51 protein-coding genes (2 of these 51 running past the window's edge) are annotated in these 57,671 nt (G+C 59.5%); 13 read left to right on the forward strand and 38 right to left on the reverse strand.

Features of this window, described 5'->3' with window-relative positions; all coding sequences use genetic code 11:
• The 3 genes in view from G3M56_RS00470 to G3M56_RS00480 are tightly spaced (at most 23 nt apart) and all read right to left on the reverse strand, a layout consistent with a single transcriptional unit that may run on beyond the window.
• A protein-coding gene (locus G3M56_RS00470; protein WP_164364797.1) for a chloride channel protein crosses the window boundary here: on the reverse strand, nt 1–1,225 show its 5' portion. It extends 584 nt beyond the left edge of the window; the window shows 1,225 of its 1,809 coding nt (coding positions 1–1,225); its start codon is at nt 1,223–1,225; the stop codon falls past the left edge of the window.
• A gap of 23 nt (nt 1,226–1,248) precedes the next feature.
• Complete coding sequence (gene tsaD / locus G3M56_RS00475; RefSeq protein ID WP_164364795.1) at nt 1,249–2,310, reverse strand: tRNA (adenosine(37)-N6)-threonylcarbamoyltransferase complex transferase subunit TsaD; 1,062 nt, start codon at nt 2,308–2,310, stop codon at nt 1,249–1,251.
• The gene (locus G3M56_RS00480) at nt 2,307–2,762 is read right to left on the reverse strand and encodes a GatB/YqeY domain-containing protein (RefSeq protein WP_164364793.1); all 456 of its coding nucleotides are present in this window, start codon (nt 2,760–2,762) and stop codon (nt 2,307–2,309) included. Before G3M56_RS00480 ends, tsaD begins: the two co-directional genes overlap by 4 nt.
• A 128-nt stretch (nt 2,763–2,890) precedes the next feature.
• Between G3M56_RS00480 and G3M56_RS00485 the strand changes: the two genes are divergently transcribed.
• Entirely contained in the window at nt 2,891–3,370 is a 480-nt protein-coding gene (locus G3M56_RS00485) for a DUF3592 domain-containing protein (protein ID WP_164364791.1), read from the forward strand.
• Nucleotides 3,371–3,586: 216 nt separating this feature from the next.
• Here the strand turns inward: G3M56_RS00485 and G3M56_RS00490 are convergent, their stop codons facing one another.
• Complete coding sequence (locus G3M56_RS00490; RefSeq protein WP_164364789.1) at nt 3,587–4,003, reverse strand: hypothetical protein; 417 nt, start codon at nt 4,001–4,003, stop codon at nt 3,587–3,589.
• Nucleotides 4,004–4,127: 124 nt separating this feature from the next.
• The gene (locus tag G3M56_RS00495) at nt 4,128–6,848 is read right to left on the reverse strand and encodes a vWA domain-containing protein (RefSeq protein WP_164364787.1); all 2,721 of its coding nucleotides are present in this window, start codon (nt 6,846–6,848) and stop codon (nt 4,128–4,130) included.
• A 573-nt stretch (nt 6,849–7,421) separates the two neighbouring features.
• Here G3M56_RS00495 and G3M56_RS00500 point away from each other — a divergent pair.
• Nucleotides 7,422–8,372, forward strand: a complete 951-nt coding sequence (locus G3M56_RS00500) for an IS110 family RNA-guided transposase (protein ID WP_235203500.1) — start codon at nt 7,422–7,424, stop codon at nt 8,370–8,372.
• Between the two features lie 551 nt (nt 8,373–8,923).
• Here G3M56_RS00500 and G3M56_RS00505 read toward each other — a convergent pair.
• From G3M56_RS00505 to G3M56_RS00515, 3 genes are all read right to left on the reverse strand, one after another.
• A complete protein-coding gene (locus G3M56_RS00505; RefSeq protein WP_164364993.1) occupies nt 8,924–10,945 on the reverse strand; it encodes an alpha-L-fucosidase in 2,022 nt (673 codons plus the stop codon).
• 416 nt (nt 10,946–11,361) lie between these two features.
• Nucleotides 11,362–12,294 (reverse strand): NAD(P)-dependent oxidoreductase, encoded by a 933-nt coding sequence (locus tag G3M56_RS00510; protein WP_164364992.1) that lies wholly within the window; start codon nt 12,292–12,294, stop codon nt 11,362–11,364.
• A gap of 13 nt (nt 12,295–12,307) precedes the next feature.
• A complete protein-coding gene (locus G3M56_RS00515) occupies nt 12,308–13,132 on the reverse strand; it encodes an MBL fold metallo-hydrolase (RefSeq protein WP_235203501.1) in 825 nt (274 codons plus the stop codon).
• A 391-nt stretch (nt 13,133–13,523) separates the two neighbouring features.
• Between G3M56_RS00515 and G3M56_RS00520 the strand changes: the two genes are divergently transcribed.
• On the forward strand, nt 13,524–14,525 hold the full coding sequence (locus G3M56_RS00520) for a hypothetical protein (RefSeq protein ID WP_164364991.1): 1,002 nt from the start codon (nt 13,524–13,526) through the stop codon (nt 14,523–14,525).
• A 298-nt stretch (nt 14,526–14,823) separates the two neighbouring features.
• On the opposite strand, the gene G3M56_RS00525 is transcribed toward G3M56_RS00520, so the two are convergent.
• From G3M56_RS00525 to G3M56_RS00565, 9 genes are all read right to left on the reverse strand, one after another.
• Nucleotides 14,824–15,762 (reverse strand): hypothetical protein, encoded by a 939-nt coding sequence (locus tag G3M56_RS00525; protein ID WP_164364990.1) that lies wholly within the window; start codon nt 15,760–15,762, stop codon nt 14,824–14,826.
• Between the two features lie 14 nt (nt 15,763–15,776).
• Entirely contained in the window at nt 15,777–16,136 is a 360-nt protein-coding gene (locus tag G3M56_RS00530; protein ID WP_164364989.1) for a hypothetical protein, read from the reverse strand.
• Nucleotides 16,137–16,307: 171 nt separating this feature from the next.
• Nucleotides 16,308–18,161 carry a vWA domain-containing protein gene (locus G3M56_RS00535; protein WP_164364988.1) on the reverse strand — a complete coding sequence of 618 codons (1,854 nt, stop codon included), beginning with the start codon at nt 18,159–18,161 and terminating at the stop codon, nt 16,308–16,310.
• Nucleotides 18,162–18,165: 4 nt separating this feature from the next.
• Nucleotides 18,166–19,059: a DUF58 domain-containing protein gene (locus tag G3M56_RS00540; RefSeq protein ID WP_235203502.1), complete on the reverse strand. Its 894-nt coding sequence runs from the start codon at nt 19,057–19,059 to the stop codon at nt 18,166–18,168.
• Nucleotides 19,060–19,073: 14 nt separating this feature from the next.
• Nucleotides 19,074–20,519 (reverse strand): hypothetical protein, encoded by a 1,446-nt coding sequence (locus tag G3M56_RS00545; RefSeq protein ID WP_164364986.1) that lies wholly within the window; start codon nt 20,517–20,519, stop codon nt 19,074–19,076.
• A 35-nt stretch (nt 20,520–20,554) separates the two neighbouring features.
• Nucleotides 20,555–21,544, reverse strand: coding sequence for an ABC transporter ATP-binding protein (locus tag G3M56_RS00550; protein ID WP_164364985.1), 990 nt, complete (start codon nt 21,542–21,544; stop codon nt 20,555–20,557).
• A gap of 57 nt (nt 21,545–21,601) precedes the next feature.
• The gene (locus tag G3M56_RS00555; RefSeq protein ID WP_164364984.1) at nt 21,602–23,299 is read right to left on the reverse strand and encodes a hypothetical protein; all 1,698 of its coding nucleotides are present in this window, start codon (nt 23,297–23,299) and stop codon (nt 21,602–21,604) included.
• A 36-nt stretch (nt 23,300–23,335) separates the two neighbouring features.
• Nucleotides 23,336–24,352, reverse strand: a complete 1,017-nt coding sequence (locus tag G3M56_RS00560) for an AAA family ATPase (RefSeq protein WP_164364983.1) — start codon at nt 24,350–24,352, stop codon at nt 23,336–23,338.
• 473 nt (nt 24,353–24,825) lie between these two features.
• Complete coding sequence (locus tag G3M56_RS00565) at nt 24,826–26,247, reverse strand: DUF4175 domain-containing protein (RefSeq protein WP_164364982.1); 1,422 nt, start codon at nt 26,245–26,247, stop codon at nt 24,826–24,828.
• Nucleotides 26,248–26,381: 134 nt separating this feature from the next.
• Here G3M56_RS00565 and G3M56_RS00570 point away from each other — a divergent pair, with 134 nt between their 5' ends.
• The gene (locus G3M56_RS00570) at nt 26,382–26,858 is read left to right on the forward strand and encodes a DUF971 domain-containing protein (protein WP_235203503.1); all 477 of its coding nucleotides are present in this window, start codon (nt 26,382–26,384) and stop codon (nt 26,856–26,858) included.
• Nucleotides 26,859–27,479: 621 nt separating this feature from the next.
• Here the strand turns inward: G3M56_RS00570 and G3M56_RS00575 are convergent.
• From G3M56_RS00575 to G3M56_RS00600, 6 genes are all read right to left on the reverse strand, one after another.
• On the reverse strand, nt 27,480–27,812 hold the full coding sequence (locus G3M56_RS00575; protein WP_164364981.1) for a zinc ribbon domain-containing protein YjdM: 333 nt from the start codon (nt 27,810–27,812) through the stop codon (nt 27,480–27,482).
• 160 nt (nt 27,813–27,972) lie between these two features.
• Entirely contained in the window at nt 27,973–28,851 is an 879-nt protein-coding gene (gene tsf, locus G3M56_RS00580) for a translation elongation factor Ts (RefSeq protein ID WP_164364980.1), read from the reverse strand.
• A 133-nt stretch (nt 28,852–28,984) separates the two neighbouring features.
• Nucleotides 28,985–29,680 (reverse strand): 30S ribosomal protein S2, encoded by a 696-nt coding sequence (gene rpsB / locus G3M56_RS00585; protein ID WP_164364979.1) that lies wholly within the window; start codon nt 29,678–29,680, stop codon nt 28,985–28,987.
• Between the two features lie 219 nt (nt 29,681–29,899).
• On the reverse strand, nt 29,900–30,865 hold the full coding sequence (locus G3M56_RS00590; protein WP_164364978.1) for a GTP-binding protein: 966 nt from the start codon (nt 30,863–30,865) through the stop codon (nt 29,900–29,902).
• Nucleotides 30,866–30,945: 80 nt separating this feature from the next.
• Nucleotides 30,946–31,347: a hypothetical protein gene (locus G3M56_RS00595; RefSeq protein ID WP_164364977.1), complete on the reverse strand. Its 402-nt coding sequence runs from the start codon at nt 31,345–31,347 to the stop codon at nt 30,946–30,948.
• 158 nt (nt 31,348–31,505) lie between these two features.
• Nucleotides 31,506–32,081: a lipocalin family protein gene (locus G3M56_RS00600; RefSeq protein WP_164364976.1), complete on the reverse strand. Its 576-nt coding sequence runs from the start codon at nt 32,079–32,081 to the stop codon at nt 31,506–31,508.
• A 107-nt stretch (nt 32,082–32,188) separates the two neighbouring features.
• On the opposite strand from G3M56_RS00600, the gene G3M56_RS00605 reads away from it, so the two are divergent.
• Nucleotides 32,189–33,478, forward strand: coding sequence for an O-acetylhomoserine aminocarboxypropyltransferase/cysteine synthase family protein (locus tag G3M56_RS00605; protein WP_164364975.1), 1,290 nt, complete (start codon nt 32,189–32,191; stop codon nt 33,476–33,478).
• Nucleotides 33,479–33,563: 85 nt separating this feature from the next.
• Here the strand turns inward: G3M56_RS00605 and argJ are convergent, their stop codons facing one another.
• From argJ to G3M56_RS00630, 5 genes are all read right to left on the reverse strand, one after another.
• Nucleotides 33,564–34,832 carry a bifunctional glutamate N-acetyltransferase/amino-acid acetyltransferase ArgJ gene (gene argJ, locus G3M56_RS00610; protein WP_164364974.1) on the reverse strand — a complete coding sequence of 423 codons (1,269 nt, stop codon included), beginning with the start codon at nt 34,830–34,832 and terminating at the stop codon, nt 33,564–33,566.
• Between the two features lie 163 nt (nt 34,833–34,995).
• The gene (locus tag G3M56_RS00615) at nt 34,996–36,336 is read right to left on the reverse strand and encodes a glycosyltransferase family 4 protein (RefSeq protein ID WP_164364973.1); all 1,341 of its coding nucleotides are present in this window, start codon (nt 36,334–36,336) and stop codon (nt 34,996–34,998) included.
• A gap of 181 nt (nt 36,337–36,517) precedes the next feature.
• Nucleotides 36,518–37,084: a hypothetical protein gene (locus tag G3M56_RS00620; RefSeq protein WP_164364972.1), complete on the reverse strand. Its 567-nt coding sequence runs from the start codon at nt 37,082–37,084 to the stop codon at nt 36,518–36,520.
• Between the two features lie 14 nt (nt 37,085–37,098).
• Entirely contained in the window at nt 37,099–37,500 is a 402-nt protein-coding gene (locus G3M56_RS00625; protein ID WP_235203504.1) for a HesB/IscA family protein, read from the reverse strand.
• A gap of 140 nt (nt 37,501–37,640) precedes the next feature.
• Nucleotides 37,641–38,774, reverse strand: a complete 1,134-nt coding sequence (locus tag G3M56_RS00630; RefSeq protein ID WP_235203505.1) for a sigma-70 family RNA polymerase sigma factor — start codon at nt 38,772–38,774, stop codon at nt 37,641–37,643.
• Between the two features lie 466 nt (nt 38,775–39,240).
• On the opposite strand from G3M56_RS00630, the gene G3M56_RS00635 reads away from it, so the two are divergent.
• On the forward strand, nt 39,241–39,999 hold the full coding sequence (locus G3M56_RS00635) for a VC0807 family protein (RefSeq protein ID WP_164364971.1): 759 nt from the start codon (nt 39,241–39,243) through the stop codon (nt 39,997–39,999).
• 140 nt (nt 40,000–40,139) lie between these two features.
• Nucleotides 40,140–41,246, forward strand: coding sequence for an alanine dehydrogenase (ald, locus tag G3M56_RS00640; RefSeq protein ID WP_164364970.1), 1,107 nt, complete (start codon nt 40,140–40,142; stop codon nt 41,244–41,246).
• A 77-nt stretch (nt 41,247–41,323) separates the two neighbouring features.
• On the opposite strand, the gene G3M56_RS00645 is transcribed toward ald, so the two are convergent.
• From G3M56_RS00645 to G3M56_RS00655, 3 genes are all read right to left on the reverse strand, one after another.
• Nucleotides 41,324–41,611 carry a DUF6172 family protein gene (locus G3M56_RS00645; protein ID WP_164364969.1) on the reverse strand — a complete coding sequence of 96 codons (288 nt, stop codon included), beginning with the start codon at nt 41,609–41,611 and terminating at the stop codon, nt 41,324–41,326.
• 91 nt (nt 41,612–41,702) lie between these two features.
• Complete coding sequence (locus tag G3M56_RS00650) at nt 41,703–42,800, reverse strand: CNNM domain-containing protein (protein WP_164364968.1); 1,098 nt, start codon at nt 42,798–42,800, stop codon at nt 41,703–41,705.
• A 192-nt stretch (nt 42,801–42,992) separates the two neighbouring features.
• Nucleotides 42,993–43,286: a hypothetical protein gene (locus G3M56_RS00655; protein WP_164364967.1), complete on the reverse strand. Its 294-nt coding sequence runs from the start codon at nt 43,284–43,286 to the stop codon at nt 42,993–42,995.
• A gap of 152 nt (nt 43,287–43,438) precedes the next feature.
• Between G3M56_RS00655 and G3M56_RS00660 the strand changes: the two genes are divergently transcribed.
• On the forward strand, nt 43,439–44,674 hold the full coding sequence (locus G3M56_RS00660) for a threonine/serine exporter family protein (RefSeq protein ID WP_164364966.1): 1,236 nt from the start codon (nt 43,439–43,441) through the stop codon (nt 44,672–44,674).
• An 11-nt stretch (nt 44,675–44,685) separates the two neighbouring features.
• On the opposite strand, the gene G3M56_RS00665 is transcribed toward G3M56_RS00660, so the two are convergent.
• Nucleotides 44,686–45,162: a GNAT family N-acetyltransferase gene (locus tag G3M56_RS00665; RefSeq protein ID WP_164364965.1), complete on the reverse strand. Its 477-nt coding sequence runs from the start codon at nt 45,160–45,162 to the stop codon at nt 44,686–44,688.
• Nucleotides 45,163–45,213: 51 nt separating this feature from the next.
• On the opposite strand from G3M56_RS00665, the gene G3M56_RS00670 reads away from it, so the two are divergent.
• The 3 genes from G3M56_RS00670 (at nt 45,214) to G3M56_RS00680 (ending at nt 49,278) form a co-directional block, all read left to right on the forward strand.
• On the forward strand, nt 45,214–46,023 hold the full coding sequence (locus tag G3M56_RS00670; RefSeq protein WP_164364964.1) for a TerC family protein: 810 nt from the start codon (nt 45,214–45,216) through the stop codon (nt 46,021–46,023).
• Nucleotides 46,024–46,032: 9 nt separating this feature from the next.
• Nucleotides 46,033–46,953 (forward strand): EamA family transporter RarD, encoded by a 921-nt coding sequence (gene rarD / locus G3M56_RS00675; protein WP_164364963.1) that lies wholly within the window; start codon nt 46,033–46,035, stop codon nt 46,951–46,953.
• A 372-nt stretch (nt 46,954–47,325) separates the two neighbouring features.
• Nucleotides 47,326–49,278, forward strand: a complete 1,953-nt coding sequence (locus G3M56_RS00680; RefSeq protein WP_164364962.1) for a BCCT family transporter — start codon at nt 47,326–47,328, stop codon at nt 49,276–49,278.
• A gap of 19 nt (nt 49,279–49,297) precedes the next feature.
• Here the strand turns inward: G3M56_RS00680 and G3M56_RS00685 are convergent, their stop codons facing one another.
• From G3M56_RS00685 to polA, 4 genes are all read right to left on the reverse strand, one after another.
• The gene (locus tag G3M56_RS00685) at nt 49,298–50,344 is read right to left on the reverse strand and encodes a hypothetical protein (protein WP_164364961.1); all 1,047 of its coding nucleotides are present in this window, start codon (nt 50,342–50,344) and stop codon (nt 49,298–49,300) included.
• A gap of 14 nt (nt 50,345–50,358) precedes the next feature.
• Nucleotides 50,359–50,988 (reverse strand): dTMP kinase, encoded by a 630-nt coding sequence (gene tmk / locus G3M56_RS00690; protein WP_164364960.1) that lies wholly within the window; start codon nt 50,986–50,988, stop codon nt 50,359–50,361.
• A gap of 756 nt (nt 50,989–51,744) precedes the next feature.
• Entirely contained in the window at nt 51,745–52,128 is a 384-nt protein-coding gene (locus G3M56_RS00695; RefSeq protein WP_164364959.1) for a rhodanese-like domain-containing protein, read from the reverse strand.
• Nucleotides 52,129–52,173: 45 nt separating this feature from the next.
• Nucleotides 52,174–54,999: a DNA polymerase I gene (gene polA / locus G3M56_RS00700; protein ID WP_164364958.1), complete on the reverse strand. Its 2,826-nt coding sequence runs from the start codon at nt 54,997–54,999 to the stop codon at nt 52,174–52,176.
• 110 nt (nt 55,000–55,109) lie between these two features.
• Here polA and G3M56_RS00705 point away from each other — a divergent pair, with 110 nt between their 5' ends.
• Together G3M56_RS00705 and G3M56_RS00710 are read left to right on the forward strand one after the other, a co-directional pair.
• Complete coding sequence (locus tag G3M56_RS00705) at nt 55,110–56,063, forward strand: hypothetical protein (protein ID WP_164364957.1); 954 nt, start codon at nt 55,110–55,112, stop codon at nt 56,061–56,063.
• Between the two features lie 130 nt (nt 56,064–56,193).
• Nucleotides 56,194–56,889 (forward strand): toxin-antitoxin system YwqK family antitoxin, encoded by a 696-nt coding sequence (locus G3M56_RS00710; protein WP_164364956.1) that lies wholly within the window; start codon nt 56,194–56,196, stop codon nt 56,887–56,889.
• 76 nt (nt 56,890–56,965) lie between these two features.
• Here the strand turns inward: G3M56_RS00710 and G3M56_RS00715 are convergent, their stop codons facing one another.
• Entirely contained in the window at nt 56,966–57,427 is a 462-nt protein-coding gene (locus G3M56_RS00715; protein ID WP_235203506.1) for a hypothetical protein, read from the reverse strand.
• A 106-nt stretch (nt 57,428–57,533) separates the two neighbouring features.
• Nucleotides 57,534–57,671, reverse strand: the 3' end of a protein-coding gene (locus tag G3M56_RS00720) for a Stf0 family sulfotransferase (protein ID WP_164364954.1). The gene runs 636 nt beyond the window's last position; 138 of the gene's 774 nt are visible here — the last part of the coding sequence; its start codon lies off the right edge, out of view; the stop codon is at nt 57,534–57,536.

Below are 57,671 nucleotides of genomic sequence, written 5' to 3' on the forward strand. Positions count from 1 at the left end.
GCAACGAGGTGAACGGGCAACGCACCACCGAGGCAAACATCGCCCCCATTCCCAGCAACACGCACGCACCCACCGCCTCGTCCGGTAGCGCGGAGTGATGCAACAAATGCACGTGTTGGTCGAGCGTCACCAGGCCCAGACCAAACAAACCGCCGAGCATCCCGCCAAGGAACAAAGTCGGCGAGAACAAACCACCACTGCCGCCCGATGAATACGACAACACCACCGCCACAAACTTGAACACAAACAAGATCAACAGCGCCCCAACCGCCAGCTTGGCATCGAACGCCGCGTCCAAACTGCCATAACCGATCGAAAACACACCCATCTGCGGTTCACCCAGCAACCCGGTCAGCGCAAACGCACTCAAGCCCAGGATCCCCACACCGAGGCCACCACCGGTCGTGCGCACCCACAGCGGCATCGATAAGTTGCGCATCCGCTCGCGCGACCACAACAACACACGCACCAGCAAATGCCCGGTGCCAGCAGCAGCCAGGCCCAGCGGCACGGCAATCAACATCCACGGAGCCGTCTGGAATTGGTCGACAAAGTGCACGTTCAACACCGGCTCCTCACCGAGAATCGTCCGCGAAACCGCTGCGGAAATCACCACCGCCACCACGATGCCACCCAGTGCCTTGGTCGAGAAATCATCGAGCAGCTCCTCGAATACAAACGTAATCGCCGAGAGCGGTGCGTTGAACGCCGCGGCAATCCCCGCACCCATTCCCACCGGCACCATCGCCTGGACCCGCGACTTGGCGCGGAATGCCCACTGGCCCACCGTCGAGGCAATCGCCGAACACATGTGGACCGTCGGCCCCTCACGACCGAGCGCGTTGCCCATCCCGACATACAAGGTACCGAGCACAAAACGCCACATCCCTTCAAGCCAACTCAGCTTCCCGAAGTCGTTGTAATACGCCTTCTTGGTTTGCGGGATACCACTGCCCGCCGCCGACGGCGCGAGCTTCTGCAAAATAATTCCCACCACCAGCGCCCCAACCGCGGGGGCCAATCCAAGCACCGCCCAGAACTGCCAGCCACCCAGCTTCTGCGCCGTGGAGGTCACCAGGTGGAACACCCCCTCAATCGCATAGTGGAACCCAACAGCCGCCAATCCACACAGCACCCCCACCACCACGCACAGGATCATAAAGCGCTGGCCGTCCGTGAATCGGGCGCGCATCCAGTCGGGCAGTCGGGTCGGCAAGTGAGACATGATCTAGAGTAAGCGCGTTGGGATTAAGCTCGGTTGGCTTGGTTGGTCAGCGGGAGGTTTGGATCCACATCAGAGTCCAGACTGGAGGACCTCCCAAGCAAATGATGTTCGTGGGCGACATAGGCGATCATGGCCGCGTTATCCGTCGAAAGCGCCGGTTCGGCGATGCGCAGATCGAGCCCCGCCCGATCACAGGCCCGCTGCATCTCCTCGCGCAGGCAGCGGTTGCAGCCCACCCCGCCACTGACGGTGACGAGCTTGCGCCCCGCAGCCTTGGCAGCTCTCAAAGTCTTACCCACCAGTACGTCGACCACCGCCTGCTGGAACGAAGCGCACACATCCGGCAGCCATTCGTCGCGCTTCTCCTGGTCGAAGGTTTCAGTCAGATAGCGCACCGATGTCTTGAGCCCGCTAAAGCTGAACTCAAAGCCCGGCTTCTTCATCATGCTGCGCGGAAAATCATAGGCTTTCGGGTCGCCCTCGACCGCCAGCTGGTCGATCAACGGCCCGCCCGGATACGGCAAGCCCAGCATCTTCGCCACTTTGTCGAAGGCCTCACCCGCCGCATCATCGCGCGAACGCCCCATCAACTCGTAACTCCCCACACCCGCCACATCGACCAACATCGTGTGCCCCCCACTCACCACCAGCGCCACATTGGGCTGCACTCCCTCAGAATCCCCGAAAAAGGGCGAAAGCAGGTGCCCTTCCAGATGGTTGATTGCCAAAAACGGCTTACCACACGCCAATGCCAACGCCTTGGCCGTTGTGTTCCCCACCAAAAGTGAACTCGCCAACCCTGGCCCGGCCGTGGCGGCAAACACATCCACGTCCGCCACGTCCACTCCGGCTTTCTCCAACGCCGCCGCCAACAAACCAGGCGTCGCAGCACTGTGCTGACGCGATGCCAACTCAGGTACCACCCCGCCAAACGGCCGGTGCGCCTCAATCTGCGACGCCACCACCGCGGACAACAACGACTCACGACCACGCAACACAGCCACCGCCGTCTCATCACAAGACGACTCGATGGCCAGTACGGTCGCCGCTGGTCCCGCGGCCGACGATGGAGCTTCTCCGGTCACGCCAGTTTCGCTCGGACTTTCTGACTCAGCACTTTGCCGTCGGCGCGCCCTTCGGCGAGCTTCTGCACTTCGCCCATCACCTTGCCCATGTCCGCCATCGCGGTGGCTCCGGTAGAGGCAATCGCCTGGTCGACAATCGCGTCGACTTCTTCCTCGCTCAACGGCTGAGGCAAATAGGTCTCGAGCACGGCAATTTCTTCCAACTCGGTTTCCGCCAGCTCCGGACGGTTCGCATTCTGATACTGCTCCACCGAGTCCTGACGCTGCTTGATCTGCTTGCGGATCACGGCCATCACCGCCACGTCGTCCAACACCGCATCCGCCCCACCGGCCTCGATCGCCGCGTTCTTCACCGCCGCCTTAAGGCCACGGATCACATTCAGCTTCTTCTGGTCGCGCGCTTTCATCGCGGCCTTCATATCTTCGGTCAGTTGGTCGTTGAGTGTGCTCATCAGGGGAGCAAGGTAATATACCCTCGCGCCCTGACAACGAGAACCTTGATCGAATCACCAACGACCCCACGTTTTCCCCACGCTCATCTTCCTTGCCCCTCACCCAGACCGCCGTACCGTACCCCACCATGGCCACCCCTCTCCGCTCGAAAATCTTCCTCGTCGTCTTCGGTCTCATCATCGCTGCCATGGGCGGCGCGTTCATCGCTCTGATGTGGAACGGATACCAAAAAGTGCGCACCACCTACACTTGGACGGAGCACCCCTGCCTCATCCTCGAATCCCGCATCATCGAAGATAGCCGCGTCCCCAACGCCCTACCGGAATACCGCATCGACGTCCGCTACACCTACGAAATCGACGGCACCCGCTATACCGGCGACCAAGTGCGCACCCGCGTCCGCCGCCTGAAGGAAAAAGAAAAGCTCACCGGGTTCGCCGAATCCATCCCCGCCGGCACCCAAACCGTCTGCTACGTCGATCCAACCGACCCAACCAACGCCATCCTCCAACGCGACACCAAAGCAGCCCTCTACACCATTTGGTTCCCCGGACTCTTCCTCGTCGGCGGCCTCGGGATCGCAGCCAGCGCGTTGATCAAAAAGTAGCGCCCCAGCTGCGCCGCACCCTTAGGCCCCTTGGAACGGACCCTCCCCCCGATAAGTCTTATAGGACCCATAAGACCAATCTCCTCATCTGTGCCCATCCGCGCCCATCTGCGGCACAAAAACACCGCACAGCCCCCGTCTCCAGGGCCCGTGCGGTGTGATTAATCAGTCATCCGCAGATACCAGAGCCATCCCCGGCATCACGCGGCGACGCCATTACTCAGCGTCCTTTTCCTTCTTGTCGCCGCCTTTGCAGCATCCTTCGCCTTCCTTGCAGCAGTCGCCGTCTTTCTTGTCGCAACCGTCGCAGTCTTCTTTATCGCACTCTTCCTTGTCGCACTTCTTTTTGCAGCACTCCTTTTTCTTGCAGCAGCCTTCGCCTTCCTTACAGCACTCGCCGTCTTTCTTGGCGTGATCGTGGCAAAGTGTGGCTTCCTCTTTGTCGCACTCTTTCTTCTCGCCGCAATCTTTCTCTTTCTTGCAGCCATCCGCGATCAGATCAGCGCAAAGCTCGGACTTCTCGCAATCCTTGCCCTCTTTCTCTTTGTCTTTCTTACATCCACCGCATCCGTCGGCGTATCCGAGTGGAGCGATCATCAGGGCGGCAAATGCAGCAATCAGGTGAATTTTCATAGCTATATAATGGGTTGGTTTTCTTGATTCAATGACGGTACGAATCCGACGGCTAACCACCGCGAGGAATCACGCACCTTTTCGTAGAGCGAGGCCTGGTTCATCTTATTCCTGAGAATTTTTCCTATCGCCGACCTTTTTTGGCGCGCTCGAAACGCGACCGCTGACTGCCGACACCAGACCTCTCCCGCGAACCTACGCCTGCCGGGATTGAGGTGGATTCATCCATCTTCGCCACCTCCGAAATCGTCGGCTGATTCGCCTGCTGAGCGCGCTTCGCCGCCGCCTTCTTCCTGCGCCCGCCGCCAAAGCTCACTCGATTCGCCCCGATCCGCGTCATCAGCGCGTCCGCCAGCACGAGCACCAACACCAATGCCAACAGCACCGGCATCAGAGGCCGTGGCGGTTTGACAAACGGCCGCTCCCACACACCCGCGAGATCCAGTCGTTCCTCGCCGCCGGTCGCCGCAGCCACCTGACGCAACTCGTCGAGCATCACCGGAGAAAAACGCCACTCCGCACCAGAACTCGCCACCAACGGGCCAAACGCCAACGCCTGGTCACCCAGCGAGATCCCACCACGCACCATCTCGCCCTGCACCAAATCCACCCGCGCCCGGTAACGCCCCGGCTCGATCCGCTCCCACACCACCTGACGCGTCTGCGGCGACTCCGCGCCCATCGCCAGCGACAGCTTTGGCGGGTCTTTGGCAAAACGTTCACTCCACAACGCATCGTCGTACAACAAATCCACCGTCATCACAGATCCATCGATCCTTGAACGCAAGGCCACCCCGCGCGGCACGTCGCTGCCGACCAGCCACCGCCCCAGCGTCTGGACAAAGTCCTCGTACCCCTCCCACCCCAACGTCGCTCCCGCATACTCCGCCCCCAGGGGCATCGACACCGCGGCACAACGCCCCGTCCCACGCGGACCAAATGCCACCAACGGCGCCTGAAACTCATCGACCGACACCAAGGCCTGGCGCGCCCACGGCCGCAAGTAGCTCAAATTATAACCATCCACCTGGTCGAGCCAGTCCGGCGTGCCCGACGCAATTTCCCGCAACGACCCCGTCGCCCGAGTCGGCACCGGGTCCCTCACAAACGCCGCCCGCGCCACCGCCACCGTCTCCTGCGAGAACACATCAGGCAACGCCCCGGCATCCTCGACAAAGAAGATCCGCCCGTCGCCACGCTGCGCGATGTCTTCCAAAAACGCAGCATCCGCGTCCCCTTTGTTGCCGAGCGCGATCACACTCACCGTCGCGCCCTCGGCCCGCATTTCGGCCAGCAGCTCTTTATAGTCGCCAGGCTCTTCGCTGTCGGCCGCATCGGAGAACAAAATCACGTGCTTCTGCGCATGCGGTGCGCGCTTGATTTCATTCCACCCCGCCTTCAGCCCGCTGTAGACAAAAATCCCGCCACCGGTCGATCGGATCCGACGGATCGCTTTCGTAATCGCGTCTCGGTTCTGCACCGCCGGCTGCAACTTCACCATGGTATGCGGACTCGAATCCACGGCAAAGACCGCCATCGCATCCGTCCCACCGAGATGGTTCAACGCATTCGCCGCCCCGCTGTTGGCCAAATCCATCTTGGTCCCACCAGCCACCGCCGCACTCATACTGCCCGAACGGTCCATCACAATGCACAATGCCACCGCCAGCTTGCGGTGCTCGCTGCGCAGCTCCATTGAAACCGGCAACAACTCATCGATCGGCGACGCCGCATACCCCCCCGCCGCGAAACTCTGCCGACCACCCGCCATCATCAAACCACCACCCTGCGACTCGACGAAGAATGGCAACGCGGAAAGAAACGCCCCCGACACCTCCCACGCCGGCACGTTGTTGATCACCACCACGCTCACACCGGTCAAATGGCGAGCCGTCAGGTTCGAGCCATCAGCCACTTCCTCCACCTCGAGCCCCAGCTTGCGCAGCGCGGCCGCCGCCGGATCCGGCTGGTATTTGGTCAGCATCAGAATGCGCCCGCCCGCATCCACCTCGACAAACGATTGCGCCTCGTTGTTGCCCGCATACGCGTCCCCCGCCTCCTGTGGCACCACCTTCGCCTCGTAAAGATAAGCCCGCCCGGCCCTCAACCGATCCGTAAACTGCAACTTGGCCGATCCATTGCGCAACCGCACATCGCGCACCGCCACTTCCACCCCATCGCGCAGCAACTGCAGCTTCAGCGGACCATTCATGTTCCCCGCCAACTCGGCCTCCACCAAAAACGGCTCGCCAGGCTGCACCCGCGACGGCGTTGCCAACCGCTCGACCCGCACGTCCACCGCACTCGGCGGCGGCACAATCCGATAATCCACCGGAATGTTCGCCCGTTGTAAACTCGGCACCAACCCGGCCAGCGGCTCGGTGCTGTAACCATCCGTCACCACCAGAACCCGCGCCGGCCGTCCCTCGTCGTCGCCTTGAGCGCGCGCCGCAGCCGACTGCACGGCCAGCGACGTCCGCGTCAGATGCCGGTCGCTTTCATCCAACCGCGCATCCCCCGCCACCGGGTCGATCTCCACCGCCTCGGCCGCATAATGCACCACCCGCAGACGGTCGCCCCCCATCTTCTTCTCATCCTCAATCAACCCCTCCAACTCCGGCAACTCCGCCTCAATCACCCCGCCCGTCGACGACGACAAATCAGCCAACAACCACAAATCCATCGGCGACCGCCCGAGCTGGGTCATCGGCCGCGTCATCGCCAACACCAACAACACCCAACACGCCAACCGCAACGGACGAAACAACCCCAGCTCACGCCGCCACCAGCCCAATAACAAAAACACAGGCACCAACAACAACCACTCCGGCGACATCAAACTCATTCCGCCCCTCCTTCCCCACACACTCCCCCCACCGCGGACACCACGTCCGCCACCGGGCACCACCGCCCCATCGAATCACTACTAATCACAAAGTTCCCCACCATCGCCCGGACTCTGCCCCGCCCACCAAAACCAAACAATCCTTTTCAACCCAAACCAACGCATTTCCCGGCCCACCCGCAGGTACGATAAACCTCACGCAAAGACGCAAAGACGCAAAGTACCTAGCAAGAGTACGACAGATCCAACTACCGCCCTTGCCACAGTATAATCAGCCCTCCTCCTAAAAAGAGGCTGGATCACAGCACAGGGCTTCAGCCCTGTGTCACGCCGTCGATTCCTCCCTTGGTTGGTCAATTTGAGCTATTCCTAGCTCCATCGGTTTCATACGAAACCGGAGGTTGATCAAGGTGGGGGTGGCCACCCCCACCTCGATCGCTGAAACAGTCACTCCGTTCCTCCTCGAGTCCTTGAACTCGTCTTTCAGCAAGGAGGCCTGTTTCCCTCAAATCCATCTGCAGTTCGTAGAGTTGCAAGAGCCCGAGAGCTCGTAGATCCAAGGTTGAAATACAGATGAACACTCAGAACAAACACTATATCGGCGTCGATGTCAGCAAAGATAAACTCGACTTTTATCACCCCAAAACAAAGCGCTCCTGGACCGTTCCCAACACTCCATCAAAGGTAAAATCGGAGCTCCTCAAGCTATCCAAACAACAGGACGAAATCCACATCATCTGTGAGCCTACCGGTGGCTATGAAAAGTGCCTCCTCGCTCAAGCATTGGAGCTAAACATTCCCATCAGCCTGGTTAATCCAAAGCGAGCACGAGCATTTGCCGAGGCCATGGGAATCTCGGCGAAAACTGACGCGATTGATGCCACGGTCTTGTCTCGCTTCGGAGAGTCGATCACCCCGGCATCCCGCGTAAAACCTACAGCTCTGCAGGAGAAGATGTCAGCGATCGCCAGGATTAAGGATCGTTTCACCCGCCAAGCTGCAGCTCAGAAAACGGCCCTTCAAAAGGTCACCGACAGCTTTGTGAAGAAGGAGCTCAAGACCCAAATCCAAAGCCTTGAGCGAGCGATTGCTCGTTGCCAAAAGCAACTCGACACACTCATTGCGAAAGACGCCGTGCTGCGTGAGAAGAAGCGCAAAATCGAGTCGATCAAAGGACTTGGTCTGGCTGCATCCACGGTCTTCTTGTCTGAAATGCCAGAACTGGGCGCAATCACCGACAACCAGGCTTCGGCTTTAGTTGGAGTTGCGCCATTCAACAAAGACACCGGCACTCATAGCGGCAAGAGGCACGTCCGCGGAGGAAGGCATTTACTCCGGCGCAGCCTCTACATGCCTGCTCTATGCGCCACGAACCACAACCCGATTTTGAAGGAATTTTATGGCCGTCTGATCGCCAAAGGAAAACCTCATCATGTCGCCATCACCGCCGTGATCCGAAAGCTTGTCAGACTCGTAAACCGCCTTCTTTCCGACCCCAATTTCGAGCCGATAAAACAAAATTAGAAACAGAGTTGCTGAAAGGGAAACGCAAACCAGCCCAGGGTGACGGGAGCCTCAGGCGACCACACCCTGGGATATTCCGCGCCAACGCAATCCAGGCCAAGCATGCGACACCGCCGACGCGTATCCCCCACCCGCCGGCCGCTCCCGACACGACGACGCACCCTAAGTCAGCCGTCGTCCAGTAACGACTGGTTATGACTTAGGGTAGTCACCCCAGAATACAACCTTCCATGTACCATCTATGATGTGGAAGTCATAAACAACCCCAGGTCCATTTCCCTTACCTTTGCCTTCATCAGGCGTCACACTAACACTCCATACATTATCGTTGTAACCGTTCCCTCTCGACTTGACTTTGAGCCACTCTTTCTTCCAGCCAGCTATACTTGAAATGGATTCATTCTCTTCGAATGTCTTTCCGTGCCTGTTGATGAATTTCTCGGCATACTTCGGACTGTAATAGTTCTTCGCCTCTTGTTATCCTCGTTGCTGTTGACCGATCTGAAGTCGGAGCGCAGCGCCCCCTACTCAGCTCGACGCCGCCCCCCCACTCACTCACCTACCACCGCAATGTGCTGCAGGTGAAGTGTCCGGCCCTTGCCGGGAAGGCTGACACGCAGGTAGCGGAGTGGTTTGCCGGGAATGAAGGCTCCGGTTTTCTCGGATCCTACCGGAATAGCCCACCGCTCTGGCACGTTCTCAGGTTTCGAGTCGTCCTGCCACAGCTTGTGGAATGTCTTGCCATCGGTTGAATACTCCACCAGTAATCCAGCTGCGCGCTCTTGATGGGAGTCGGCGCGGTTGGTAATGGCGATGTGCTTCACGTTCTCCACCTTGCGAAGGTCTATCAGCACCGAGGGCGACTCCATTTCCATCGAGTGGAATCCAAAGCGCTGCTCGCTCTTTAGATCCATCAGTTGTTGCGGATTTGGACTCCACTTAGGATCGGCGTCGGCACTCGTACAAATGGCTCCGTCATTGAGAATGCGGCCGTAGGCTGAGTAGTCAGCCCCGGCGCTCGGCAATTCGTAGAAACGCGTCGAATCGACACGACCCGCAAACTCCAGCACCACGCAGTCGATCACGGGCTCCAACATTTCCCCGGCGGGAAGGGTCAGATAGTAATCGCCCTCCCTACGTGCGACCTCAAGTTCTCCACCATGTAGCAACTTTGCAGAGCGGAGCTCGTTCCCCTCCAGCCCCGGCACTCGGAAGCTGGGCCCGACCATCAATCCCGTGCGAACGTGCAGATATACATACTTGCCACGATGCGACGAACTCAGTGCCCCTGATGGCTTATAAGGTCCGGCCGTGGTTCCATACACAGACTCGCCAAATCGCCCCATCCACTCGCCGATTCGCGTGATCGCTTCCCGTTGGTCGGCGGGGAGAACCCCGTTGCCATCCGGCGTCAGGTTGAGCAGGAAGTTCCCACCGGAGTCCACCACATCGATGATGTCGGTAAGAAGGACGGAGTGCGGTTTCACCGGATTTCCGTTCTGATAGGACCAGCTATGGTCGCGGCAGATGATATCGCAGGTCTCCCATCGGTTACTGGTATTGAAGTAGCCCTTTTTGCGCTCATGAGTCGCGAAATCCTCCAAGCCCCGGTGGTCGGCCTGTTGCTTCCCGCCGTAGGAGAAGTAGTAACGATCATTAAAAAGCGTCGCTGGCTGATAGCCCCGAACCTCCTGGTACACCGCATCGCCTCCCCAGTGGCTGGGATGGCTGCCGCCCAGTCCGTCGAACCACAAGCAGAACACATCACCATATTCGGTGAGCAGTTGCTTGAGGTGATGCCGCATGTAGGGCGAGTAGTCGGCGCCTTTGGTCGGATCCGCCTTGCCGCGTGGTGGATTGTAGTTCGGGTGAGTCCAATCCGGATTGGAATAGTAATAACCCACTTTAAGGCCCTCCTTGCGAATGGCATCGGAAAGCTCGCGGATCACGTCGCGGCCGAAGCCCCGCTCTCCGGTAATCTTCCAGCCTAGGTCCGCAGTCTGGCCCTCGGCAATCACCGCTTTGCCATTGTGATCTACCATCGGGTACCCGTGTTCATTGAGCCGCAGCGAGCGCTTGGCATCAAACATCGGAAACCCGTCGTGATGTTTGCTCACGAGAACCACATACTTGGCCCCGGACTTACGGAAGAGATCCGCCCAATCCTCCGCATCGAGCTTCTCGGGCTTGAAGCGTTCCCAGAGACGATTGTATTGCGCGTAGGGCAGTGACGTGTAGTGGTCCTCGATCACCACCCCGTTATCCTTCTTGCCCGGTCTCGGACCAACGCGCCCCCACGAGATTTCGGTCCCCGTCTTCGACTTCTCATACTGCCCCGACGCCAGAGTGTCTTTGCCTTTGCCAAACCAGGGCGAGTTCGGATCGGTATAAGGATGAAGCGCCGGATCGGCCACCGCTTCGAGGCTGCTCATGTTCCAGTGAACGAAGATCCCCAACTTGGCATCGGAGAAGTATTCCAGATTGCTCTCATGGGTCGGAGCCTCAGCGGCAAGAGCCGGGCCACCGGCAAACACGGAGCAGGCAGCCAGAAAAAGTGAAAAGACAGGTCGCATGGCCCGCGATACGCCAGCGACCAGGCGCCCCTGTCAGACAATCTGCAAGAAACTGTGCACAACGACAACGAGGACACAGTCGCTCCATTGCTAGGTTTCCAATCACTGTGCCTTCGTGATCTTCGTGACCTCTGTGGTTACAAACGAATCAAAGCCCCCCTCCACGCAAAGATTTGGAAACGACCAGCAATCGAGCCCCTAAAAGTTAGAGCCATTCGTGTGCGCACTCGCGCTGACCATCTCCCCAGTCAATACAAAGCAGCGATTCTCGCCGCACTCCCACATAGCCATCTGCGAAAATCCGCGCCTATCTGTGGCCGCGTGACAAGAACGGCGGACCGCCGGATTGCGCTCGGCCATCCCGCAGTCGTGTGACGACGCTGGAAGCATAGCCACACATAGCTCCAGACTCCCCATCAGATCTCAAACGACGCCCCGCCCTCGCCATCATCGTGGCGGCCCTTGAACGTCAACTCGGCAATCCCCGACTTATCGAGCTCGCCCTTGCCCACTTCAACGAGACGTTGATACTGCCTCAGCGTTGCCTCATTCACCGGCAGATGCAGGCCTTGTTGGGCGGCAAGGTTGGCTGCGATCCCTGAATCCTTCGCCGCATGCGCCGCAGAGAACCAGCATTCGTGGTCCCTGCCAATCATATCGTCACTGTCCGTTTCGAGCACCCTCGATGCCGCTCCCGTCTGGGAAAAGACCTCGGTCACCATTGCCAGATCGAGACCCAACGCATCGGCCAACCCCAGGCCCTCGGCCAGTGCTGCCGTGTTCATATTCATCACCATGTTGACCAGCGCCTTCACCTCGGCCGCCTTGCCGGCCTCGCCACAATAACGCAAATCCGCACTCAGGTCGTCGAGCAGCGGACGCTGCGCATCAAACACATCGCGGTCACCAGCCACCATCAGGTAAAGCTCGCCATTGCGGGCATGACTGATGCTCGACGCCATACATCCCTCCAACGTAGAAGCTCCTGCCTTTGCCGCCATCCCAGCCACCTCGCGATGCACCTCGGGCGACACCGTTGCACAGTTGATGAACACCTTACCCTCTGCCCCCACTAGCAGATGCTCATCACCCTCGGCAAAAATGCTCCGCATCGCCGCATCATCAGTGACCACCGTAATGATCACATCGGCGCGCGCGGTCACATCGCTCAACCGCGAACAGGCCACAGCCTCCGGCCCGAGCTCCGCGGCCAGTTCACCCGCCACCGCTTGATCCAAATCATAGATCGCAGTCACTTCCCATCCACAATCCACTACCAGATGGCGGGCCATGTTCGCCCCCATCCGCCCCACCCCGACAAAGCCAATTTTCGTACTCTCTTTGTTCATATCCTGTAAATTGCTAATCCTTAAACTCCGGGAAGAACGGGTTGTTCGTTTTCTCGTCCGCCACCGTGGTCAGCGGACCATGCCCAGGGCACAGCACCGTATCGTCGGGAAGACTGAAAATTGCCTGACGAGCCCCCTCCAATGCACCGTCGAGCGAGATCAGCGGGCCACCCATCGACCGCGCGAAAAGCGCATCGCCCACCACCACCAACCGACGGCTCAAGCCGGTCACTGTGTACACCGTGGCGCCCGGTGAGTGCCCGCGCACCATCGCCGTGCCGACCTCAAACCCACCGAACTGGAAGCTCTGCCCGGGGAGGAAGCGCTCCACTCCCTCGCACGCCTCATACGCGTTCATCAACACACGCGCCTCAGGATACCTGGCGCGCACTTTCTCCACATCCGCGATGTGATCGAGATGCGAGTGGCTCAGCAAAACCGCATCCAAGCTCAAGCCCTCGTGCGCCATCCATTCCAGCGCCTCATCCGCATTCGCCCCCGTGTCGAACATCAAAGCCCGCTTACTCGTCGCGTCCCAAACCACATAGTAGTTCACCGTCATATCGTCGAACGCCACATTGAACGCACGAAGCCCCGGCACCTCGATCGCTGGCGGCGCTGACTTCCCTGTCATCATTGCCACCAACGACTCTCCATCCAAGCCCAACGCAGGGGCCAGTCTTCGCACCGTGCATTCATCCGGCTCGCCATCCAGCACCGTCTCGATCGTTGCCTCGGGCACCCCGGTCAGAAACTCCAAAATCCCAGGCGTCATGTTGGTGCCTCTCAGCACCTTCCCCATCACATCACAAAACTCGTCTTCAAGCGGAATCATCATTCCCGCCACCCTAAGCAATCCGCACTCCGCCGTCGATCACCGAACAGCAGAAGCCTGCAATCCCGGCCGGTTGATCAATTCGGATCTGTCACGAATGGCACTAGCTTAGACCTCAACGTCGTCAATTGCGCGCTGAAGGCGCGTCTCATAGCAGCCTGGGGTCAGCGAGCCTCAGGCGAGCGCCACCCCAGGGAATTCCCTCCGCCCATCCTCGGCCGAGCGTAGGATGCCACCAAGGCGCTGATCCCTCCCGATGGCCGCTCAAGACATGACGACACGCCCTAAGTTAGCGCCGCTCGGATCCCGGAAACGGCATCCCACATGCGGATTGCCTCAAATTCCGACATGAGGTTTAATGAGTCACATGAAATGCGCACTCTTGGGCATGCTCATGTCTTTCCCACCAATCGCCATCGGCGGGCAGCTCGAGCCCGCGCCTGAAACCGGCGAAGACGCCAAGCCCGCAAACACGGCCCCGTCTGAAAACGCAAGCAGTAGCGATGCATCAAGGAATGCCCCACAAGAAGCGTCAAGGGAGCGCAACAAGCCAGCCAAAGGCAAAGCGAGTACCGATGAACTGTCTAACGAGAGGTCTCCGGAGAGCGAGGAGGCCTTCACCCTACTGAGGGAGCAATGTACGGAGCATGCCCGCCAAAAAATGGAGCGACGGCTTGCCGAACTCACGGAAGAACTAGGACTCAGCGACGCGGAGGCATCGCGTTTGGAACGACAAATGCGCGCGGACTTCGAGGAAACCGAGAACTTGATCAATGTCCTGATGAATGGGGAATTCAGCGAGGAACGCATCCAGCGGCTCGCCGACCTTCATCATCCAAATCTCGTGGCCGAGCGCCAGGCCCAGAGCCTCGGAGGCGAGGCCGGAGAACGGCTATTAACCGTGACAGAAATAGAACGCAGCTGGGAAATCGAGCAGCGCGCCATGCTCTTCACCAATGACCTTCATAAGATTGTCAACCTGACCAAAGACCAGAAAAAGGCCGTGCTACAGATCTACACCGAGGGAGAGGCGGAGGGATACGACAACACCTCACCCACCAACCCCAACCAACGCGCTTATGAGGTCATTTTCAATTGGTTGAGGGGATTGAACCCCAATTATATGGACCCGGAGGATATCAACCTAGTCAGGGAATTCCAAAGAAAAGGCTTTCAGGCGGTACACCCGCGCCCAAAGACACCGCCTCCAGAGACACAAGAAGAAATCGACGTAAAGGCCGGGGTTAAGGCCTCGGTTGAGGATGCGGTGAACCATCTTACCAAGAGGTTCTCAGGCATCTTAACCCCCGAGCAAATCGCAGCTTACCGCGAACATGAGAACAAGCGCGCGGCAGAGATCCTGTCCAGTTTAGAGGCCGCCGAAGCCACTAAATGAGCTTCACCCCGCGCGCGGTTTCGAGCTACCAGCAACCGGTTATTCCAAAGTGAAAGCGGCTCAAGCACACACACCTCTGACCACCTCACCGGCCGATACAAAGCGGCGATGCTCGCAGCACTCCCACATTTCCATCTGCGAACATCCGTGCCCATCTGCGGCAGCAGTATTAACTATCAGCGGCACGCCCGCTGTGTCCCAACTCCGCAGCGGCCAATAGAGAGCGTCGGTTCTCGCCGCTCTCCCACATTCCTATCTGTGAAAATCGGTGCCCATCTGCGGCAGACAAAATGAACGATCACCCTTTCAATCTTGCTGCAGTCAACTCGCTGCGCTTTTTCGCGATCTCCCCTCGGACTGAGAGAATCCGTCGATTGAGAACAGAGATCTCACTGTGAATCGAATCCAATTTCACTTTGTCCTCTCTGCGGACGATTGGGCTGCGGTTTCTTCTTTGGATCTCGACAACCTGATTGAGCTCGATAGACTTGGCAGTCCTCTGAGCTTTAAGAGCCAACAGCTTCCGCTCCAATTCATCGATTTCACGATCAAGACGGGAGGTCACCCCCGAAGAGGCCTGATCGTTCCTCTCCGGAGACTTTCTGGTTACAGCACTATTGGCAACTTTACGGTCTTTAGAAGCAGTCTCTTTTTTAACAACCAAAGCCTGATACAGAGACTCAATCGTTGGCGTGTAACCAATCTCATACTGAGCCTCAGGTGACAGCTCGGAGTACTCTACAGTTTTCAGTCCACCATCCCACTGCAAAACAAACGCATCACTCCTGGCTTTAACAACTGTCACATTACTTGCGGTACTGCCATCAGGGAACTCGTAACTATCGTAATCGCGCCCGACGACCTTATTCGCGAGCTTCAGTTGTTGGCGCTTGTACTTCTTGAGCATGCCGATCCGTTGCTCTTCTTCAGCGGCCAGGAGATCCTTGAACTCTTCGACCTCAAGAAGGAGCTTCTCTACATTCAGACGGGTTTCCAATTCAGATTGCCGACTGGCAACCTTTGCTTCGAGCTTAACCCGGGTGCGGTCCACATACTCCAGATCTGCCATGTTAGCTGCGATCCGGTTTTCGATTTGGTGGAGCTTCTTAGCCAACTCTCCAGCGTGAGAAGGCTTCAAATCACCTTGAGATGATTCACCTAGCAACACCATCACCCCACCAATGACCAATGCGCCCACGGCTGAGATGACGAAAATCGAGCGAAATGCTGAGTCCATAATAATTCAGAGTGTTAGGATTTAGGGAGGGAGGACATCGCTTCTTCGATCGCCTTCTGACTTGCTTTAACCTCAGCGAGTGTCTCGCGGAGCTTTTCTACAGCCTGATTCACTCGTTCCTGTTCATCGGCGTTGTCTTCGAGTCCTCGCAATTGCCCATGCAACTCTGCCGCCTTCCGCTCCAACTCGTCATTTGCCTTCCTGCGATCCGCGACTTCTTTTTCAGTGCGATTAAACTCTGCCTCCGCAGCCTCGATAGAGGCTTGAAGATCAGCCACGTGTGCAAGCTCTTCCTTGGACGGACCACAACTGGTCAACCCGATAATTAGCAGTCCCAAGACTGTAAGTTGTAAATCTATTTTGATCAGCTTCATGGCAGAGGATTCTGAAGGAATCTGACTTCCTAATAGCGAGGCATATTGTTTGCAAACAATTTCAAGCACCAAAACTCAACAATTCTAGTGCAGACGCCTGCTAGAAATAAAGACCACCCCTCCACACCGAGTATATCTTGCCGCGTCTCGCAGTAATGAATCCCTGCCCCCCTACTTCGCCCGCGTGACAAGGACGGAGGGCTCGCTGGCTTCGCGCCCGTCTTTGCCGCGCATCACGTACCACAGCCCTAACATCAAGGCCACAAGCGCGAGCAGGATCAAGCTCACATCGCGGCCGACGACGCCATCGCTGGCAGTGCCTGCGGCAAAAACATCGGCGGGGACGTCGCTCATGGACGATGCGTTGAGAAAGTTCATCTCGCGGGTGTCGGAGAACCAAGCCGCGCCGTCGACGACCGGGGTGCCGGCATCGTCGCGCAGCGCGTACCAACCGGGGACACGCGGAGTGGGCAAGCCGCGCAGGTCGTGGGCACCGAGCCAGACCGATTGGGCGGCGGCTCCAACTGGAGTGACCGTCCATTCATAGAGTGGCGGTTTTGCGCCGGGTTGTGGGGCTCGCTCCGGAAGCACGACCTTCAGGGCCACATCGGTCTCGCTGAGCAGGGATTCCGGCCGTGGCAGCGATTCGCGCACCCGCTGGAGGAAGCGCGCGCAGAGCACGACCAACGACGGATCGCGCACACCCGAGGCATCGTCCGGGTTCAAATTCATGACCAATGCACGGTGCCCGCCGTCACGCTCGATCCACGCCAACGGGTGCTCTCCCTGCCATAACAGAGGTGCGGATCCCGACGCGGGGGTGAAGCCGTCGCGCATGCGGGGTGCCAGCGCCTGCCAGTTGAGTTCATCGACCAATGGGTGCACCGCGCTGGTAATGGCCTCGGTGCGGATGGGCAAACGCTCACCGGACGCAGGAAGGTGGAGCACCGAATGCCCGTCGGACTTACTGCGGCGGGTGCGCACGGTCACGTCCGCAGTGGTGGCGTCGCTGGTCCATTCGACATTCTCGAGCGCACCGACGATGCGTTGCCAGAACGCGAGAGCGGCGGGATCGACTTCGGAGCTGGCGGCGACTGCCAAGTGCTTCGGCTGCGGCACGACGACTGGTGCCACGTTGTCCAGAGCAAAGCCGTCGGACGAGCGCACGACGACCACCGCACGGGTGACAGATGGCGGCAACCCGGCTTCCACCTTGACCGCACCGCCGGCGGCGATCGTCACGGCGCGCGGCGTGGATTCCCGGTCGAGTTCCGGAAACGCCACCGACCACTCGACCGACGTCTCATTCTCCCCGAACTGATAAAGCATCGCCTCAATGCGTCGGTCGTTCTCGTTCGCACCAACCACCCGCACTGCGGTGATGCCCACGTTGTCCATGGCTTCGCCAACCGCGAGAAAGTGCGCTGCGTACGGCAGCGGCTCCGTCGGCACCTGGTCGGTGACAAAGAAAACCGCACCGGCATCGCCGACCAGCGCGCGGGCCGTGCGCAAAGCATCCGCCGGATCGTGAGTCCCTTCCAATGGCAGCCACCTCTCCAGCGCAGACGCGACTTCCTGCGGTTGATCGCCGCGGTAAAGCACATCGCGTTCGCTGTCGGACGCGGTCACGGTGATATCCAGCCGGGCATCGCCTGCGGCCGATTGCAGCAACGAGGTCACCGCATCCGCCGCCCGCTCGCGGCTCACCGCCATCGATGCCGAGCCGTCCATCACAATAGCGACCCGCCGCAACGGCCGCGTTTGCCGCCAGTCCAAACCAGACAACAACGCCGCTAAAATCAACACCGCCAGCAGTTGTAGCCAAAACGGCAACGACGACCGAAAGCGCTCGAAGCGCGAGCCCTCGGGGCTTTGGAACGCAATGTGGTCGAGCAGGAACCCGGTGGAGACCGGCACCCTCGTGAGTTTGCGCTGGAGGAAATGGATCATCACCAGAGCCGGCACGCCGAGCAGCGCCCATAGTCCTGCCGGGTTGTTGATGATGAGAGGTCCGAGAGAGAGCATGCTGTTAAAAGGCGGCGGGGATGAGCAAATCGCGACGTGCGAGATCGTTCAGCATCTGGGGCAGAGGCGGCGCCGAATCGACCCGCGCCAATGCCACGCCCTGGGTGGCGCACACCTCGGTCCAGAGGGCAAAATGGTTGCGGTAAGCTTCGAGGTACTGACGCAGAAAGGGTTCGTCGGCACGCTTGACCACGCGTTTGGCGGACTCCACGTCCTCGAACTCACAGGCACCTTGCCAACCGGGATCCGACTCGCTGCGGTCGAACGGACACAAGATCATCGCCTCACTGGCACCGCGCGCCAGCGTGCGCACCAAACCTTCCGGAGATCCGGGAAACAACAAATCACTGACCAGCACGCGAAGTGCATTCGGCCGCCATTCCACCCGGGAGAAATCGGGCAGTGCAGGCTCAGCGGGACCGTCGGCATTCACCGGCGACCACGCGGGATCGCGCACGGTGGCGAGATCGACCGGCGTGACCTTGCCGCCGTCCACGGACCACAGCCGCACGACGGCGCCTAGGTCATCGGCGGACGCGAGGCAGAAGCGGACGCATTCCAGCGCCCGGGTGAGCTTGGCGTCGTTGAGCGCCATCGAGGCCGAGGCATCAACCACCAAGTCCAGCTGCGGCCGGACTTCCTGTTGGAAGACCTTCATGGTGAGCGCGCCGGTGCGGGCGAAGGCAGCCCAGTTGAGGTGGCGCGGATCGTCGCCTGGGTGGTAGTCGCGGTGGTCCTGGAACTCGAGCGCGCCGCCGCCATCGCGCCCGACCATGTCACCGCTCGGGCCACGCTTGAGCTTGCGCGCAAAGGGCAACCGGAAGCGCCGGGCGGCATCGAGCCCCGCTCGTGATGCCGCCAACGCGCAGTCGGAATGCGATGTGGAATGAGAAGCCAACAGATGCGCGGGTTTTAGGCTTCAGACTCGGGAAGAGCGCGGGCATCCGCCAACTGCTTGCGGAACTTCTCGCGGAACCCTGCCCCCACAATGACAAAGATCGTCGCGGCAATACCCAGGTGAATGCAGCTGGCGACGATCGATACCGCGGTGTCGCCGCCTGAGCCACCGGCCAGAACCATGTTGGTGTATGGGTTCAGCGCAAGCAGGCCCTCTACATCCGTGATTCCTGCCAGGATGCCGATCAAGGCAGCCGTTGCCGCGACCACCACCTGACTGAGCAGGTAGTAGTTGAACGGGAATTGACGGGCTTTTGGCAGCAGCACCGCCAGCGCACCTGGCACGAAGATTGCCGCAATTGCAGCCAACAGGAAGCCCCAAGCCTCATCGTCGAAATCCGGCACACCAGCCCGCAGGTCGGAGGTCAGCACAGCGGTGATGATCACCACCAGCACGGTCATCAGCGCGGCAAACGCCCAACCAAACGGCCAGCCCGGAGCCAGCACGACACCGAGCTTCGAGCGCTTGGCAAACTGACGCGCCGTGCGGATCGACGTCCCAGCAGGGTCGACCAAACAATCGATCGTCGTGACCGCCCCGACAAAGAACAACGGGATCAGCAAGAACGCCTCCTCGAATGCGACCGTCACGTTGTCAATCACCACACCGGCGGCGCAGATCAATCCGACCACGAGGAACGCGATCACGCGGCGTCTGGTCGAGTGGTTTTCGGTTCCCGGCAGCGCGATCTGGGACGCGCCCGCAGAGAGCAAGTAGTAGATCAAGAACGCGCCGATGAAGGTCGAAACACCGAGAGAGATCAGCAATGTCTGCGGCTCCAAAAATCCGGAGCTTCCCATGATCATCGAGCCACTGATGCCCATCACTGTGAATTGGAAGGTGAAGAGGAAGATTCCGATGGTCGCCAACGTGCGCACCACGACCAGCGTCACCACCGAGAGAGCCACGGTCACCGCCGTCAGCACGAGACTGAAAACCGTCAGTAACAGCAACAACAACACATTCTGAGCGAACTCAAAGCCGCCGAGGAAGTGGCCAAGCACCATGTATGGCAGCAGCGAAACCGTGATCAAAAAGGTCTGGAACGCCAAGGCCATCCACTTGCCAAACAGAATCCGGAATGCGTTAAGCCGCGTCAGCTGGATCAACGGCAAGGTCTCGAGCTTGCGTTCCTCTACGATCGCGTTGGTTCCGCGCATCGGCTGGATGAGCATCAGAGTGAGCGCCACCGGGAACCACACGGCATTCATCACCGACTCCCCGGAATCGAACAAAATCGCGCCGCCCAAAAGCAGTGTGAGCGCCAGGATCAGGCAAAGGTAGGTCGCGGTGAAGCCCCGCATTTTGAGACCGCGGCGCAGGTCTTTGACCAACGCCGGGTCAAACCAATCGGGGAAATCCCTCAAGTCGTGGGATGGGGCAATAGATGTGTCAGACATAGAAGTGAAAGCTGAATTCTTGGGAAAGGGGGCGGTTACGCGTCGGCGGTGACGGCGGCAGCGGGGACTGGAGGCGGCGAGGCAGCCGGCGACTGCAGCATTTCAATGAAGGCATCCTCGAGCTTGCGGGCCTCGCGGTGGAACTCGGACACCGGCAGACCGTCCTGCACCATGCGGCGCAACACCGCCGCGGCGTCGGATGGCTCGTTATGGTCCAGCGCCAGGCGCACGCCGCCCTTGATCTCCTCGACCAACGTCACGCCCGGTGAAGTTTCACACCACGCGGCGATGCGGTCGACGGTGTCGGCAATCTGGACGCGGTAGGTGATGGCGGCGCCGGCACCGTGGAGCAACGATTCGGCGGAGCCGTGGTGGATGATCTCGCCATTGTTGATGAACAACATGGAGTCACACATTTCCGACAGCTCGGCGAGAATGTGGGAGCTGATGAAGATGGTCTTGCCTTCGTCCGCCAGCAGACGGATCAGGCGCTTGAGCTCGACGCGTGCCTGAGGGTCCAGACCGGCCGCGGGCTCGTCCATAATCATCACAGCCGGGTCGTGGATCAACGCACGGCCGAGGCAGAGGCGCTGGCCTTGTCCCTTCGAGAGCTTGTTGGTCATGCGTTCGGCCAGCGGCGTCAGCCCGGTGAAGTCCATCACGTCCTTCACCCGTGCCACGCGGTCGGCCTTGGTGAAGCCCAGGGCCCGGGCGTAGAAGTCGAGGTACTCGACGATGGTCACGCCATCGTATGCGCCGTAGCTATCGGGCATCCAGCCGAGGGCGTCGCGGATCCTGTCCGGGTAGACGGCGGCATCGTAGCCATTGATGAGAGCGCGCCCGCTGTCCGGCTGGTCGAGAGTGGCGAGCATCCGCATGGTGGTGGTTTTGCCGGCACCATTGGCACCGATGAACCCAACCACGCTGCCTACCGGCACCTCGAAGCTCACGTTGTTCACCGCCCGTACCGGCCCGAATGAGCGGACCAGGTTCTCCGCGACGATGGCATTTTTCGTTGTCGACATAACAATCTGAAAATCTAGTAAATGATTCATTTCCCGCGGTGCGGGAGTTGGCCGCTCTTACTCGGCGATAGCAGGTTGGAGAAGCACCACAGGTGAGGTCTCCCAATCGATCGACCCGAGCGTCTCGATGCACAGCTCGGGCGCGTTTTGACTGAACGCCAACAAACGTCCGCCACTCACCAGGTTGCGCAGCACGCCGGTGGTCATGGCGCCGGTCATGTGGTCGCGCAGCAAGCCTCGCACTTCGCCGCGCATCGCATCGAGCTGGCAGCGCTGCAGCGTCACCTTGGCGCCTGGCTCCACACTCGCAGTCGCCATGTAGGGCACCCCGAGCTCATCGACAAAGCCCACCCAGTTCAAGGTCGAGCCGGTCGTGTTGACCACGGTGCGTGATGCCGGAGCGACTTGAGGCGCCAGCCCCGCACCATCGACCAATGCCAACCGGTTGCGCGACGGCACGGCGCTCACCACGGTTTGCACCTGCTTTTCACGCGAGCGGAACCAATCGCCACTGAACTCACGCCCGGACGCTTCGTTCAACTTGGTACTGCCCGACGAGCGCCCCCCGAAGATCTTAACACCCGAGCCCTGGGATTCCGTCATCGTCGCGTGGTCGAAGAGCATGGTCGGCTCCTCAGTAGAAAAGCTCGATCCAAACAACGCGCCGCAGAGGCTGCTTTGCTGTTGCACCACCGACGCCCGGGCCGAGTCCGGATCCAGCGACACCACCGCCACGCGATGGCCGCTACCGCCGATGCCGTCGGCCACGAAAATCGCCGCGGCAAACACAAGACTCGCTCCCAGCGCGATCACCGGAACCGTGAAGAACAAACGGTGACGACGGTTGCGGGTGAAGGCGAACAAATTGAACGGCCCGATCAACGCGCCCAGCACGACTACGCCAATCACGGTCAATGGTCCTGCAGGCTCGGACGGCTGAATTCGCGAGGCCACTTCGGGAAGCCCTTGCTCAATCGCGGACACACCTCCCGAGCTCCTGCCTGTGAACGATGCCTCGTTGACCAATGCCACGCGCCCGAGACCATAACCAGCGGAACGTTGATCCCCACGGATCATGCCCAAACCCAGCAGGCTCGCGCTGGTGTCTTGCGCTGCGACAATTTCCAACTCACCGCCGGATCGGGCGTAGTCGAGCAAGGCATAACGCACCGCCGCACTGAGGCTTTGCCATTCGGAGGAATCGAGCGTCACCTGCTCGAAGCCGGTGAAAATGCGCCAGTCCGCCGGCAGCCGCGCCGGGTCAAAGCTGTGCCATTGATCGAGATCTTTGCTCGCATCGAGCACGAGCTTGTCGCTGAATGCCTGAGGCTTGATGCTGCCGCTCGAGCTTCTCGCGGTACCGTAGTCCCACAGCATCTCCCCGCGGTGCTTCACCCCGACCTGGTAGCGGTTGTAGGGGTCACTATGGTCGTTGAAACGCACAGGCAAAACCACCAACTGAGGCGACGAAGCATTCTGCAGCTTCTGCGAACCATTGACCTCGACCTCATTGCGGTGGCGGAAATATTGGTAATCGCTCGACTGTCCCATCACCTCGATCGGCTCATCGGCACCCACTCCGCTCACCTTCACCGTAAACGCGGCATAGCCACTCTCGGGAACCGGGTCGATCACAGGCTCCAGGCGGTAGCTGGTGAGTCCATCGCGACCGGTCAGGGTCGAAGCGGCAGCCCCGGCGTTGGCGAGGGTGAGCACCAGCGTAGCCGCGACCATCAAATAGTTTCGAATCATCATCTTATCTTCTCTTCGTGGATCAAAAATTTCCCGACTCTAGGCGGGCTCGAGCGCTGCGGGCGTGCGGTCGCCGGTCGGCGTGACTTCGGTCAACAGGTCGCGCACCACCTGGGTGGTGGTTTTGCCGGTCAGGCGAGCGTCGTAATCGATGAGCACGCGGTGCGCCAACACAGGAACAGCAACCGCTTGCACATCCTCGTAACTCGCATTGACCCGACCCATCATCACCGCCCGCGCCTTGGCCGCAGCCGCCAAGCCAATCGCCGCCCGCGGACTCGCCCCGATGCGCAATGCATTCGCCGCCTGGCTTTGCCCGCGATGCGTCCCATCGACCAAGCGCGCAATAAATGACGCCACCACCGGCGGCAGATACACCCGCCGCGCCAACGCGATCAGCTCGCGAAGCTCATCCGCGTCGAGCACGGCGTCGACTTCCGGCTCCGCACCGAGTTCGCGACCATTCACAATCATCTCGAGCGTCGCCACGTCCGGACGCTTCACATCGAGCTTGAACAAAAAGCGGTCGAGCTGCGCCTCCGGCAGCGGATACGTACCCTCGAGCTCGATTGGGTTTTGCGTCGCCAGCACGAAAAACGGATCAGGGAGCTGGTGGGTGTTGCCCAACACGGTGACCCTGCGTTCCTGCATCGCCTCGAGCAATGCCGATTGCGTTTTCGGGGACGCTCGGTTGATTTCATCGGCGAGCAACAGATTGGAAAACACAGGCCCGTGCTGGAACACAAACTCACGCCTACCATCAGCGGACTCCTGCAGCACCGGGTTGCCCGTGATGTCACCCGGCAACAAATCCGGAGTGAACTGCACCCGCCGCGTCTCCAGCGACAGCGCTTTGGCCAAGCCTTTCACCAGCTCGGTCTTGCCCAGGCCCGGCAATCCTTCAAGCAACACATGCCCGCGCGCTAACACACAAGTCAGCACTTGCTCGATCAATGCTTCCTGACCAAACAACACCTTGCCCAGCGACTCGCGCAATCGGTTCATCTTCTCCGCCGCCGCGGCCAGCTCATGTTCGTTCGGATAGTTGTCGCTCATTGATTTTGGGGAAATAGGAAGGCCTCACGAAGGAGCACCTGCGCCGTTAGCCGTGCATCATCTACAGACCAGCGGCAATGTGAAGTCCACATCTAGCTAAATTTTGTACTCGGCGTCGATCTGACCGCGAGTGCCCCCCGTCATCCCACCACGAGCGCCTCGCCCGATGAAACGTCCCTACAGGACGAAATATCTATAACCACACCCCACCCAGGACCATGTCCTGGGCTGATATGAAAGGTACGTTCCGCACCTCAACACCCGCCCGCGCAGCCATCCCAGACCACCGTGGCTCACAACCCAACGCACACGTTCACAACAACCGCCAACACAAACCACCCGCGAAAAACGACTCCCCACTCAGCCCCCCGTGCCAACGGCACATCTCATACCAGCCAGGGACGCAGTCCTTGGGAAAACGCCACCCCATTATCATGTCCTGACAGGACATCTCATCCGTGCCCAGCCCCGACTCACTTGAAATACCCTTCGAGCAAATTCTGCTCGTCCGGACTCAGCGACTGACGCCACACGCGATCACCGCCCTGCCCCTCGGCGGCGGCTTCCCCACCGGCGCGCGGACCAACCTCCACTCGCTCGACCTCGCGGTTCTCCAGCGTTTCACCGAGCTTCTCGCCTGGCTGCATACTTCCGTCGCCCTTCAAATGTTCGTCACGCGTCCCGCGCAACTGGCTTTCGTCTTCCTTCAGTGACATCGGCGCATCGCCGCGCCCGCGGGTCACACCGCCCTCACCTGGCTGGTTTTCACCATCACCTCCAGGCTGCCCCTCCCCCTCGCCGGGACCGCCACCTTCCTGCTCTAGCAACTGTTCCCACAGCGGCTTCTCGCCCTGCCCTTGGCCGTCCCTCTGCTCTCCGGCTTTTTCCGCCCACTCGCGCAAGTCATCCGCCAACTGCTGCGCCTGCTGGGGGTCCATGTTGCGCAATGCCTCGGGCGCCGCTTGCTGCAACCGTTGGGCCAACTCCGGATCAAGCCCCAACGGCTGGTTCTGCAACTGCTCAATCGCTTGCTGCATCTCGCGCGCCAACTTCTCCCGCGTGGCGTCGTCCAGCTCCTCCATTTCATCGCCAAGCGCACCGGCCAAACGTGGCACCAGGTTCCCCGCTCGCGACAAGTTCTGCTCCATGTTCTCCAACCCGGCGTCCAGCAACTGCTCAATACGGTCCGACGTCTCAAGTGACGCGTGGTCGAACCAATCCCCTACCGGCCGGTCTTCCAGCCGCTCCATTTCGCGCTGCAACGCCTCGATCCGCTCGGGATCCGCTAATTCGTCGAGCACATGATCGGCGAGCACTTCATTGATCCGCTCCCACACCGCTGGTCGGTTCGCCACCGGAGCCTCCGCATCGACCGACGCCACAGGCACCACGCCCGCCAGCAGGAAAAACAACATCGGCACACACAGCATCGCCAGCGTGCGACCTATCCGCCAGCGCACCGGCAGCTTGTGGTCGCGCGACGTCGCATTCGGGTCAGGCCACGCTCCCACGCCCGCATGCGCGGTGGTCAATGCGTTGTGCAAAGAATGCCCGGCATCCAGCTTCGCCAATGCCTGGTCGCTCGTGATAAACCGCGCCGACGCCCGACGCCACGACACCAACGCCGCCACCACCAGCAAGCCAGCAGTTCCCGCCACCGGCCACCACCATACCAAGTCCTCGACACGGTTGCGCAGCAGCAACCACACCACTCCACCACACAGCAACAGGCCAACCCACCACGGGATGAAGCTCGAAACCCACCACGCCAGGTTCACCCGACGCTTGAGCCGCGTGCCCAGCGTCGTCCAATAATTCCCACGCACGGTCGACGACGATTCGCAAAATTCCTCGCTGGACGACCATTGGGATGATTGGGGGGAACTCTCGGACATGGAAAATCGGTAGTGATGATGACGCGCCTCTACGCTCGGACATTAGCCTGACGCTTGATGGCACATCAGCGGACTAACAGAACGAACCACAAAGACTGCGGCAGACGCCAGCCTTTCCTTCATCTGATCCCACCATGGCCGCAAAAACGCGCGGCTTCCACACGCCCACCGGCAAACACATCCGCCCGCCGCAGCGCAGCTCTGCTCAATCCAAGCAACTCGGGGGTGACAACACGGGAATTCGAGGGAATGATGCGCGCATGGCAAACTCGCTCTTTCCGCAAACCATTCAAGCCATCGGCAATGAAATCGCCATCATTTGGAATGACGGCAAGGAAGACTATTTCCCGATGTCGTTGTTGAGGGAGAAATCCCCATCGGCAGAGAACACTGGGGAAACGGATCTGCTCGGCAACCGAATCGGCGGCCCGACCGGCCCTCAGGACCACAGTAATGTCACGGTCACCGGATGGCAGATCGTCGGCGGTTACGCGGTCGCGTTCAGCTTCAGCGACGGCCATCGCACCGGGCTTTTCGGCTTCGACTACCTGCGCGCCATTGCACCGGACCCGGACGGCCCGCAACCATGCAAGCCGTGCCACGACGAGTAATCACTCGCTACCGCACGGTTAGACCGCCGTCTCGCTCCTCTGAATCGGCGCAAGCTCCCATCGCGAAGCGATGCCTTCCCGGTTAGCCCCCATTTTCAACTGGGGGTGCGCTCGCCAAATCGACCTCGCGCCGAAGGTGCGGTGTAGATCGCTCAGAATCGCGTGGGATAAACCGTCCCTCCGGGACGAAACATGCCTAGCTGCACCGCCCTGCGGTTAAAACCGCAGGCTAACCAGTAAACCGTTGCTCAGCAACGCACGCCCCATAGCACCCATCCAATTCCGATGGGCACCCGCAGCAGACATTCGCCTGCATCCTCGCCGCACCGAGACGCCACGATCCGGTTTCAGTCGCCCCGTCTTCCTCGCGCGGAACGCTCTACAATGGCCCACTGAAACCAGATGGCGGCACCCAAAGACCCGCTCGCACAGCCCCTCATCAGCGCCAGCGGCGCAACACAACACAGCCCATGGCAACGCCATGGGATATCGCCCGCCAAATCAACGAGCCCCGCAGGGGCGGCATAATAAAACTCCCGCCGTCTCGCCCTCTCCTAATTCGGAGCCAGGCGCAAAAACAGGCAATCACTGAAATCTACAAACAAGCAAACTTCCCCCGCCCTACTTCATCACCTTCTTCACGAACTGTGCTTTGAGACCAATGGAAATACCGTCCATCTTACAACTGATCTCATGGTCGCCATCGACGAGGCGGATCGGCTTTGATTTGGTGCCGCTCTTGAGCACCTTCGACGTACCGGTGAGCTTCTTGTCCTTGATCATGGCCACGATATCACCGTCGGCCAGGACGTTGCCGTAGGCATCCTTCACCACACGGGCCTCAGGCCCGCTTTCCTCCTTCGCCCACTCGTGGCCACAGGTCACACATTCGTACTTGTCGGGAAGGTCGAGCACGTCATCCATTGTGCACATCGGGCAGGTCATCTTTTCCATCACGCAAAGAAGCACCCACCGCTGTCGCGGGCAACAACCAATCCCCTGTTGCCCCAGCGATGGTTCCCACCACCGACAATCAGATCAAAAAAATGCGCCCGGCCGGCACTGAATGCCAACCGGGCGCAAAATAGATATCGGAGATCCGACAAGGGGAGGCTTAGCCACCCACTGCGAAACGCACGAAGCGCTTCACGGTCAGGCTGCCGCCAGCTGCCTTACCGGTGGTCTCAACGAGCTTACCAACGGTGGTGTCAGGGTCCTTAACGAAGCCCTGCTCAAGCAAGCAGATCTGAGCGAAGAACTTGTTGATCTTACCGTCGACGATCTTGTCGCGGATCTGCTCAGGCTTCGACTTCACTTCGTCGGAGTCAGCAAGGATTGCGCGCTCCTTCTCGACTTCCTCAGCTGGGATGTCTTCGCGAGCGATGCCCTGTGGGTTGATCGCAGCGATGTGAAGGGTGATGTCCTTGGCGAGGGTGCGCACAGCGTCGTTGTCGATCACTGCCACCGAGTCACCGACGAGCTCAACGAGCACGCCCACCTTACCGCCCATGTGGAGGTAGCTGGTAAGCGATCCTGCTTCGCTGGTCTGGAAACGAGCGACGTTACGGATGACGATGTTTTCACCGACTTCAGCGATCTTTGCTTTGACCACTTCTTCGATGGAGTCACCGCTTGGGTGCTGCGATGCGAGGAATGCCTCGACGTTGTTGTCGGCACCGTCGCAGTCGAGAGCAAGCTGGGTGATCTCGGATGCGAAGTTCTGGAAGTTGTCGTTCTTGGCAACGAAGTCGGTTTCGCAGCTCACTTCAACGAGCACAGCGGTCTTGCCGTCAGCGGAAACCGCAGCATTGATGGTACCTTCAGCAGCAACGCGGTCAGCCTTCTTACCAGCTTTGGCGATGCCCTTTTTGCGGAGGATTTCTTCTGCAAGATCCAAGTCACCCTCAGCTTCGGTGAGTGCCTTCTTACAATCCATCATGCCTGCGTTCGTCTTGCGACGCAGCTCCATAACCTGTGATGCGGAAATAGCCATAGTTCTGTGAATATTGGGAATGGTTGGTGGGGTAACTAGTGCCACCCTCTCAGGGCCGAATCAGCCCACAAAAAAGAAACATGCCGCGCCGGCGGGTGGAGAAGCTCCATCCGCCGGCGGGCGAAGAATCCAATTAGGCAGGGACGACGTCCTTGCTGTTGGCGATGATCTGGTCGGCCAGGTTCTGAAGCAGAACGCGGATCGAACGGATCGCATCGTCGTTACCCGGGATTGGGTAGTCGATCTTGCCTGGGTCGGCGTTCGAGTCGACGATCGCCACCACAGGAATTCCGAGGCGGGTCGCCTCAGCAACTGCGATGCTCTCACGAGCGGAGTCAACGATCACGAGTGCGTCTGGAAGACCACCCATGTCACGGATACCTGCGAGGTTGCGGGTAAGCTTCTCACGCTCACGACCGAGGGAGGCGAGCTCCTTCTTGGACATCGACTTGAAGTCAGGCGACTTCTCGATGTTCTCGAGGTCGTTGAGGCGCTTGATCGAGCCCTTGATGGTCTCGAAGTTGGTCAGCATACCACCGAGCCAGCGGTGGTTGACGTAGAACTGACCGCATGCTTCGGCAGCCTGGCGGACGGACTCCTGGGCCTGGCGCTTGCAGCCGACGAAAAGGATCTTCTTGTTCTTGCCAGCGAGTTCACCAAGGAACGCGGCAGCTTTGTCGAGGCACTTAACGGTTTCTTCAACGTTGATGATATGAATGCCACCGCGCTTCTGCAGCAGGTAAGGCTTCATCTTCGGGTGCCACTTCTTGCTCTGGTGACCGTAGTGGACACCGGCTTCGACGAGTTGTGTAACGAGATCGTTGATCATAGTAGGGTTCCTCCTTAATTCAGGATGGATATTGGTTTCCGAAGCCCGTCGCGTTATCTCTTTCCCACGGAAATGCGCGCCGAATCGGCACTCAAACCCGCGGGGCTCCGGTAGTTTGCGACGGAAAGAGGGACGGCACCATTGGCCAGCATCCCCCGTAGCGCAACCGAAAATCCTCATCATCAAGGAGCCAGACGCACTACCCGCCCCCAACCTCCGTCAATCCGCCGCCTCAACCGCAGCCAACGTGGCCAACTGCGCATCGATTTCCTCCATCGGCAACCGCGCGCCAATCAACACCATCACCGGCCCGGTCTGCGGCTGAACTTCCAACGGAATCACCGTCGGCTTGCGCTCACCTTCCACCCGCTGGAACAAATGCGGTGCGCCTCCGTCCTCGAAAAAGCACACCCCTTTCACCCGCACCACCTCATCGGGCATCTCAGCCACCAGGCTCACCAATGCATCGCGGTCGACGACCGGCGGCAAGCTCCGCTCGGCACTGGCAAAATGGTGGTCGGAGTGATGATGGTGGCCATGCCCGTGACCACCGCAGCACTCGCAATCGTCACCGTGAGATTCCACGACCGCCCGTGGTGCGTCCATCGAGCCCAAGCGCTCCGCCAATGGCGCAACCTCACCGTGGTAGATCTCGGCGCCCATTTTCTCCAAGGCCGCCACCACCTGGTCGCGACGCTCGGGCTTCACCTCATCCACCCGCGTGACCCAGGCCAACCCTGCGGTCACCAATTGGCTACGTTCCAAGCGGTTGTGCCAAAGCCTGCGCTGCCACCGATTGGCATCGACCGTCGAAACCTGCACAGGAGGTGAAAAGCGACCAGCCCGACGGTCCATCGCCAACAACTCCACCAGCTCAAGCGCATCGGTCGTGCCATTCGCCTCAACCAACACCATCGTCCCCTCCTCCTCGGGGACCCGCTCGAGCGCATCGAACAGCTCGTCACGCGAATCGCAACAAACGCAGCTCCCGTGGATCGGTTCTACCAAATCCGTCAGCGCAGCCAACCGTGCGGAGTCCACATCCGCATTCTTGTAGTCATTCAAGATGACATGCGGACGCCGCCCCATCCCGCCAAGCACCGGCAACAACTTCTCCAACAAGGTCGTCTTGCCCGAACCAAGAAACCCAATCAACAAAACCAACGGTGTGCGCGCTTGCTTCATACCCGCATTTCATAATGCCCAGCCCCACACCGACTCAACCCCAATCGCCCCGCCACGAGAGAATCCACCCGCGCTCCACATCAATGCACTGCGGTGATATTCCGCCGCACACAGTACATCGCCCGCGCCCAATCGGAGCGGCTGACCTCGTAGTCGGTACTGCCCGTGTCGCGCTCGGCCGCACCGACCTTCTGCGCCTCGAACTCATAGACCGTCTGAACCAACTCCTCGAACAACGAGGAAAGGTAAATCCCTTCCGCAGACCACATAAAATGAGGCGCACGCTTGCCGCTGCTCACGGTGGACACCGCACTCTCAATCACCTTAGCCACCCACTCAGCCTGGAAAAACAATCCGGCATCGGAGGCACTGGCGTAGAACTCATCCAAAATCTGGTAGATCCGCTCGACGATCGGCACGGACGGATCTCCGTCCCGACGCAGCTCGTGCAGCAGGTCAATCCGTAGTAATGGCCGAATCATAAGACGAGAAGGGGGAAATCGGGAGGGTTCTGGAGCGACGAAATCGCACCGACCGCGGAACATACACGGCTGGTACCGATTGATCAATCATATTCCGCAACCAAACAGAACCCCACCTTCACGCCAACCCACTCAATATCAAGTAGCCACAGCGCCACTCAACGAAACAAACGTTTGACTTCGCCATGCTCCACCCACACCAACGCATCTGTATCATAGCCAAGCGCTTTCGCCGTTTCGACAAAGTGCTTTTTGCGTGCATCACTCACTTTCGGCGACCTGGCCAACAGCCACAGATACTTGCGCCCCGGCCCCGTGATGTACGCCCACTGATATCCTTTTTGGTCCAATCCAAACACGCGATAGCCACCGTAGAACGGCCCGAAAAACGACACTTTAAGATCCGCCACGTCCGAGTCACCGATAAACAACGCCTTCCCCTCGGCCTCCTTCCACTTACCCTTGGCTTTGGCAAAACCGCGGTTCAGCACCTTCACCGAGCCATCCTCGCGCAGCGTATACTCCGCTGAGATCTCTGTCAGCCCCCGCTCGAACCGATTTTCCAACCGAGCGATCTCGTACCACTTCCCCATGTAACGGGACACTTCAAAGTCAGTCACCGGATCCGGTCCCTCCACCTCCTCTTCCGGTCCACAGCCAGACAGCAACACCCCCGCCAGCAATGCACACAAGCCAACGCCCAATCGTTTGATCTTCCGTTCTGCAGTCTTCATCCCTCCACCCTACGACCAATCACCGACGGCGAAAACCTTTAACCGACCTCACGCTTCCGTGCGATTTTCACTTCCCCTCGCTAAAAATGCGGGATAAGTCATCCACCATGAAAACTGAAACCATTTGCCTCCACGGCGGCCACTCGCCGGACAGCGCGACCAACGCACGCGCAGTGCCCGTCTACCGCACCAGCTCGTTCACATTCGACAACACCGAGCATGCTGCCAACCTTTTCGCTCTCAAGGAGCTGGGTAACATTTACACCCGTCTGATGAACCCAACCACCGACGTCCTCGAGAAGCGCGTCGCGTTGTTGGAAGGCGCTCACGAGATGGCTGGCCTCGGCCACGCATCCGGCACCGCTGCCATTTTCAACTCGATCATCAACCTCGCCCAGGCCGGAGATAACATCGTCTCAGCCCGCAACCTCTACGGCGGAACCTACACTCAGTTCAACGACATCCTGCCAGCACTCGGCATCGAAGTCCGCCTCATCGACTCGACAAACCCGGAAAACTTCGCCGCCGCGATCGATAGCAAAACCCGTGCATTGTTCTGCGAAACCGTGTCAAACCCGGCTCTCGAAGTCACCGACCTCGACGCGGTCGGCGATATCGCCAAGGCACACGGCATCCCGCTGATCGTTGACTCCACTTTCTCCACCCCATACCTCACCAAGCCACTCGACCACGGCGCGGACATCGTCGTCCACTCGCTGACCAAGTGGTTCGGCGGTCACGGCGCGGGCATCGGTGGCATCGTCGTTGATTCCGGCCGCTTCAACTGGGCGGGTGGCAACCACCCACTCTTCGACAACCCAGACACCTCGTACCACGGCCTGCGCTGGGGTCACGACCTTCCGGAGCCACTGCTCCCACTCGCCTACATCCTGCGCATGCGCACCGTGCCATTGCGTAACCTCGGTGCGTGCATTGCTCCGGATAACTCATGGTTCCTCCTTCAAGGGATCGAAACCCTGCCACTGCGCATGGAGCGCCACTGCGAAAACTCACTCGCAGTCGCCAAGCACCTCAAGGATCACCCAAGCGTGGAGTGGGTCCGCTACCCAGGTTTGGAAGACGACCCGGAATACGAGCGCAACCTCAAGTACCTCCGCGGCAAAGGCGGATCGATGGTTGTCTTCGGCATCAAAGGCGGTGCCGCAGCCGGATCGAAGTTCATCGATTCGCTCGGTCTCTTCTCACACCTCGCCAACGTCGGCGACGCCAAGAGCCTCGCCATCCACCCGGCATCGACCACCCACTCGCAGCTCAACGCCGAGCAGCAAGCCGCCGGTGGCATCTCGCCTGAGCTCGTCCGCCTCTCCGTCGGCATCGAGCACATCGACGACATCCTCGCCGATATCGACCAGGCCCTTGCGGAAGCGACCAAATAACCGCTACTCCGAATAAACAATCAGCCCCCGCTCGATCTCATCGGGCGGGGGCTGATTTGTTTCTAAAGCTTACCGGAGTTCAATCTCACTCGTCGTTCTCAGTGCCTTCGATCTGCGCCTTCTTCCACATCGAATACTCCGAGCGGTTGAAGTCCACGTATTCCGGCGACAGGTCCGAGGTGTAGACATTGTAGTTCGCCTCGCCCAAGTGGAGGTCGATGTTAATCGTAAACGCGTGCTTCTTCACCACGGCGCGCAATTTGCTCACCGGGGTATCCGCAGCCATTCCGTTGCGGGCAGCGGCTACGCCATCGAAGTAAATATCGATCGTTTCCTCACGAATGCGCGCACCGGAATATCCGATCGCGTCCATGATGCGCCCCCAGTTGGCGTCTTCGCCATTCCACGAGCACTTGCAAAGCGACGACTTCGCCACCGCCTCGGCGATCAGACGTGCATGATGATAGGTAGCGGCGCCGCGCACCCGCACATCGACAAACTTGGTCACCCGCTCACCGTCGGCGACGATCATTTTCGCCAACTTCACCATCACGTGGGTCAGCGCTTTGGTAAATTTCTCAGCCTCCTTGGTACCGCTGGTGATACGCTTCGCTCCCGATGCCCCATTGGCAAAAACGGTAACCGTATCGTTGGTGCTCATGTCGCCATCAATGGTGATGCGGTTGAACGAACGCTCGACGGAATCGGTCACTGCACGCTGAAGCTCGGCCTTGCCGATCGCCGCATCCGTCGTGATGAAGCACAACATGGTCGCCATGTTCGGGTCGATCATGCCTGCACCCTTGGCACACGCACCAATCCGCACCGGCTTGCCATCGATCTCAATTTCCACCGCCACTTCCTTCGGGCGGGTGTCACTGGTCATGATCGCATGCGCCACATCCGAGCCATTGGCCAACCGCGGCGACAAACGCTGCACCAAATCCGGGATCTTCGGCTCGATCCGCGCCATCGGCATCGGCAAACCAATCATCCCGGTCGAGCAAACCAGCACCTCACGCTGCAAAATCCCCAACTGACGTGCTACCACACGGGCCATCGTCCGCGCATCCGCAATCCCTTGAGGACCGGTACACGCGTTGGCATTGCCACTGTTAGCAATGATCGCCTTCACATTAGACTTCCGCAGGTGCAACGCGGAGACCCGCACTGGAGCGGCCTTCACCTTATTGGTCGTGAACGTAGCCGCAGCGACCACTGGTTCATCGGAGATAATCAATGCCAGGTCCAAGCGCTCCACGGATGCATCTTTGATCCCGCAGCCAACGGCTGAAGCACGGAACCCTAGAGGAGCCGTCACACCGCCGCGAATTGATTTTCGATCTGTTGCCATGAGTGAGGAAATGAGAGGAGCCCGCAGGAATGCTGCCTACGGGGGGGGAGTCACAGTAATTCAACCCAGCACAAAGAAAAGCACAAGCATTGGAAATGCATGAACGAATTTGAAACCGGCAGAAAACGCAGCACGCACCCTACCCGTTGATCAGACCCCGCCGCTAGTCCTTGTACTGCCTCTTCGGACACCCTTGCCCAAAGAGTCGCCCACCCCGCAAAGCCAATTGCGAACAAAACGCACCCAACATGCCATCGCGACCAAAAAGCCACGACGCCTCGACACCTACCAACCCACCACTCACCAACGACCGCCGCAGCTCGACTGCCGTGACTTCTTTCGCAAACAAAGCCTGCGCACGCTCACATCCAGCCGCACCCATTTCTCCACCACGCTTCGGATCTGCCAGCACATCTGCGATACGCTCCGCCAACTTCTGGTAGTCATGAGGATCCACCAAATAGCCGCTCTCGCCATCGATCACCATCTCCGGAACCCCGGCCAATACCGTGGAAACCACAGGCAACGATGCCGCCATTGCCTCCATGATCACGGTCGGCAGGTTGTCCATGCCCCCATCTTTCTCAACCACGCAAGGCAGGGCAAAAACCGCGGTCTGATGCAAGCGCGGGATAATCCAATCCTGCGACTTCGGCCCGACCAACCGCACCTCGTCTTCAACGCCCTCGCTCAGCCGCAGTGCATTGAGCTCATCCTCCAATGGACCGTCGCCCGCAATCTCACATCGGAATGAGATCCCCCGCTTTTTGAGAATCCCGCACGCTCGGATCAGATCCGCAAACCCCTTCTTCTCAATCAAGCGACCGACCGAAAAAATCAACGGAGGCCCACCATCCGCCACCGACTCAGCCGCTTGGTAGTTCATAATCGGTGCCAGATCGAGACCATTGTAAACCCGTCGGACACGAGCCGCCGCCTGCGGAAACTCATTCTCCAGATAGCGTGCCGTGAAGTCACTCACCGTGACCACCCGCGAGGCATCGTGCATCAACTGCTCCAAGGTCACCGACCCCGGCTCGGGACAAAAGATATCATTCGCATGCGCGGTGAAGCTGAATGTCGCTCCGTAGAACTGCCGAATCCACCAGCAGGTGCGCGCACCCAGCCCGGCAAAGTGACTGTGCACATGACGCACGCCCAGCTGCTGCAAGCGCTGTCCCACGTAAATCGCCTCGTAAACCCGACGCTTGTCCGGCTGGTCACCCCAATGCCGCAGCGTCAGCACCGCTTCTTTAGGCAGCTTGTCCTCGCGCTTCCACTGCTTCACCTGATCGACCAACGCATCACGCTCCGGAAGAAATTCCACCTGATCTACCAACTCCTTGGGAAAGTGCTGGATCGCCTCGTCGCGGGTGTCAGTGATAGAAAAAAGCGCGAGCCGCACTCCCTGGCGGAGTTGCTCCAGAACCTCGCGCACGCAGAAGGTCTGGGTAAACGACGGGAAACGCTGGAACACGTAGGCGAAATGAGGGCGCTCGGACACAATCAATGGGGCTAGGAGTTCGCCCACCGTCCCCCACGAGCGCACGCGATGCAATCATCGATTACAGCAGCGCTACGCGGACGCTATTTGATGCCAGGCATCAATTTACGCCAAAAGCGCTAAGCCCAGAGTACATGGGATTCGAGCGCCATGAAGCATGGCGCAGACTGGCGCAGGATCCTCAGACCAGCGACGCCATCGCCGTGCGCAGTTGGCCGATCCATTTCCCCAGAAACCCGTAATCGACCGCGCAACGCGATACCACATCCACGTCGGCCTCACCCGCCTCTTCCATGGCCTGCAACTCCACGTCCAATGCCTGCCCTCGCTGGCGCAATTGATCGAGCATCTCGACAATCTGGTCATTGGCTTCGACCACCGCCCGGTTGGCAACAGCCTGCCCAAGCGCACTCGTCGCAGCATCCCGCTTTGCCACCGCCTCATTGGCGGCATGCACCAGCGCAGCCACCCGCGAGAACTCATCCGCCACCCAAGCCGATGGCGGCGTACTGCGCGCATCGTACTCAACCCCATGCAGCGCCAACCAATGAGGCAAGCGCTTGGCCGGGTCCTGCAACACGGCAGCCGCATCGACCACCGCGGCGTAGCCGTCACCACCGCCCTCGGCATCCGGATGGCGCTCACGGCTCAGCGATTGAAAACGAGTCCGCACGTCCTCCGGCGCCAGCCACAGGGAACGCGACACACCAAGTGCCTTGAAATGGTCGACCATCGGTTCCTCGCGCATCTGCCGTTAAAATTTTACGCAGCGAAGCTCTCGCCACACGAGCAAGTCACCACCGCATTTGGGTTCGCCACCTTGAAGCCACCGCTCTGCAGGTCGTCGCTCCAATCGAGCTCCGAGCCCGACACAAACAACGCACTCTTCGGGTCGATCACCACCCGCACGCCATTCGATGGCACGATGATGTCGCGGTCGCGTGGACCATCCACCAAGTCCATCTGGTATTGCAGCCCGGAGCACCCGCCGCCGATCACCGCAATACGCAGGCAGCCCGTGTCGGCCCGCCCCTGCTTCTTCAACAATCCCCTCAAATGCGCCGATGCCGCGTCCAGCACGACAATGAGCTTCTCGTTACCTTGTTTGAACTTCACCCCGGTGTAGTCCGGAATGGTCGTTTCCATTGGTGATGCGTCTGCCATGATGATTCCAAATTACGGTTGCGTAGGAAGCGTCGCCAACACTAGACCGGCACACCCACGACGCAAAAAAAATCGCCTTGTCCGGCGCGCCTGAAGCGACGTTACGGACAAGGCGATCTGCTGGGATTCTTTACCAGAGACTACTTGCTGTTCTTTTTGGCAGCGGTCTTTTTCTTTGTGGTCTTCTTGGCGGTTGCCTTTTTCGCAGCCTTCTTACGCGGCTTCTTAGGGGCATCGCCAGCGGCAGCGGTCTCCGACTTGCGCGGACGCCCACGCCCACGCTTCTTCGGCGGAGCCTCGACCTGCAACGCGCGGGCCTGCTCTTGTGCCTTGCGCATCGCCGGGCTCTGGGCAAACGACTTGGCCACCGACACATCGGTTTCCTCATCGTTCTCCTCGCCTTCTGCATCAGGATCACTTTCACCGCCTTTACGCAACGGACGAGGACCTGGATCCTCACGCTTCTGCAGGGCGCGACGCAGCTTCTTGAGTGCGATGTTCTGCAACTGACGGATACGCTCACGGGTCACGCCAAACTCCTGGCCGACCTCTTCCAGAGTGCGCAGCTTCTGACCATTCAGACCGAAGCGCGCTTCGATAATCTTGAGCTCACGTTCGTCGAGGAAATCGAGCAATCCATCGAGCTGGCCGTGCATGTTCTTGTGGCTGAGCAACTCAAATGGCGTCTGCGCGTTCTCGTCGCCAACGATCTCACCGAACTCAGTGGTATCATCTTCCGAAATCGGCGCATCAAGGGACGCCGGACGCAACGCCGCCGACTTGAGGTGGGCCAGCTTGGCGCGATCAATCCCGATCTCTTCCGCCAACTCTTCGTCGGTCGGTTCGCGACCGAGTTCCTCGGCCAGCACCATGGCCACGCGGCGCATCTTGGAAATCTTATCGACCATGTGCACCGGGAGGCGGATGGTCTTGCTCTGGTTGGCAAGGGCGCGCTTGATGGACTGCTTGATCCACCACGCGGCATAAGTACTGAGCTTGCCACCTTTGGCAGGATCGAAGCGTTCGACCGCCTTCATCAGACCGATGTTCCCTTCGGAGATCAGGTCAAGCAACGGGAGCCCGTAGTTGGCGTAGTCTTGAGCGATTTTCACCACCAGACGCAGGTTGGCCTGGATCATGTGTTGGCGGGCTCTCTCGTCACCATTTTTAATGCGAGCGGCCAACTCAATCTCTTCGGCTGGGGTGAGTAGCGGCGTCTTACCGATCTCCCGAAGGTAGATCTTGATCCCGCCATCTAGTTCAAAATTCGACATAAGTGTCAGCAGTTAAGGGATGGAGCCTGAATCAGGCGATATGAATGGATTCGTGTTCGTGCGAGCGGGGGCTAAACGTTGGGTGAATTCAGTTTTCTGTCGGCTTTCCGGCGCCTATTTTCAAGAGCGACGCCCAAAAAGGCGCTCTCCCTAGAGAAGCCAACCCCCTTGAGCTCAGCCTACCTGTCGAATCCGACGGGGTGGAACGAGCTCAAGGGGGGGAAAGTTTTCAGATATGGCAGGAGACAAAGATCAACCGGATTATTCCGGCTTACTTTCACTCCCGCGAATGGAGGGGGATTTGAATTCGTGGGAAAGTCAGCATGCCTTATCCCGCGGATCGAGTTCAACACAAAAAGCGCTATCACTCTCACTATTTTCTGGAAATTCGCACTTTTTTCTCGCATGGCCCCGCCATCACGCATTGCATGTGCCGAATCATCGTCCCCACCACCAGAATCAGACCATGAGCCAGCCCTCATCCGCCCCACCCCGCGAGCACCCACTTGCCAATATCCTCGTCAACGTGCTGCTGCCAATTCTGGCCCTCAGCTACCTGGGTAAGGACGGCGACAAATTCTGGCACCTGGGACCTGCCATCGGCATGGCCATCGCCATCTGCCTCCCACTTGGCTACGGCTTGCGCGACCTGGTCCGCACCCGCAAGCTCAACCCATTCTCCGTGCTCGGACTCGCCAGCGTCCTGCTCACCGGCGGCATCACGCTGATGGTGTGGAACGAAGACGGCACCATCCACCCGAAAGCCGCCATTTTGTTCGGCATCAAGGAAGCCGTGATCCCACTCATCCTTGGACTCTCGTTCATCGTCTCGATGAAGATGCGCACCCCCCTGATCCGCGTGTTCTTACTCAATGACGAAATCTTCGACATGAAGCGGGTCGAGCGCGCGGTGGAAAGCGGCGGTAAGACCGGCGAGTTCCGTCGTCTCGTGTGGCGCGCCACATTCGGGATGGCCGCATCGTTCGCGCTCGCCACCGTGCTCAACTTCATCGTCTCCTACTACTTCATCAGCCAAGTCGACGTGACCGCTCTGGATGCCCGCGAGGCCTACAACGACGCCGTTGCCGCTGTCACCGGTTGGTCGTTCGTGATCATCGGCGTCCCTGCATTCGCCATGATGATGGCCACCCTCGTCTACGTGGTCAAAGCGATGGAAAAGATCACCCGCCTGGAGCGCGACGATTTCCTCATGGTGGGAAAATAATCCGGCAGCATCCGCAGCTCCGCCGCCGCCATAGCGCCCAAGTCCGGGATTGCGCTTGATTTCGCTGGCTACCGCCCTACATGGGTGCGGGCGGCTTTTGGTTTCACGACCATACCGCACAACCCCATACCACCAACATCATGATCATTGGTATCCCTACAGAAATCAAAGCGCAGGAGCATCGTGTATCGATGATTCCCGCCTCGGTTGGCGAGTTGACTCGTCGTGGCCACCGCGTCCTCGTTCAGAAGGGCGCAGGCCTAGGCGCGAGCTACCCTGACGAGCTCTACGTGGCAGCTGGCGCTGAGATTGTCGAAGACGCACCTGCTGTGTTCCGCGACGCGGAGCTCATCGTCAAAGTCAAAGAGCCGCAGCCAAGCGAGGTTGCCATGCTCAACGAGCAGCACACCCTTTTCACCTACCTTCACCTGGCTGCGGACAAGCAGCTCACCGAGTCACTCGTCGCCACCGGTTGCACCGCGATTGCCTACGAGACTATCGAAGTCAATGGTCGCCTGCCATTGCTCGAGCCAATGAGTGAGATCGCCGGCCGTATGTCATCGATTGTCGGTGCCTACCAGCTTGCCAAACACAATGGTGGCCGCGGCACCTTGCTTGGCGGTGTTCCAGGCGTGGCTCCTGGCCGCGTGGTCGTCATCGGTGGTGGCACCGCGGGGGTCAATGCAGCCCGAGTCGCCACCGGTATCGGGGCGGATGTCAGCATCCTTGAAGTGGACTTCGACCGCATGCGCTTCCTCGACATCACCATGGAAGGCGCCAAGACCGTCTACTCCAACGAGGCCAACTTGTCGGAGCTTCTTACCCGCGTGGATCTCGTGATCGGTGCGGTGCTCGTGCCTGGTGCCGCTGCGCCAAAGCTGATCACCCGCGACATGCTCAAGATCATGCAGCCGGGCAGTGTGTTTGTGGATATCGCCGTGGACCAGGGCGGATGCGCGGAAACCACCCGCCCAACCACACACGACAACCCAACCTATTACGAGGAAGACGTCCTCCACTACTGCGTGGCCAACATGCCGGGCGCCTATGCCCGGACCGCCACCCAGGCTCTCAACAACACCACCCAGCGCTGGGCCACTCTGATCGCCGACCAAGGCGTGAAGCAAGCCTGCGAATCCCGCCCGGAACTCGTCGGCGGAATCAACTGCGCCGGTGGCAAACTGACCTGCGCTCCTGTGGCCGAAGCCCACGGACTCACCGCAGTCGACGCCCGTGACCTGATCTAGGTCCGACCCATCAACAAAGCGGGCCAGGTGGAATATCCACCTGGCCCGTTTTTTATGTAAACTTACGTCGCTGGGTATTAGTCACGCTTTTTGCGGACACCCGGCTTGCGTAGCAGCTCGATGTAAACCTGCTCCGCCCCGGTCGCGGCCACTTCGTCGATCCCTTTGACCACTTCCTCAATGTGCTTGGCGACCGCTTCATCAGCAGTGGCGCCGACCTTGCAGGCGAAATCCCAGAAATCGACTCCCTCGGGCAGTTCTTTCGCACGCTCACGCTTCACATAGCTGCGCACGTCTTTCTTGATCCGCTCGATCACGCGAGCCGGCTGGTGCCGTGGATTGGTCAGTGGAAATGTCTTTTTCATACCGGCGCACACTACGCCCAATCACGGCGGTCACCAAATAGTCACTTCGCCCCGCCGCCGAGGCCGATTCATCGACGGACAAGATGCCCGGCTACTCCGCGTCCTGCGTTTTGGTCTCATCAGCAGGCGCATCCGGCTCAATCCTCAAGCCCATTGCCTTGGCGCGTTGCTGCCAAAGCTTGCGCGCCAGAATCTGCATATCTTCGGAGGCATCCGCTTCATCGACAATTTCCAGCCCGAGCAAGGTCTCGACCACATCTTCCATGGTCACGATCCCTTCCAAGCCACCAAACTCGTCAACCACCAGCATGAAGTGCGCCTTCTTCTGCATCATCACCTCAAACACGCGCGAAATACTCGCACTGCTTGGCACCACGGTGACCGGACGTTTGAAATCCACCAATGACTTGCCGTCGTCGTGCCCTAGCACGCGGGCCGCCATCACATCGCTCTTCAAGACAAAGCCGGTGATATCGTCGCTGTTCTTCTCAAAAACCGGGATGCGGGAGAAAGGCGTCGGAACCGCCTCGTCGAGGAAATGCTGCACGTCCATCGACTCCGGCAACGCATAGACCACCGTGCGAGGAGTCATGATATCGCGCACCTTCGACTCACGGAAACGGAACAAATTGCGCAAAATCTGGCTTTCCTGGTCCTCAAGATGCCCCGAACGCGAACTCAAATCCGCCATCGCAGCCAACTCCGCACGGCTCACTCCATGATGAACCGAATCACCACCCAACAGACGCGTGATACCCCGCAATGCGGCAATCACACCAATCACCCTGAGCGACCAGACCATCGCGCCAAGCAACCAGGTCGCCGGCTTGGCCAGGCTTCTCCAGAAGCGGGCACCAAGCGTCTTCGGAATGATTTCCGAGGCCACCAGGATCAGCACTGTCAGCGCAGTGGCGAATGTCGCCTCGTACGTGCTGCCGGAAATCACCTTCCACTGGGCACCGGCGCCAGCAGCACCAAAGGTGTGAGCCACCGTGTTATAAGTCAGAATCGCGGACAACGGCTTGTCCACATCCGCCTTCATCTTCGCCAACTTCTTGGCGTAAGGCTTGCCCTGCGACACCTCGTGCTCAATAAAGCCCGGCGTCACGGACAACAACACCGCCTCAAGCACCGAACAAAGGAACGACACTCCGAGAGCCAGCAGGATAAAGAAAATCAGTAATCCCATCGCGTTACTCCATTAACGGATTACACACACTCCACGGACGCCTGCTTCTAGCAGAATCCCATCACATTCCCGGCAAGACCGGGGCCCCGCGTCATCGTCGTCGGCAACCGGTTCGGTGCCCGCTTCAGGTAATCGATTCATCTTCAATGCGCACGACTTTGCCATTTTACGGACGAGACTCAAGCAGGAACATCAACGTGGCGAACAGCTTCCCGATTCCCCTTCCAACCACAAGCGCGCCTTTTGGTAGCTGCACCCCTCCAGAAAGTGGCGCAAGCGCGGCGCAATCGGCACGTCCATATCCGCCATCCATTCATTTCCAATCCGCGTGATCCGCTCGCTCACCTCAATCAAGGCCTGTAAATGAGCGTCTGCATCACGGTCACGCCAGGCGTGATCAGCGATCACTTTCTCGCGCTCGACCAGCGCATCCAACAGTTCACTCGTATACCGTTCAGCTCCGGAGGATGAGAGGGGTTCGTCCATAATTGGCATCATCTATAGCGCATGAATTCGTACAATTCGAGTGCTTGTGGTTCTCCCGTATCCATGGTCGGATCGGAATTTTCAGCATAATCGAAAACGACATTGGACAAGCCCCCTTACAAATCGAACCTGCGCCGATTCCAGACGCCGTCATGAGCCCACCACAAGAGATCGACTTCGAACAGAAGCGCCGCTTCATCATCCAGCTGGGCAAAGCATTGCACCGGTTCGGAACCCCAGCGTTCCGACTCGAAGCTCACCTCCACAACCTCTCGGAAGCTCTGGACATCCACGGCGAATTCCTCGTTACCCCGACGTCTCTCACCTTCGTTTTTTTCCCCGATGAAGACGAAATGTCCGAGGCCATCCACATCAAGCGCACCAACCCGGGCGGCATCAACCTCGGCGCTCTGGCCGCCCTCGACGACATCGCCTCCGCAGTCTCCAATGGTGAAATGACGATCGACCAGGCGGAACGCCGCCTGCTCGAACGCGACGTCACCCGCCCGCGCTTCACCCCGCTGGTCGTTCTGCTTGCCTTCGGTGTCAGTTCGGCCTCGTTCTCGCTCATCATGCGCAACAGCTGGGCCGATGTCTGGGTCTCTCTGGCTCTCGGCATTTTCGTTTACATCATCAGCCTGTGGTCCACCACGTCGGTGAGGGTTCAACAAATCCTCGAACCGACCGTTGCCTTTCTTGCCGGCCTCAGCGCCACCTTGCTGGCATCCGTCATCCCGGGGCTCCACGTTCAGATTGTCACGCTATCGGCCATCATCTGGTACATCCCCGGCCTGGCGCTCACGCTCGGCCTTTCCGAACTCGGCGAGCGCCACCTTTCCTCAGGCACCGCGCGTGTCATTGATGCCACCATGAGTTTGTTCAAACTCTACTTTGGTGCCCACATTGGTCTGACGGTTGGGGCACTCATCCACGCACCACCGCCAGCGCCTGATACCACCATGCTGCACACCGGCTTCGTCTGGCCGGGAGTCGCGCTGATCAGCCTCGGTCTGTCCGTGATTTTCAACACGCGCCCAATCAACCTTGTCCCCGGCATGCTTGGCGGCGTGCTTGGCTACGCCTTCACCCTCATTGGGGGCATGCTGATCAGCGAGGACCTTGGCGTTTTCACCGGCGCATTGATGCTCGGCGTTTATTCGAACCTCTACTCGCGCTGGCGCAACACACCAGCCTCGATCATTCTGATCCAAGGGGTGGTCGTTCTCGTGCCCGGCAGTAAAACCTACCTCAACCTCACCAGTCAGATTCTCGGCGACTCGGTCATCGCCAACCAAACGATGGGATCGGAAACGTTCCTCATCTTCATCTCCATCGTCGCCGGCCTCACCTTCGCCAACGTCCTCGCCCCGCCACCGCGGAGCCTGTAACGTTCCCCCCGTCACTTCTCCGGCAGAATATCACCGTAGATCCCCGGATCACTGCCCGGAATCTCGATCGCCCCGACCGCCTTCTCGTAAAACTCACGCGGTCCGACTCCGCCGATCACCGCATAGGCATACCCTTCCGCGTACATCGCCTCGAGCCCGCGAACCAGCAATGCCTTGCCCAGCCCCAGGCCACGCGCACCCTCGGTCACGCCCATCGGCCCGAGAAATCCCTTCATCGTCGCGCCATAACACACAAAGCCAATGATCTCTTTGTTCCTGGTCGCGATAAAACAAGAAACCGGCTCACGGCTCAGCGCCACCTCGCATTCACTACCCCATTTCGGACTGAAATGCTCCACAGCCCAGCTAGCGACTTGATGCTTTTCAAATGCACGCGCCCGCCGGATGATCACACCCTCGCGCTGAAGCGATTCGTATAGTTCCCCACAATCGGGCAAGTCATAAAGGCGCACAAGCATGTCGATCATGACGGCATCATAGGCCTGCTATTGGATCCCGGAAAACCCAAAATCACCGCAATGACAAGCGATCTTTCGTTCCTCCTAGCCGACGCCGCAGCCGCTGCCGGTCCCGATTCCCTCGGCAACCTCATCGGAGTGTTGCTCCTTCTTCTCGGCCTCGAACTCGTCCTCGGAGTCGATAACATCCTCGTAATCTCCATCATGGTGGCGCGGTTGCCGGAAGCCCAACAACAACGAGCCCGCATCATCGGCTTGGCGCTCGCCCTCGTTGCCCGCATCGTCCTTTTGTTCGGCGTCACCTGGTTGCTCCAGCTCAACACACCACTCGGCGAAGAATATCCAGCCCTCGCCGGTGTCCCGATCATCGCCTCACTTTCAGTGAAGAACCTCATCCTGCTGGCTGGCGGGCTTTTCCTTCTCTACAAAGCCGTTCACGAGATCCACCACGTCGTCGAACTCCACGAGGAAACCGCAGGGCCAGCGAAAGTCTACGCATCCTTCGGCGCGGTGATCACCCAGATCGTCATGCTCGACATCGTCTTCAGCCTCGATTCCGTGATCACCGCCGTCGGCCTCACCAGCCATCTGATGGTCATCATCGTTGCCGTGGTCGCGGCCTTCGCCGTCGTGCTCGCCTTTGCCAAACCGATCGGCGATTTCATCCTCGCCCACCCGGCCTTGAAGATTCTGGCTCTGAGTTTCCTCGTCACCATCGGTGTCACCATCATCATGGAGGCCTTCAACCAACACGTGCCAAAAGGCTACATCTACCTGCCAATGGGGTTTGCTTTGGTCGTCGAATTGTTGCAAATGCGCTACTCCTCCAACCGCAAATCATTCGACACCCGACCACCGGCTGAAAGCTGATACCCAACCATGCCAGACACGCCTTCCGCCCGACCATCCAACCTGCACAGCGGGCACCTCGCCGCCCTCGGTGCATTCATCGCGTGGGGCGGACTGACCGCGTACTGGAAGGCACTCGGAGACATCCCAGCACTCTCCGTCGTCTCCCACCGGCTGCTATGGTCCTTAATCTTTCTGTGGATCCTGATGTCACTACGCGGCCGTTGGGGCGACTACCTGGCCGCACTGAAGAACAAACGAACGCTCGGCATCCACTCGGTGGCCAGCGTTCTCATCGGAACCAACTGGCTGCTCTTCATTTGGGCCACTCTCAATGGGCACATCGTTGAATCCGCACTCGGCTACTACCTCTCGCCGCTCGTCCTCATCGCGATTGGCGCGGTGCTTTTCAAAGAAAGGCTCCAGCCCCTGCAATGGGCTGCGGTCGTGTGCGCGGTAATCGGATTGGCAATCCAAGTTCCACTGCTCAGTCGGTTTCCTTGGATTGCCGTGGCTTTGTCCGTCACCTTCGCCAGCTACGCGCTGGTGCGGAAACGTTCGCCGCTGGGATCGCTCACCGGACTGGCGGTCGAAACGTCCTTCTTTTTCATCCCGTGCGCGGTTTGGCTCACCCTTGCTCCCACAGGCGGCTGGACCTCGATTACGCCCGCCCAGCCGCTGCAAGCCGGCCTACTGCTGGGATCCGGCGTGGTCACCGCCCTGCCCTTGCTCTGGTTTGCCCACGCCGCGCGGACGGTGCGCTTTGCCACCATCGGCATCCTGCAATTCATCGCGCCGACCATGCAGTTCCTGCTCGGTGTCTTCCTCTACCATGAGCCCATGCCCGCAGAGCGCCTGACCTCGTTTGTCTGGATCTGGATCGCCGTGCTGCTCTATGCCATCAGCCAGCGAAAACAGGCCAAATTCGCCACCAGCGAACCCACAGACTAGCAATACGCACCCGCACAGCTAGCACCAGAACGCCCACCAATTAACACGCAGGCGGCACATAATACCATTTGAACGGTCAAATTGGCGGAATGGCGGAGAGCTTTTCGAGTGAGGCAAGGCGCGAACCGCGATGCTAGCGGGCTACCTGAGCTGTGAGCAACACAGCATCACTCAAAAAGATCCCGCCAAGATCACTTTCTTCATCTCTGATCCTACTCACTCAATCCCCATCGGTTCCGACAAGGTGACCGTTTAAAGGGTATAACACACCGAACTCTACTCAACCCATACCCAGCGACTCCCGTAATCACGTCCTGAAGCACGCGCCGGCACGTTGCCTCCGCATGCGCTCAACCCACCGGGAGACGCCCCATGAAAAAGCACTTCGCATTGATCGACAAGATGACCTTTTTCGGCGCCTTGGCGTTGCTTTTCGCGGTCATTTTCCCACTGGTTCTTTTCCCGGACGAGGGCGCGACATGGATCGCGGCCGCGAAGAACTTCATGACGACCAAGCTCGGGTTCGCCTACCTCACGCTTGGCCTGATTGCGGTCTTCTTCATGGTCTACATCATTTTCTCGAAAATCGGGCAGATCAAACTAGGTGAACCCGAAGAAAAGCCGGAATTCGGCACTGCTTCCTGGGCCGCCATGCTCTTCTGCGGTGGCATCGGCGCCAGCATTCTGTACTGGGGAATGATTGAATGGGCGTATTACTACAGCAATCCGCCCTTCCAAGCCGAGCCTGGCAGCGAAGAGGCGATCCGCTGGGCCGCGACCTACGGCATCTTTCACTGGGGCCCTGTGGCATGGTGTATCTATCTGATCCCCGCGCTTCCCATCGCCTACTTTTTCTATGTTCGGAAGCAGCCGGCACTCAAAGTTTCGACCGCTCTGATGCCGATTCTGGGAGAGCGCCATAGCGTCGGCAAACTCGGAAAAACCTTCGATATCCTCTTCATCTTCGGCCTGCTCGGGGGCGCTGCCACCACGCTGGGGCTCGCCGCGCCACTGATCAACGCGGGGATCGGCAAGCTCACCGGCTTGGAAACCACCAACTACTCGCAGATCGGCGTACTGCTCGTCTGCACCGCGCTCTTCGCCTACTCCAGCTACAAAGGCATGGACGGCGGTATCAAGGTACTCAGTAACATCAACTTCTGGGGTGCCCTCGGATTGCTCGCCTTCATCCTCATCGCCGGCCCCACCATTTTCATGCTCGAGACCGGGCTCGACGCCGTCGGGCGCATGCTCACCAACTTCTTCCGCATGGCCACATGGGCCGAACCATTCGGTGGCATGGGAACTTTCGCCAACACAGAGTTCCCGCAGGACTGGACCATCTTCTACTGGGCATGGTGGCTGGTGTTCGCTCCGAGCATGGGCCTCTTCGTGGCACGGATCTCGCGCGGCAGGACCATCGGCCAAATGGTCATCGGCTCTATCTTCTTCGGCTCGGCCGGCTGTGCACTCTACTTCATTATTCTAGGCAACTACGGACTCTCCTTGCAGCTGAGCGGCGAACTCGATGTGGTCGGCATTCTTAAGAACGAAGGTGCCACTAGCGCCATCTTCAGCATCCTGGACCAGCTACCCATGGCCCCCATTGTCATCGGTGTTTTCACGCTGCTGTGCCTCATCTTCACCGCCACCACCTTCGACAGCATCTCCTACATCCTGGCCGCCGTGGTGCAGAACAACGTCACCGAAGAGCCCATGCGCTGGAACCGCTTGTTCTGGGCCTTCACCTTGTCGCTAATGCCCTCGGTCCTGCTCTTCATGGGCGGACTGGAGACACTACAAACGGCGGCCATCGTCGGCGGGCTTCCGCTGCTCGTCATCTCCGTGCTCCTCATGTTATCGGGCATTAAAGCTGCCACTCTCGACCTCCGTCTCCAAGAGGATTATCAATCCCCGGTGATCAACATCTCGGAACTTCCGGAACTCGATCCGTGGAGCGAAGAAGGCCGCGCTCTGACACGCTTCGAACAACTGCGTGACGAAGCCGGGGATGCGTCGCTGGCAGAGCGCAACGCTCGCCAAGCCCTGTGGGACTTCAAAACCGAGCTACGCCAGGAAGCGAAAGAACGAGGTGCCAAGGGGATCAACTTCGTCGAAATCGAATCCGCCAAACAAAGTCAACTCAAGCGCTTGGAAAACGAACTTGAGGACGCCCGTGAAGCCAAACTACAGGCCTCCGAAGCAGCCCAGGCTGCCCGCGCCACATTCGATGCGCTGATGAAGGAAAAGCACGAGTTCGAGCTCGCGGAGGCCGAGAAAAAAGCGCGCAAGAAGCTCAAGCGCCGACTGCGCAAGATCGACTAGCGCGTCAGTGTTGCGGCCACTAGTCCACACCGACGATGTCGAGGAACGATGCCTCGAACGCCAGGTTCTCCTGCACGTTCGTATTGGCCAACTCACCCAGGCGTTCAACCGCTTTCATGCGCTTCTCAAGCTCCGCATGCGACAACTGCGACGCCAAGGATTCAGCCACCTTTGAATAACGAGGCAACGACCGCCGCTTTCCACCCACCTGCGCCCGCACCGCATCCCCAAAAAGCGCAATCAACATCTGGACCACGCCTTCGCGGACTTTAAGGTAATCCGACTTCCCCCGGGCGGCGAGCTCGGTCTCGCGACGCTCGAGGTACTTGCCGGCCTCGCTGGCATCTTTGTAGCGCCTGCCCTCTTCTTTGAGGATCGTCTGGTAATGTTTGTCGATCTCCGCCTTGCGCTGACCGAGCACATCCTGAGTCGCCCGCGCGAGCACAAACGCATCCTTCACGGTCGAGCCTCCATTTTGCAATGCCTCTCCAATCTGGTCGAGCCACCGCGCTTCTGGAGTCCCGGTTTCGGGTTCAATCATGCCGTCACCGATCAATTCCACCTGAATGCAGCGAGAAAGAATGGTGTCGAGCAGCTGCTCCGGGCGCGAGGTAAGGATCAGAATGATCGAGCGATCCGGCGGCTCTTCCAAGGTCTTGAGGAAAGCGTTGCTCGACTCCACACCGAGACGGTCCGCCTCGCAGATCACAGCAACCTTGGTTTCGTTCATGCCGCAGGAAACCCGCAACCCCTTCTCCAGTTCATGAATGTCCGCCACGCGGATGCGGCGCGCCGCCGAAGCCGGACGCACCACGTTGACCAATGGACCAGCCGCCTCGTCGAGCGATGCAGCGGGTTCCGCCTCCACAGGTGCCGCCGGCTCTTCACCGAAAAGACCAGCAACAGGCTCGCCCGCAGGCTTGGATTGCAGCAAGGCGATCAGCTGACACGCCAGCTTCTCTTTACCACTCCCTGCAGGACCAGTGATGAGATACGCGTGTCCGAGTCGGTCGTTGTCGCGGGCATTGCGCAGGCTGGTGAGCGCTTGATCAATCGTGAAGGCCATGGATGCGTGAGTGATTAGAGGTGTTCCTCAAGAACGGCGACGATCGCCTGATGCACAGTGTCAATATCCTGCGCGGCGTCAATCACAACGATGCGCTCCGGTTCGGCTTGCGCCAAATCGAGGTACCCATTGCGCACCGATTCAAAGAACGCATCCGATTCGCGCTCCATGCGGTCCGGGGCATCACCGCGCGAGCTACTGCGCTCACGCCCGGTCGCCACGTCCAGATCGAGCAACAAAGTCACGTCAGGCACGCGCCCACCGGTGGCAATCGCATTCACCCGCTGGATCATCTCCACCGACAACCCACGCGCCACGCCCTGGTACACCGTGGTCGAATCAATAAACCGATCGGCAATCACCACCCGCCCCGCATCGAGCGCCGGCCCGACCACTTCGCGCATCATCTGGGCCCGACTCGCGGCAAAAAGCAGCAACTCCGCCTCGGCCGCCATCCCATCCCCCGCCTCGTCGTGCTGGAGCAAGTGGCGGATCTTCTCACCGAGCGCGGTCCCTCCCGGCTCGCGCACCATCACCGGCTCGATCGAGCGCGACTCAAGATACGCTTTGATGCGCTGAAGCTGCGTGGACTTGCCACACCCTTCAGACCCCTCCAATGACAAAAAGAACCCAGGCTGACTCATGGCGCCGACGTTCGGGAGAGATCGCCCCGCCGTCAATTCCATTCCTCTCCCCGCCTTAATCCTTATCGCTATCGGGATCGCTATCCCAATTCCCAATCGGAGCGCGCCGATAGCGAAGAGGATCAACTATCCGCGCCCGATGGATGCACGCGCAGCGCTGAGGGGGACGGCATTCCTGCCGTCGATGATGGGCAAGCTCACGCAAAGACCCAAAGATCCCAAAGGGCGGCCAGCTCCGGCACCGGGGAGGGGCGCAGCAGTCACCGCAGATCGCGTTTTTTTCACAGATTGGCAGGATGAGGAGGCTTTGAAAGTGGGCGTGGTGAATCGCTCTCTACCACAAGAGTGTGGTAGCTCCATCGCAACACGTACAATGACCATTCCCGGATGGACCAACGACACTCCTGTCGTTGCTCGCTAAGCTCCGTCATCAGTTCGGCTCCCGAACCATGCACGCGCAGCGCACGGGGGACGGCATTCCTGCCGTCGATGATGGGTAGGCTCACGCAAAGACCCAAAGATCCCAAAGGGCGGCCAGCTCCGGCACCGGGGAGGGGCGCAGCAGTCACCGCAGATCGCGTTTTTTTTCACAGATTGGCAGGATGAGGAGGATTTGAAAGGGGGCGTGGTGAATCGCTCTCTACCACAAGAGTGTGGTAGCTCCATCGCCTCCCCTCGTCCACCATTCCCCGATGGACCAACGACACTCCTGTCGTTGCTCGCTAAGCTCCGTCATCAGTTCGGCTCCCGAAAAACCTACCGCATCACATTCTTGTATCCGCCGTGGTCAACCACGTCCCGGCACCCGAAGTCCCGCATCAACTCGAAGACCATGCCCGACTTACGTCCCGTGCGGCAGTACAAGTTGATCCGTGCGGTCGGATCGGGAATCGCCTGAGCCAAAGCAATCTGCAAATCCCCCGTGGTCTCCAACTGATCTACCGGAATATTAACCGCCTCGGGCAAATGGCCCGATCGGTACTGAGCCTCGGTGCGCAAATCGATCCACACCGGGGCAGGTGCGTCCACCGCCGCCGCAAACAAATCATCGTCCGAAGGCATGCTGGCGTGTTCACAGGCAGACACCACCAACAACACCAGAGCCGAGCCCAACGCTGCGAATAATCGTGTTGTGTCCATATTTCCCTAGTACGAACTCCAGCTGGATTCAGACCCGAGGTTCGCTTAGTGCGCCGCCAACCAGTTGGCGCCCACACCGGACTCCACCACGATTGGCACGCCATTGAGCGGCAATGCATTGACCATCGCCTCCTCCAGCACGCGACGAACGTCGGCTTCTTCGTCCGGCACGAGATCGACCAACAATTCATCGTGTACCTGAAGGATCAACTTCGACTCAAAGCCCGCCTCGCGGAATGCCTTGTCGGCGCGAATCATCGCAAGCTTGATCATATCGGCAGCAGTCCCCTGGATCGGCGTGTTGATCGCCATCCGCTCGGCGGCGCTGCGGATCGTGTGGTTGCGTGAATTGAGATCCGGTAGGTAACGACGACGTCCACCGAGCGTCTCGACGTAGCCGTCCTTCGCTGCTTTCTCGACCACCGTTTCCATGAACGACTTCACGCCGGTATAAGTGGCGAGATACGATTCGATCAACTCGCCCGCCTGCTTGCGCGGAATCCCCAAGCGCTGTGAGAGACCGAACGCGGAGATGCCATAAATGATGCCAAAGTTCACCATCTTCGCGCCGCTGCGCTGCTCGCGGGTCACTTCGTCGCGTTCCACGCCGAAGACCTTCGCAGCCGTGGCGGTATGAATGTCCGCTCCTTCCACAAAAGCCTGGCGCATCACCTCGTCGTCGCTGATTGCGGCCATGATGCGCAGTTCGATCTGCGAGTAGTCAGAAGCCATCAGCAAACGCTCCGGCGAACGCGGGACAAACGCACGGCGCACCCCGCGCCCGAGCTCGGTGCGGATCGGAATGTTCTGCAGGTTCGGATCGCTCGATGCCAGACGCCCGGTCGCAGCCACCACCTGGTGGAACGACGTGTGGACGCGCTGGGTGGTCGGGTCAATGAACCCGGGCAGGGTATCGACATACGTGTTCTTCAGCTTGGTCACCTCGCGGTAATCGAGCACATCGCGCACGATCTTGTGGTCCGGCGCCAGCGACTGCAGCACTTGCTCGTTGGTCACGAACTGGCCGGTCTTGGTCTTCTTCGGCTTCTCCACCAGCTTCATCTGGTTGAAGAGCACATCGCCCAACTGACGCGGTGAGTTCAGGTTGAACTCAGAACCCGCAGCCTCCATCACCGCCGCACGCAACTCGGCAGCACGCTCGCCCAGGCTTCCGGAAATCTCATCCAGCGCCGCGGTATCGATCGCGATGCCTTCACTCTCCATCCGCACCAGCACTGGCAACAACGGCGCCTCGATCGCGTCGTACACCGCCTGCTGGCCACTCGATGCCAACTGTGGACGCAGCTTCTCCGCCAGACGCCACGTGATGTCCGCGTCTTCGCAGGCGTAGTTCACCACATCCTCAAGTTTCTCATCCATCGCCTCAGCCATCGACTTCTGGTCTTTGCCCTTGGCTCCGATGAGTTCGGTGATCTTGAGCGGCGAGTAGCCGAGCAGCGACTCCGCCATAAAATCCATGCTGTGTCGCTGCGATGGCTCGAGCATCCCATGCACCAGCATTGTGTCGAAAAACGGCCCAGCCACCGGGATCTGATGCGCCGCCAGCACCTGCAGGTCGTACTTCAAATTCTGGCCTACCTTTCCCACCGCCGGATTGGCAAACCAATCGATCAACGCCTGCGGCAAAACCGCCGCCTCGGTGCGTACTTTACGCACGTCCACCATCCACGCATCGCCTTCCGCCGCGGAAAACGCAATGGCCAACAACTCGGCCACCCGTGGGTTGAGCGATGTGGTTTCCGTGTCGAAACAGACGGCCTTCGCATCCTTCAACGCGGCGAGCATTTCCTCCACACCCGCCGCCGTGTCGACGTAACGGTAGTTCACCTTGGCTGGGTCAAACTGCTGCAGCCCCGCATCGCCGAGATCCAACTCACCCGATGGTGCGGCCGCACTGGCGCCAAACAAATCATCGGAGGCATCGCTCGCCTTCGGAGCAAACCCACGCCCCGCTTTGAACTCACCGCCAAAGAGCTTCCGCCCGAGCGCATTGAACTCAAACTCCACGCACATCGCGCGCAGCGTCTCGTCGTCGCGCTCACCGATCACCAAGTCCTCAAACCGCTGCTCGACCGGCGCGTCGGTGACAATCTTCGCCAACCACTTGGAAAGTACCGCCTGCTCGCGGAAATTGGAGACATTCTCCTTCTGCTTGCCCTTGAGCGACCCGACATTTTCGATCAGCCCTTCGACCCCTCCAAACTGAGCAACGAGCTTTTTCGCCGTCTTCTCACCAATCCCCGGCACGCCTGGAATGTTGTCGGACGCATCGCCCCACAGACCGAGGATGTCCACCACTTGCATCGGATCCTCGACACCCCACTTCTCCCGCACTTCCTCGACCCCGATCACCTCGGGATCACTGCCCTGACGCCCCGGCTTGTAAATCTTCACGTGCTCGGTCACCAACTGGGCAAAGTCCTTGTCCGGCGTCACCATGAACACCTCACACTTCGCATCGTGTGCCTCGGTCACCCGCGCCAGCGTACCAATGATGTCGTCGGCCTCGTAGCCATCCAATGTGATCACCGGCAAGCCCATGGCCTTCGCCCACTTCTTCACGTGCGGGATCGCCGCGGACAACTCCTCCGGCATCGCCTCACGCTGCGCCTTGTACTCGGGGAACTTGTCGTGCCGGAAGGTTGGTGCAGACGTATCCAACACCAACGCCAAGTGCGTCGGGCGCTGCTTCTGGATCAAATCGAGCAATGTGTTGGCGAACCCAAAGAGAGCGGAAACATTCACCCCACTCGTCGTACGGATCGGGCTGCGCATCATCGCAAAATGCGCCCGGTAAATGAGCGCCATCCCATCCAAAAGAAACAGCCTGTGGTCGTAGTCGTCTGCCATGGGAGCACCTTAGCGGGGGACCCGCCGATGAGAACCTAAATTTTCCTCTGGAAAATCACGCCCACCGCACGTTGACTGTTGCGCCCCCCTAAACCCCACAATCCCAACTCATGAAGTTTTTCCTCAACCTCCTCCTCTCTCTGGTGCTGATCGCTCTGGGCTACCTCTTGTACCCGAACATCGCCGGCCAGTTGGGCCTAGACCAAGCCGAAGAGGAGCCAACCGTTGCCGAAGAGCCTGCAAAGCAGGATCCGAAGGTCGATGAAGCTCCAGATCCTGCAGTTCCCGCACCCGACCCTGCAGAGGACCCTAAACTCACGGAAGAAGAGGAAGTCGACACCGAACCTACCGTCGCCCCTCAGGACCTTACGCCACCCGCACCGACCGGCGACACGACATCTGCCATCGCTCAGCGCTTCCCATATCCGGAGATCAAGTCGCTGGCTGACATTACCAAAAACTGGACCGAGGTTCCTGGTCGCGCCTATCCGGAGACCATCACCATTCACAAGCCGCTGCAGTTCGCCGTCGGCAATTCGGGCAACACATTGACCAAGCCCGCCGGATCGAAGGTCGTCCCGCTCGGCACCAGCAAAAAGCGCAATATCAAGGTCGCCATGAACCGCGACAGCGAGGCCTTCGCCGTCATCGCCATGGATGAAACCGACTTCAAAGATCAAGTCCGCGCGCTCTACCGCAAGGGCGTCGAGCGCATCTACGCCCGCGTCGATGCCCACCGCGCCTCCGAGCTCAAGCGCCGCCAGGCCGCAGCCGCCGTGCCAGACGAAGTGAAAAAGACCGCAGGTGCCATCCCGGAAACCAAAAACGACGAGGAACGCTACATCGCCGTGATGCAGGCAAGCGTCGACAATGGCGAACTGCGAGGCATAGACGCCAGCACCATCATCGATTGGCGCTTCCTCGGGTTCGAAACGATCAACGGAGAGGGCTACTGGACCGGCGCGGCCGTCTACGAAACCTCGACCATGTTCGGGCGCTTCCGCGAAGAAGCCAAAGCCTTGATCAAAAACGACAAAGTCGTCCGCTGGATCAAGTCCAACTAAGCCACTCGATTCACCGAATCCCGCACCGTCTGTGATGGTGCGGGATTTTTTTCTGTCAGGAGAGGCAGACCGGCACCGCTTGCCCGGCGTGCCCGATACGCTATAGTCCCCGCAAACCATGACCCAAGCTATGACCACACGCATCCCGCTCGTTCGTTCGTCCCTCCTTGCAGCACTCGCCCTCGGATCGCTCGCATTGAGCAACTGCAAACCACCGGAAGGCTGGGTGATGGAAGGCGAAGGCGGCGCGAAGGTGAAGACCACCAAGCTCGAGATCAAAGATGGCATCGCCATCAACCCGGCCACAGGCAAACCAGCCAAGGGCATTGTCCTCATCCCATTCGAAGACGAGCCGGACAAGGTCCAGTTCAGCACCACCTACAAGAATGGCCTCAAGCACGGCCCCGAAGTCGAGTTCCGCAAGAATGGCGACATGTCACGCGAAACCGGCTACCATCAGGGACAAGCCCGCTACCTCATCGTCCGCTACAAGGGCGGCATGATGAAAACCCTCTCGTTCTACGAAGACGGCTCAGCTCCTGCCGACGAAAAGTGGATCGGACCACACACCCGCGCCCACAAAAACGGATTCGCCAGCGCCAACGGCATCCGCGCCAACAATTACCACGGCTGGGACAAGCGTAAGGTCGACTGGAACAAAGAAGGCCAGGTCAGCGGCGACTACCTCTTCTACCAAGGCGAACTTGTGGAGACTCTCTTCGAAGCAGATGCCCAGGCAGACCGCCGCGCCGAACGCGAAGCCTGGAACGACGAAAACCTGACCGGCAACGACGAGACCGCAGCCCCAGCCGACGAGCAAAACTAGGCGTCTCCGTTTTCCAAATCATAAAAAAGCCGGCACCCGCAATCCGCAGGTGCCGGCTTTTTGTTGGAAAATGATCTCAATGCTCGTGGTCGCCAGTACAAACCGCGAGGGTTTCGACATAGCCATCGCCGCCAAGCACCCAGTACGTGCCACATGCTTCCTCCGGCAGATTGGTCATCGAATAGATCGTGTCACCCACCTTCGGCGAATCTGATCCCTCGCGTACTTTGATCTGATCAAGGCTCTGCAGCACAAACGGTTCATCGCCTCCACTCGGCGGCAGCACCCCACCACCAAAGCCAGCGTTCCCTACCTCCACGTGACCATCAGCCGGCTTCACATCGGCAGCCACCGCTTCGGGTTGCCCGACCTCCGCAGGCTCAACCGGAACATATTCAGGCTCGGAAACCACTGCCGATTCCTCGGCCTCCGAAGTTTCCGGCGATTGTGACTGCTCCGCAGGAGCCGAGGGCTTCTCACCGCAGCTGGTCATCCAGGCTGCAGCGACTAACACTGACAGAATCTTTACGATTTTCATGTTCACGGGGGATTGTGGAGGTCTCCGGAACCAACCGAAGACTCCGAACCATGAACATTTGTCGCGCCGGGGTCAATCCTGAAGCCAAACCCCGGCGCGAAGCTCGTTAGCCCTTCCGCACGTCCTCGCGGTAACGCGCGTACCACTCGTCATTCACGGCATCTGCCAACTGACGGTAATGGGACTTTGGCTGTTCGTAATCCACAGGGATATCCACCCCGAGGAAGCGCAGCGCACCAATAGC

Origin of the sequence: Sulfuriroseicoccus oceanibius (assembly GCF_010681825.2) — a bacterium.
Classification (GTDB): domain Bacteria; phylum Verrucomicrobiota; class Verrucomicrobiia; order Verrucomicrobiales; family SLCJ01; genus Sulfuriroseicoccus; species Sulfuriroseicoccus oceanibius.

Coding starts and splice junctions, on each gene's coding strand:
- G3M56_RS00630 (WP_235203505.1), bottom strand. CDS start 38,774: ATGTCGAATTTTGAACTAGATGGCGGGATCAAGATCTACCTTCGGGAG.
- G3M56_RS00635 (WP_164364971.1), top strand. CDS start 39,241: ATGAGCCAGCCCTCATCCGCCCCACCCCGCGAGCACCCACTTGCCAAT.
- G3M56_RS00510 (WP_164364992.1), bottom strand. CDS start 12,294: ATGAACAAAGAGAGTACGAAAATTGGCTTTGTCGGGGTGGGGCGGATG.
- G3M56_RS00685 (WP_164364961.1), bottom strand. CDS start 50,344: ATGGCCTTCACGATTGATCAAGCGCTCACCAGCCTGCGCAATGCCCGC.
- G3M56_RS00660 (WP_164364966.1), top strand. CDS start 43,439: ATGAGCCCACCACAAGAGATCGACTTCGAACAGAAGCGCCGCTTCATC.
- G3M56_RS00550 (WP_164364985.1), bottom strand. CDS start 21,544: ATGTCGACAACGAAAAATGCCATCGTCGCGGAGAACCTGGTCCGCTCA.
- G3M56_RS00595 (WP_164364977.1), bottom strand. CDS start 31,347: ATGATTCGGCCATTACTACGGATTGACCTGCTGCACGAGCTGCGTCGG.
- G3M56_RS00485 (WP_164364791.1), top strand. CDS start 2,891: ATGGCCACCCCTCTCCGCTCGAAAATCTTCCTCGTCGTCTTCGGTCTC.
- G3M56_RS00520 (WP_164364991.1), top strand. CDS start 13,524: ATGTCTTTCCCACCAATCGCCATCGGCGGGCAGCTCGAGCCCGCGCCT.
- G3M56_RS00570 (WP_235203503.1), top strand. CDS start 26,382: ATGGCCGCAAAAACGCGCGGCTTCCACACGCCCACCGGCAAACACATC.
- G3M56_RS00625 (WP_235203504.1), bottom strand. CDS start 37,500: ATGGCAGACGCATCACCAATGGAAACGACCATTCCGGACTACACCGGG.
- G3M56_RS00655 (WP_164364967.1), bottom strand. CDS start 43,286: ATGGACGAACCCCTCTCATCCTCCGGAGCTGAACGGTATACGAGTGAA.
- G3M56_RS00535 (WP_164364988.1), bottom strand. CDS start 18,161: ATGCTCTCTCTCGGACCTCTCATCATCAACAACCCGGCAGGACTATGG.
- rarD (WP_164364963.1), top strand. CDS start 46,033: ATGCCAGACACGCCTTCCGCCCGACCATCCAACCTGCACAGCGGGCAC.
- G3M56_RS00505 (WP_164364993.1), bottom strand. CDS start 10,945: ATGCGACCTGTCTTTTCACTTTTTCTGGCTGCCTGCTCCGTGTTTGCC.
- G3M56_RS00620 (WP_164364972.1), bottom strand. CDS start 37,084: ATGCGCGAGGAACCGATGGTCGACCATTTCAAGGCACTTGGTGTGTCG.
- G3M56_RS00575 (WP_164364981.1), bottom strand. CDS start 27,812: ATGGAAAAGATGACCTGCCCGATGTGCACAATGGATGACGTGCTCGAC.
- G3M56_RS00650 (WP_164364968.1), bottom strand. CDS start 42,800: ATGGGATTACTGATTTTCTTTATCCTGCTGGCTCTCGGAGTGTCGTTC.
- G3M56_RS00555 (WP_164364984.1), bottom strand. CDS start 23,299: ATGATGATTCGAAACTATTTGATGGTCGCGGCTACGCTGGTGCTCACC.
- G3M56_RS00680 (WP_164364962.1), top strand. CDS start 47,326: ATGAAAAAGCACTTCGCATTGATCGACAAGATGACCTTTTTCGGCGCC.
- G3M56_RS00495 (WP_164364787.1), bottom strand. CDS start 6,848: ATGAGTTTGATGTCGCCGGAGTGGTTGTTGTTGGTGCCTGTGTTTTTG.
- G3M56_RS00695 (WP_164364959.1), bottom strand. CDS start 52,128: ATGGACACAACACGATTATTCGCAGCGTTGGGCTCGGCTCTGGTGTTG.
- G3M56_RS00590 (WP_164364978.1), bottom strand. CDS start 30,865: ATGAAGCAAGCGCGCACACCGTTGGTTTTGTTGATTGGGTTTCTTGGT.
- G3M56_RS00490 (WP_164364789.1), bottom strand. CDS start 4,003: ATGAAAATTCACCTGATTGCTGCATTTGCCGCCCTGATGATCGCTCCA.
- tmk (WP_164364960.1), bottom strand. CDS start 50,988: ATGAGTCAGCCTGGGTTCTTTTTGTCATTGGAGGGGTCTGAAGGGTGT.
- G3M56_RS00500 (WP_235203500.1), top strand. CDS start 7,422: ATGAACACTCAGAACAAACACTATATCGGCGTCGATGTCAGCAAAGAT.
- argJ (WP_164364974.1), bottom strand. CDS start 34,832: ATGGCAACAGATCGAAAATCAATTCGCGGCGGTGTGACGGCTCCTCTA.
- rpsB (WP_164364979.1), bottom strand. CDS start 29,680: ATGATCAACGATCTCGTTACACAACTCGTCGAAGCCGGTGTCCACTAC.
- G3M56_RS00705 (WP_164364957.1), top strand. CDS start 55,110: ATGAAGTTTTTCCTCAACCTCCTCCTCTCTCTGGTGCTGATCGCTCTG.
- G3M56_RS00515 (WP_235203501.1), bottom strand. CDS start 13,132: ATGATGATTCCGCTTGAAGACGAGTTTTGTGATGTGATGGGGAAGGTG.
- tsf (WP_164364980.1), bottom strand. CDS start 28,851: ATGGCTATTTCCGCATCACAGGTTATGGAGCTGCGTCGCAAGACGAAC.
- G3M56_RS00545 (WP_164364986.1), bottom strand. CDS start 20,519: ATGTCTGACACATCTATTGCCCCATCCCACGACTTGAGGGATTTCCCC.
- ald (WP_164364970.1), top strand. CDS start 40,140: ATGATCATTGGTATCCCTACAGAAATCAAAGCGCAGGAGCATCGTGTA.
- G3M56_RS00480 (WP_164364793.1), bottom strand. CDS start 2,762: ATGAGCACACTCAACGACCAACTGACCGAAGATATGAAGGCCGCGATG.
- G3M56_RS00560 (WP_164364983.1), bottom strand. CDS start 24,352: ATGAGCGACAACTATCCGAACGAACATGAGCTGGCCGCGGCGGCGGAG.
- G3M56_RS00530 (WP_164364989.1), bottom strand. CDS start 16,136: ATGAAGCTGATCAAAATAGATTTACAACTTACAGTCTTGGGACTGCTA.
- G3M56_RS00710 (WP_164364956.1), top strand. CDS start 56,194: ATGACCACACGCATCCCGCTCGTTCGTTCGTCCCTCCTTGCAGCACTC.
- polA (WP_164364958.1), bottom strand. CDS start 54,999: ATGGCAGACGACTACGACCACAGGCTGTTTCTTTTGGATGGGATGGCG.
- G3M56_RS00565 (WP_164364982.1), bottom strand. CDS start 26,247: ATGTCCGAGAGTTCCCCCCAATCATCCCAATGGTCGTCCAGCGAGGAA.
- G3M56_RS00600 (WP_164364976.1), bottom strand. CDS start 32,081: ATGAAGACTGCAGAACGGAAGATCAAACGATTGGGCGTTGGCTTGTGT.
- G3M56_RS00525 (WP_164364990.1), bottom strand. CDS start 15,762: ATGGACTCAGCATTTCGCTCGATTTTCGTCATCTCAGCCGTGGGCGCA.
- G3M56_RS00715 (WP_235203506.1), bottom strand. CDS start 57,427: ATGAAAATCGTAAAGATTCTGTCAGTGTTAGTCGCTGCAGCCTGGATG.
- G3M56_RS00605 (WP_164364975.1), top strand. CDS start 32,189: ATGAAAACTGAAACCATTTGCCTCCACGGCGGCCACTCGCCGGACAGC.
- G3M56_RS00670 (WP_164364964.1), top strand. CDS start 45,214: ATGACAAGCGATCTTTCGTTCCTCCTAGCCGACGCCGCAGCCGCTGCC.
- G3M56_RS00645 (WP_164364969.1), bottom strand. CDS start 41,611: ATGAAAAAGACATTTCCACTGACCAATCCACGGCACCAGCCGGCTCGC.
- G3M56_RS00665 (WP_164364965.1), bottom strand. CDS start 45,162: ATGATCGACATGCTTGTGCGCCTTTATGACTTGCCCGATTGTGGGGAA.